The following is a 55222-nucleotide window of genomic DNA, read 5'->3' as shown; positions in this document are numbered from 1 at the left end:
GCCGGCGCACGTTGGTCGGTATTGGGTTGACACACGCTCAGGCCGATGCGCGGATCAAGCGCTTCAAGCACCACGACGAACAGGTGCTGGAGGCGCAACACGCGGTCTACGACGACGCGGCCAAAGTCCTGCAAACCGCCCAGGAAGCCCGGGCAGAACTGGCACGCTTGTTTGAATCGGATCAGTTGGAAGAAGAATCGCGCCAGGCCTGAGAATCAGGCGCCGCGCGGGCCGCCATCGCGGGCAAGCCCGCTCCCACAGGGTTTCGCGTCGTGTACAGAATGCTGGTACGACTCGATCACTGTGGGAACTGGCTTGCTTAGGTCAGGCCATCTCTAATTCGAGCGCTGGCTCGACCGGTGCCACTTCAAACCGATCCGCCAGAAACGGTGTGATGTCCAGCGGCAAGGGCTCATCGTTGACCAGTTTGTCCAGCAGTACACCGGTAATCGCCGAAGTCAGAATGCCGGTGCGAAAATGTCCGCAGGCATTCAGATAGCCCTCCACCCCGCGCATCGGCCCAAGGATCGGCAACTCATCGGGCGACCCCGGACGCAACCCCGCCCAGGTGCGTTTGAGATTGACGTCCTCAAGCTCCGGCAGGCAGCGCACCGCGCCCTGCACCAGCCCGGCGATTTCCGGGTAGGTGGTGGTGACATCGAAGCCTTTGTCTTCGGTGGTGCTACCGATCAGGATCTCGCCGTTGTCCTTTTGCGCCACGTAGCAGTCGCTGGTGGTCAGGCAACCGTTGAGGATCTTCGGCATGCGCTCGGTCAGCAGAATCTGGCCTTTTACCGGTTTTACCGGGATGCGGATACCGGTCGCCCACTCACTCAAATCCGCCGCCCAGGCGCCGCCCGCGTTGATCAGCGTTTTGCAGTGGAACACACCCGCCTCAGTCGTTTGCACGCCGGTCACGCGGGTGCCGTGGTGCAACACGCCTGTGACGTTGGTGTTGACGTAGATGTCCACACCGTTCTGCCGCGCGCCTTCCATGTAGGCATCGGCGAGGCGGAACGGGCTGACCTGGTGATCGCAGAGAAACTCCAGCGCCCCTCGCGCTTCATGGCTGACGCTCGGTTCCGCTTCGCGCAGTGCGGCTTGATCAAGCCAGCGCACCTGATCGGCCAGATGCGCAATGCAGCCGACGATGTGTTCGGCGTAGAGCCGATCCTCGTCGTCATAAATCACGAATTTCAGCCCGGTCTTCTCGAACTTGAAATCCATGCCGTGGTTGTCCTTCAACTCGCGGTGCAACGCCGGGTAAAGCGCGTTGGATTGCAAGGCGAAATCGAAGAACGATTCGGGCAGGATGTGCGGCGTGCTGGCGTCCACCGCCACCGCCGCGCCCTGGGTTTCGCGCTTGCGGTTGGCCGACATCATGCGGAAGAAAATCACCCCGCACCCCAGGCCAACCGACTCGCCGATGGCCCACAAACCGCCGGCCGAAGCGCGGGTCGCGTTGCCCGGGCGCTTGGCATCGATCAGCGCGACCTTGAGGTTTTTGCGTTTGGACAATTGATAGGCGCAGGACGCCCCGATTACGCCGCCACCGGCAATGACCACGTCATAGAACTTACTCATGGGAAGCGGCCTCCGTGCCGATATTCTGAAAAGCGGAAAAAGGGATCGGGTCAATCGGGAAACGTGGGCGCAGCCAACCGACGTCCTTGCGCCCGGTGGCCTGGCGCAGTCTGTCACTGCAATAGCCGACGCACATGCGCCCCTGGCAATCGCCCATGCTTACGCGGGTACGCATTTTCAGGCTGGCGATGTCTTGAACACCCTGCTCCAGCGCACGATCGATGTCGGCACGGGTCGCGTGCTCGCAACGGCAGATTACGGTGTCTGGAGCCGGTAGCGCGGTCTGGCCGACGCCTCGTTCGGTATAACGATCCACCGCCGCACGGAAACGCACGATGGCTTTGAGTTTGCCCAGATAACGATCACGGCGCACGCGGGCCAGTTCCTCGTCGAGGACACCACGTTGCAGCAGGATCGACGTCGCGGCGATCTTGCCGGCGAGCATTGCCGCTTCACCACCGCGAATGCCGCCCATGTCGCCGGCCAGATGCACATGCGGTTCGTTGCTTTGCTGCCAGATGTTCGCGTTGGCGCGCAGGTAACCGTCGTCACTGAAGCCGTGCTCCAGGCCCATTTGCTGGCTGAGTTGGGTGCGTGGAATGAATCCGTAGCCGACCGCCAGGGTCTTGGCTTCAAAGCGCTCGACGCGGGACATGTCCGGCTCCCAAGTGGCCGAGTACGGGGCGACGCTGACGCTTTTCAGTTCGCCCTCGCCGTGGGCTTCGACCACGCCCCAACCGTAATTCATCGCGATGCCGTGTAGTTTCAGGTAAGCGAGCATGCTCAAGCCGTCGAGGAACAGTTGCGGCTTGTTCAGCAGCGCCAGGCTCTCGCGGGCGATCTTGCCGAATGCACAAGCCTCATACACCCCCGCAACCTTCACGCCAGAAGCGTGCAACTGAGTCGCCACCAGCGGCAGCAACGGCCCGGTGCCGGCGATCACCACCGGCCCCTGCGGCTTGACCACACCACTCTTGATTTGCAATTGCAGGCCGCCAAGCATGATCACTCCCGGCAGCGTCCAACCGGGAAACGGCACGCTGCGTTCATGGCAACCCGCAGCGAGCAGCAATTGCGGGTAGTGGATCTCGTGCAGTTGCTCGTCGCCATCCAGCACCACCAGTGCACGGGTGCCCTCGGCGCCGACCACTCGATGGTTTAGGCGCACGTCGATCAGGCCGGCTTGCTCCTGGAATTCGCCGTGCAGTTTGCCCAGCGCTTCGGCGTAACGCGGCCCCAGATAATCCAGTTGCACGCCATCACGCAGCGGGCCGCGATAGACCACACCGCCCATGCGCGAAGCTTCTTCGAGCAACGTGCAGCGCACCCCGTGGCGCGCCAGTTCGATGGCCGCTGCCATTCCCGCCGGCCCACCGCCGACGATGACCGGTTGCAGGCTCATACGACCTCCTGCCCGGCGATGCGGTTGACCTGGGTTTCGATCTGCATGCCGTCACGCACCACGGTCTGACAGGCACGGCGTTTGTGCCGGCCATTGATTTTCACCAGGCAGCACTGGCACACGCCCATGCCGCAGTAGGCGCCGCTGATCTGGTCATGATCGTTGCGTGCAATCTGGCGCACACCGAGGGATTGAATAACGCTGAGGACGGTTTCGCCGATGGCGGCGGTGATCGGTTGGCCGTTGATGTGGACGGTCATATCCGCTTGGGCCAAGGGCTGGATATCAAAGGTTCGTTCTAGGCAGTGCATTGCGGTGTTCATCCGTGAAGGTTCGGTTGAGGTTGTGTCAGCTCCTTGCTGCACTACACCGTGTCGACGCGTTTTTTTCTGTGAATAGGGCGTCGACGCGGATACTTCGTCAGCACAGCGAGGTGCGCGACAAGCAATGTAGTTCATTGCTCAGCAAAGGCCTGGATCATTTAAGTTAGGCGAAATCGCCAGGAAAAATATTGATCCAGGCCAGTGAAAGCAGTCGGATTGTTCAACGATCAGTTGGAGAAGACGAACTGCCCTTTGATCTTTTTCGCACCGATGAACCCCAGGTCCGGAAACAGCAGCGTTTTCAGCCAGGCCGCGTAGCCCACTATCGCCAGGGTGATGCCAACGCCGATCAGGGTAGACACCGGGTCTTCATCGAAGCCCTTGAACATGCGCGACAACTGGCTGATCGTCAGGATCACGTAGACGGTGTAAACCGCAGCAATGTTCTTGTAGAAGCCCCACGCGAACAACAAGGGAATGCCGCCCGCCAACAGCATGACTATCAGGGCCATGCCCGCACTGATTTCATACAGCAGGAAGAACCCGGCAAAGGCGCCGATCAATGCCTGAATGCAGGTCAGCACCACCAGAATCGTGACCTTGAGTGAATGACGCTCTCTGAGAGCGGGGTCAGGCCGCCCGCCAATCCATGCAGCCAACACCCGATCCTTGACCTTCCCACCCGAGAGCGCCTTGAAGGTTTCAGTTTTGGAGCGGCCAGCGTCGAGCATCTCGACCAGTTGCCGCTTGATTTCCTTCTTGTCCAACGAGCTCATCCTTAACTGACAGTGAAAGCGGCCAATCCACTTCCGCCGGCGATTCTCACCGTTGGTCACCCAGAAAGCAAAAAGCCGCTGCCACCCGAAGGTGGAAGCGGCCCAGGCATAAGCCTCAATCAAGCAATCAGTGCACGAACAGCGCGATCAGGATGATGATCGGGATCGGTACGCCGAGGAAAAACAGCAGAAGTGAGCGCATGGTGATTCTCCCTTTTTAACGGACTGGGGGCAGTGTGGTAGTGGTGGCGTACGTGTCGACTTCAACGTACTCGACCGCATCGCGGCGGCGGCCGCCGAACGTGGCTGCGAGGCTGGCGAAGAACGCACCGGCCAGCAGCGCGATGAACATCCACAGCGACGTCCAGGCAGCGACTTTGGCGGCGGTGTCGGCGGCTTGTTGAGCTTTGACTTTGGCGTCGGCAAGAGCTTTCTGGGTACGGGCGTAGACCTCATCGACACGGCGCTCGGCATCGGCCTGAGTCAGGTTGGTGCGTTGTGCGACCAGTTGCGCAAGGTAGGTACGGTCTTCGGTACTGAGCTGACCGTTGGCCAGGCTTTGCGCGAAGATCCGCGCCACGGCGCCGTGCGCCGCGTCATCGCTGACGGAGGCTGGGCGATCATCACGGAACAGGCTGTCAATGAAGTAGCCATATTGATTGCTGTTGGTGTTCGCCGCCGCAGTACCGGCCGCTTGGGTCATGGCGCTGGCGGCGCCACTGGCCACACTGGCACCGGCCTGCACGCCGCCACTGATGACGCTGCTGACCGAACCGACCACGAGGATCGCCGTCACCAGCGTTGCCACACACCAGGCGAGGAAACCATGGGCGGTGTCACGAAAGTAAACCTCGTCACCGTGCATGTTTGCCCACTTCACCCGCAGGCGACCGGCAATATAACCGCCCATGCCGGATGCGATGATTTGCGTCACCGCCAACCAGATGATGGTCGAAATGCCCAAGCCCTTGGCGCTGACGCCCTCCCCGGCCCATGGTGAAACGGCAGAGAAACCCAAACCAAAGCCCAGCAGCACCAGAATCATCGACAGGGCCGCGGCCGCCGCGGCACCTGCGAAAATCGCGCCCCAGGACACACCTGAAACGCTGCTGGACTGTTCGTAGACAGGATAAAGCCCATCAGAGGATCTATTCATTGTTGTTCTGCTCCAGGCATGAAAAATGGTGTTACAACTGGTCACAACGGGAATTGCAGTGACCGTGCCATTCACCAACAACAAATAAATTCTTTATTTTCAATTACTTATAAAAGATGAACTTCTCAGGGCATTGCAATTTGCAAAGTAAGGGATTTTTGTACGGGTTTTATGCATTGGCACTGGCCGCCACAACGCGCCGTTCTGTGCGTTTGTGACAGCCCCTACATGAAAGTTAATTTAAAGCGTGACGGAAATTTCTTGGCAAAATGCTGCCATTCCGTTTGAACCGATCAAGGCCTGCCCTATGACGCGAATTTTGACCATCGAAGACGACGCCGTGACCGCCCGGGAAATCGTCGCCGAACTCAGCAGCCACGGCCTGGACGTGGATTGGGTCGACAATGGCCGCGAAGGCCTCGCGCGCGCCGCCAGTGGTCACTATGACCTTATCACCCTCGACCGCATGCTGCCCGAGCTTGATGGCCTGGCCATCGTCACCACCCTGCGCACCATGGGCGTGGCCACGCCCATTCTGATGATCAGCGCCCTGTCCGATGTCGATGAGCGCGTGCGCGGCTTGCGCGCCGGTGGCGATGACTACCTGACCAAACCGTTCGCCACCGACGAGATGGCGGCACGGGTTGAAGTGTTGCTGCGTCGCCAGCACAGCGGCGCCACCCAGGCAACGACGTTGCAGGTCGCGGACCTTGAGCTGGACCTGATCAGCCACGAAGCACGGCGCGCCGAGCAAGTGCTGACGCTACTGCCGACCGAATACAAGCTGCTGGAATTTCTGATGCGCAACAGCGGGCAGATCCTCTCGCGAATGATGATTTTCGAAGAGGTCTGGGGTTATCACTTCGACCCCGGCACCAACCTGATCGACGTCCACATCGGCCGGTTGCGCAAGAAGATCGACGCTGCGGGCAACGTTCCGCTGATCCGCACGGTACGGGGCTCCGGTTATGTCATTGCCGAACCCGTCTGACGGCTGGCGTTCCTCCAGCAGCCGCTTGCTGGCGCTGTACAGTTCGCTGTTCGTGGCCTGGAGCGCGATCCTCATGGGGGTCATGTATTACGAGGTTTCCGGCTACCTCGACAACCTTGCCAAGCATTCGCTGATGCAACGTCAGCATCTGTTTTCGCACTTTCTCGGCGAACAACTCGAAGAAGCGCTCGCTGCGAGCATGACCTTCGATATTCGCGGTATCGACGCCTACGGGCTGTTCGACACGCACGGCAGGTACCTCGGCGGTGCCTTGCAGCAAATTCCTGAAGGCCTGCCACTGGACGGCAAGATCCACATGCTGGCCAACTGCGCCGATTCCGATGATCCGACCCTGCCGGCCGACAGCTGCGACGCCGTCGCGACGCAAACCCGCGACGGACGCTGGCTGGTCCTGCTGCGTGACAACGGCTCGCTGTTCGCGGTAACGCGGATCATCCTGCACGCGCTGTTCTGGGGCGTGTCACTGACGATTTTGCCGGGGATTGCCGGTTGGCACTTGCTGCGGCGCCGGCCATTGCGGCGCATTCGTGCGATTCAGGACAGCGCGCAAGCCATTGTCGCCGGTGACCTGACCCACCGCTTGCCGCTGTCCAATCGCCGTGATGAGCTGGACATGCTCGCCGCCATCGTCAACGCCATGCTTGAGCGCATCGAACGGCTGATGAATGAAGTCAAAGGCGTGTGCGACAACATTGCCCATGATCTGCGCACGCCATTGACCCGACTGCGGGCGCAGTTGTATCGCATCCAGCAGCAGGCCGGTGAAGGCTCGCCAGAAGCGGCGCAACTGGACCTGGTATTGGCCGAGGCCGATACGCTGATGGCGCGGTTTCGCGGGTTGTTGCGGATTTCCGAACTGGAGGATCGCCAGCGACGCTCAGGGTTTGTCGAGCTTGACCCGGTCTTGCTGCTGGAAGAACTGCACGCGTTTTACCTGCCGCTGGCAGAAGAAGGCGAGCTGCGTTTCGTGCTGAACATGCCGCAGACCCTGCCCCCGCTCAATGGCGACCGAGCGTTGTTGTTCGAAGCTTTGGCGAATCTGCTGAGCAACTCGATCAAGTTCACGCCGGCCGGCGGCACGGTGATGTTGCGTGGCGTGAATGATGCCGGGCACACGCGCATCGAAGTACACGACTCAGGACCGGGAATCCCAGAGGCCGAGCGTGAGGCGGTGTTCCAGCGTTTCTACCGCGCCGAGGGTGGGCAACCGCAGAGTGGCTTTGGCCTTGGGCTGTCGATCGTCGCGGCGATTGTCAGCTTGCATGGCTTCCATCTCGAGGTGGACAGCAGTGATTTGGGTGGGGCAAAACTGGTGCTCGATTGCCGGCAGCGTTTGATCACTAATGCCTGACATTCACCCTCTGTATGCAGGCTTGCTCGCGAAGGGGCCGTATCAGTCAATCCCTCCGGCGACTGACACTCTGCTTTCGCGAGCAAGCCCGCTCCCACGGTTCTTTGTCCATGATCATTAAACCGGGTAATTGGCCCGCAGGGCCTCAAGGCCGCCCTGATAGATACCGTTGAACAGTGCCACCACTTCCTCATCGCTCACGCCTTTGCCGGTCAAGCGCCCCAACCACGTCACTCGTGCGCCCTGCCCTTGGGCCTGGACCTTGAGGGTCGCCAGGTAATCGGAGGCTGGAAACGGTGCCGTCAGCTTCGCGGGCAAGCTCAAAGGGCTTGCGTCGACCACAATCGCCTGAAAGCGTAAATCAGTTGGATCGCAGGTGCAGATGACCGTCGTCATCGACCGTGAGCTGAAGCTTGTCGTAACTGGCCAAAGTCGCGTGCGACGTTTCAAGCGGATGTTGATGCGTTGTGGTGATGATCATCAACGGTGCACCCGCTGCCTCGCCAGCCTGGATGCCGACGGTGGCATCTTCGAAAATCAGGCAGTCGCGGGGTTCAACGCCCAGTCGCTTGGCGGCCAGAAGATAGCCCGCCGGATCCGGTTTACCGGCCTTCACATTCTCGGCAGTAATCATCACCGCAGGCTCGGGAATGCCCGCCGCCGCCATCCGCCGCAAGGCCAGATCCCGCGGCGCCGAGGTGACGATGGCCCAGCGCTCGGCAGGCAGGCTGTTGAGGAACGCCGCTGCGCCGGGAATCTCGACAATACCTTCAACGTCGCCGATTTCCGCCTCGGTGATGAATGCCGCTTGTTCTTCGGCATTCACCCCCGGCAGGTTCAAACGATGGAGGGTGTCGATGGCTCGCGCGCCATGAAGGGTCGGCAAGAACGTTTCAACGTCCACACCATGGCGCACAGCCCAGGCTGACCAGATCCGCTCGGCGGCGGCGATGGAATTGAGGACGGTACCGTCCATGTCGAACAGGAAGGCGCCGAACGCGCGGTCAAAAACAGATTTGTGAGCAGACAAAAGTTCGCATCCTCTGGCAAGGGGCCGGGCAAATGTGCCCGGCAATGTAGCACTTGTCAGTGCAGGCGCGGTGCCTTGGACTTGATTGCCGTGTCGACACAGTCGAGCAATTGACCGATGGCCCAGGGCTTTTTGATAAACGCCACCGAATGCTTGACCCCGGAAGTCTCGGGCGTTTCATAACCGGACATGACCATCACCGGTTTTTCCGGCCAACGATCGCCGACAAGGTTAGCCAGGTCGGCGCCATTGAGGGTGCCGGGCATGGTGATGTCGGTGAGCAACAGCGCCACGTCTGGCGCGTGCTCCTCCAGATATTGCGAGGCGGCATCAGCGCTCGTCTGTGGCTCGACCTTGAAACCTTCCTCCTGAAGAATTTCGCAAAGAAACTCCAGAATCAACGGATCATCCTCAACGACCAGAATCAACCCGCCAGGAAGGTGCGCGTCCGCCGTGGGTGTTGGGCACATGAAACTGCACTCCCTGAATTGCATTAACGATTTAGCGGCTTTAATCCGCTGCTTATCTGGTATGAGCGGCGGGTTCTGTAGAAATTCATTTTTGATACAGGCCTTTTCAAGAACGTCGTATTTACCTACTCGCGACAAGCGTTCGCAACGGCGCAATTGTGGTTAAAATGCCGGCCCTTTTGCTGGCCGACCGTGACTGATGAACCCTCAAGCCCTCGCCACCCTCCACGCCCATTTGCTGCCTGCACTGGCGGCGGCACCCAGTGAGACCCGTCGCCTTTTTCATGGGCGCGGGCGTTGCTGGCCGGGGCTGGAACAGCTCACCGTGGACTGGCTGCAAGGCGTGGTGCTGGTGTCGCTGTTCAAGGAGCCGGAGCCTGAACAACTGGAAAACCTCAAGGGGTTGCTGCTGGACATCAGCGGTTCGAGCGAGTGGCAGCAATGCGGCGCGCACACGTTGCTGATCCAGCATCGCTACTTGCCACAAAGCACCGCCGAATGGCTGCTGGGCGATGAGCTCGACGAAATGACCATCGTCGAGGGCGGTTTACAGTACCGCGTCGATCTGGGGCGCAAGCAAAACGCCGGGCTGTTTCTCGACATGCGTTACGGGCGTGACTGGGTACGCGACCAGGCGGCGGGCAAGCGGGTGCTGAATCTGTTCGCCTACACCTGCGGTTTCTCCGTGGCGGCCATCGAGGGTGGCGCCAGCCATGTGGTCAACCTCGACATGTCCCGCGCCGCGCTGAGCCGCGGCCGCGACAATCATCGGCTCAACGGCCATGATGTGAGCAACGTCACTTTTCTCGGCCACGACCTGTTCAAGTCCTGGGGCAAAGTGATCAACAGCGGCCCTTACGATCTGGTGATCATCGATCCGCCGTCATTCCAGAAAGGCAGTTTCTTGCTGACCAAGGATTACCAACGCGTGCTGCGACGCTTGCCGGAACTGCTGAGCGCGCAAGGCACGGTGCTGGCGTGCATGAACGATCCGTCGTTGGGTTCGGACTTTCTGATTGACGGGGTTACGCAGCAAGCGCCGAGTCTGCGCTTTGAAAAACGCCTGGAGAATCCGCCGGAATTCCCGGATATCGACCCTGAAAGCGGCCTGAAGGCCCTGGTCTTCCGGCGCATCGACTGACACTTCCCAAATCCGAGGGAGCAAAGACTTCGAGTCGCCGCGATCAGTGCACGGTCAACCGCTGACGAACAAATTCCTCGGTATGACGGATGGTTTGATCCAGATGCCGATCGCGCTGTTTCTCGGCGTCGAGCATGGCGCGCTTGCCGTTTTTCTGTAGCAGGTAGGTGTGGATCTGCTGCACCTCCAGCGAACGGTAGATCGGCATGGTGTCGATGAACCCATGCAAGCCGTTGCTGCGGTAATGCCGCGTACTCATCAGCACTTGCGTCTCGCGCTGACCGATCACCTCAAAGCCCAGCGCTTCGAAATACGGGACCTTGCCGATGCTGCAAGCCAGTTCGGCGTGGGGATAACGCCCGACCATTTCACCGATCATGGCCCGCGCCACGCCCTGACGCCGATGACCTTCGCGCACGGCCATGTAGGCGACGCTGCACGCTTGCCAGTCGCCCTGCACCGGCAGGTACAAGAGGAAACCGATCACCTGCTCCGGGTCGTGCTCATCGGTGGCAACCAGCAGTTCCACCTCGGTGCCCTTCTCGCCATTCAACGCTTCCAGATACAGATGCACCTCATAGCCGACCGCATACTGATAGACGTTGTACAGCAGGTTGCTCGGGCCCAGGCCCACGGCGCTGATGTCGGTCAGATAGTCGACAACCATTTGCAGAATCTGGCTGTTGATGCCCTCAGGGCATGGGGTTTTGTAGTGGGTGATGCGTGGCATGGCGGGTGAACTCCGGCGGGAAACCGCGACATCATACCTTGAGCGTCCGCTCAGCCTGTATCTGTGCTGACTGAACCGGCGCTTTCGCGAGCAAGCCCGCACACACTCGAGCGCATCTCTCCTGTGTGCGGGCTTGCTCGCGTAGAGGCCAACGTGTTCAGCACCCATCCAACAGGCCCCCCAGCAAAGCCTTCCTGACAAAAATTTCATCTAGCCCAAACGGGATTTTTTGCCGTTACAGCGTCCAATTCTTCAACTGCGCTCACTCCCTGCGCAGGCCTTGAGGCGTTGTCCTGAGAGTTTTGCGTTCCCTGTCCAAATGGCAATAAACCTGGCGGCTGTGGCCATTGGCTCTGGCAGGCACGAGGGTCGAACGGGTTGTGGGTTGAAGGGCACTGGGTGCGTTGATTGCCACGCGCCTGAACCGATCACTTTGCGGGAACACCATCATGTCGAAAACCGTTAAATCCCTGCTTGCCTTCACACTGGTGGCCATTACCCTCTCGGGCTGTGTCGTCGCGCCCCCCCGACCGCATCGGCCACCGCCGCTGGTAGAAGTGGTGCCGGTCATGCCGGCGCCGGGTTATCACTGGGTCGCCGGTCACTACCGTTGGGGCGGTCATCAATGGCGCTGGATACCGGGTCACTGGCGGGCGTATTGACTGTTGAGGGGCGGCGTCAGTCACCGGGATGACGCCGCCCCACTCACTTGATCCGGTAATGAAAGGTATTGCGTACCGCCGGCACCGACACAGCGACGCCGTCAATGATCCGCGGCTGATAGCGGAAGGTTTGCACCGCCGCCAGTGACGGGCGAATGAACAACGGATGGCAGCCGTCGAGCACCTTGGCGTTTTCCACCCGACCTTGCGGGTTGACGGTGTATTGCACCGAACAATCACCCTGGATGTTTTTGTCCAGGGCGCGCTCTGGATACTCTGGCGCCTCTTTGCTCAGCGGCAAGTATTGGCGGCTGTCGGCGAGGGCCTGCTGGCGAGCGTGTTCGGCCTGTTGCGCCTGACGCGCTTGTTGTTGCGCGGCCTGTTGTTGTGCCAGACGTTGTTGCGCGGCGTCATCTGCACGCTTGCGCGCCTGCAGTTGCTCGCGCTGTTGCTCGGCCAGTTGTTCGCGCTTGCGCTCTTCTACCCGCTTGCGCGACAAGGCGGCCTGCTCGATTTTTTGCGTTTGAGGTGCCGGCTCGGCCTTAGGCTTGACGGGTTCGACCGGCGCAGTCGCCTGCGGCTCAATGACGGGCGCCGGCGTCGGTTCAGGCTCAAGAGGTTGTGCGACTGACGGCGCAACCATCACCAGTTGCGTGGTCAACACCCGTGGCGGTTTGACCGCCGGGGCGGACGGCGACCAGGCGCTGATCAACAACACCAGTACCATTGCGTGCAAGGCAACCGCCAGCGTCGCTGCGAGGCTGTGTTGCCAGAAGTCGTTGCGCGGCATCGGCGCGGCAATCGTTGCCGGACTGTGCGGGGTCGTCACCGTCATTGCGGCGCCTCGGTCACCAGCCCGAGATTGCTCACGCCGCCCTGCTGCAACGCGGCCATGGCGGCCACGACGCTGCCGTAACCGGCGTCCTTGTCAGCGCGGATATAGACCTGCGTATCCGGGCGTTGCGCGACAATCTGTTCGACCTTGGCGCGCATCTCGTCGAGTGCCACGGCGCTGTCGGTCTGGTGCTGCGTATCGAGTTCGCCACCCAGGTTCCAGAAGTAGCCGCCCTCAGCTTTCACCGACAGCGTCAGAATCGGCTGGCGCGTGTCGTTGGCCAAGGCTTCACTGGCGATCTTCGGCAACTCGACTTTCACACCTTGAGTCAGCATCGGCGCGGTCACCATGAAAATCACCAACAGCACTAACATCACGTCGATGTATGGCACCACGTTCATTTCAGCTTTGGGTCCGTGCTTGCGTTGCGGCCTGACTAACATCGTGTTTCTCCTGTTCAGGCCGCAGCGGCGAGATTCATTGGCGCACCGTGCAACTGGCGATGCAGACGCACTTGCAATTCGTTGCCAAAGGCGTAGTAACGCGTCAGCAGCGTTTGGCTACGTGCGGCAAAACGGTTGTAAGCGATGACCGCCGGGATCGCCGCAAACAGGCCGATGGCCGTCGCGATCAACGCTTCGGCGATACCCGGCGCGACCGTCGACAACGTGGCCTGCTGCACCTGAGACAAACCGAGAAACGAATTCATGATCCCCCACACGGTGCCGAACAAACCGATGTAAGGGCTGACCGAACCGACCGTGGCGAGAAACTGCAAACCCTTTTCCAGTTGCAATTCCTGCTCACTGATCGCGACATGCAGCGCGCGCTCGACCCCTTCCTGCACCGCATCGGCATGGCTGTCCGCGTGCTGATTGAGGTGACGAAACTCGGCGAACCCGGCATTGAAGATGGGCTCGATGCCGGCCTCGGCCTCCTGAACCTGCGCCGTTTCGCGGTACAGCGGCAACAGTTCGGGGGCCTGGCGAAAGCGCTGGATGAAACCGTTCAACTGGCGGTCGCGCCGCTGCAGCACGCGGCTGCGCTGAATGATCAGGTACCAACTGAGTACCGATGCCAGCAACAGCGTCAGCATCACGGCTTTAACCAGAAGGCTGGCGTCGCTGATCAGTCCCCAGATAGTCATGTGTTCGAGCGTGGCCTGCATGGTGAAACTCCTTGTGAGCGATGGCCGGTGTTGCCGGAGCAACGACCGCGCCGTTATTCGATGAAAAAGTGATGACCGGTTGATGACGGATCAGGGTAATTTCAGCGCTTTGCTGACCTCGGCCCACGGCACGAACTTGAAGTTCTGGCTTTGCTCGGGCATCCGTTTGCGACCGTCCTGCACCACCAACATGCCTTGGCTCCATGGCCCACCGAGGTTGACCGACGTCACTTCCAGGCCATCGGTTTCCGACGCCCCGTCAATGCCCGCCGCCGCGTTGAGACCGACGCGCAATGCACCCTGCACAGCAAACGGAGGCTCGGCATCCAGCACCAGATAGCTGTCGTTGCCCTGGCTGGACACCACCAGATAGTCCCGCGCCAGACTCTGATAGAGCGCCAGACCTTCGACATCCGCGTGCAGCAGCCCACCGACCTTGATCACACTGGTGAGGGTCGCCGGCTGATCAGCGCGGGCGTCTACCGCCCAGACACCGACATCCTCTTCGCCGATAAACAGGCGCTGGCGCTGATCGTCGGCGACGCAACCCTCGGGCTGGCTGTCGACCTTGAAGCGGCGCACCAACTCGCCCTGAACCTGGCCGTTCGCAGCGTCGAGGCGGTATTGCAGGAAGGTGCCGTCCTTGTCGTTGGCGATGGCGTAGATCTCACCGCTGGCCGGTTGAAACAGGCAGAGGCCGTAAATGTCGTTCAACGGTGTGGGCACTTCGCCGATATCGCGCAACTCGCCGCTTTGGCGGTCGATGGCGAACAGGCTGAGGCTGTTGTGATCGCGATGGCTGGCCACGGCCAGATCGACCGTTAGCGCGCCGAGTTTGAAGTGGGGGCGCACATCGACGTTGTTCAGGCGTCCGACCGGCAACTCCTGCACCTGCTTGCCTTGCAGGTCATACACCAGCAGACCCTGTTTTTTATTGGTGCCCAATACGCGACTCAGCGATGGCTGCTGCGGATGCACCCAAATGGCCGGGTCATCTGCCGCATCGCCCTGACGTGCGACCGGATCGCTCTGCACCTGCGCCGCGACATCGGGCAGCTTCGGTGGCAACGCAACCGGTGTGGCTTGCCAGTCGAGATGGCCTTGATAGGCGCGTCCATCGTCATCGTCGCGGATCAGCACTTGCAGACCTTTGGCGGTTTGGCGCACGGCCAGATTTTCCGGCTCCTTCAAGCCCGACAACGGCAACGTCGCTTGTGCCGACCAGCCCTGCGCCTGTTGCTGGTAGAGGTGCAACTGCGCGGCTTTCGGGTCGAGGCCGATAATGCCACCCGCTACCAACGCCATGGCACCCGCCTCGCCTTTGATCTGGCCGAACGGTTCTCGCAGGGCGACCGGTGAGCGCTGCACGTCGGCTTCGGCATGGGCCGGATACGCCCACCAACCGACGTTCTCTTCGTTGACCACCAATTGCTCGGCAGCATCATCGACCTGGCAAAACTGCGCCGACGGCGGCAGGGGCAGCCCCCGCACCCGTTGCGCCCGGGTGTTGAGCGTGACGCCGTTACCCACCAGCCATTGCTCGCCCTTGCCCTCCTCGCCAACCAGAAACACAAACAGGTTGTCGGCGCTGTCGCGGTACAGGCACAAACCGTTGACCGCGAAGTCTCGGGTCGGCAGGTACAGCGGCGTGCCCCATTGCCGTTGGGCCGGATCAAGGCTGACTACCAGCGCTCGCTGACTGGCGTTGTCGACGCTGGCGACCCAGACGTGATGTTCGTCTGCGCGGCTGTCCAACCCGCTGAAAGAACCGGGCAAACGCGCCAGTTCAGCGCCTTGGCCATCAAGCACCAACAAGCCTTCAGTGAAACTGACGCCAAGCCGTGCGTCGCCCGGCAAAAAACCCAAGGCTTGGAGTTTGAGTGTCGGCGCCCACGGAGTGAGTGTCAGGCTCGGCGTGGCGGCCAGCGCTTGGCTCGCGGTCAGGGCGATCAGTGCGCCCAGTCGCCAGCGTTTATGTCGCAAAGAAATACTCATGAACCGCAGAATCCTTGTCGTGCGTGGATCGACGGCGGCACCCGGCCGCCATCCGGGGATTAAAAGTGGGTGAAGGTCAGGCCGAGCTTGTAGGTCGGGCCGTATTCTTCGTATTGGCCGTTGTAGGAACGGTTGCCGGTGGAAACGAAATACGGCTGATCGGTGAGGTTTTGCGCCTCGAAACTCAGTTGCAGGTCCTTCGTCAGTGAATAACGTGCGCTGAAGTCGACGAAGGTCTGCGCATCAACGTGCAGGTCATGCGCCTTGTCATTGATCGAAGCCAATTCGTAGAGGTAATCGGATTTGTAGTTGGCCGACAGGCGCAGGCTGACCTTGTCGTTTTCCCAGCCGAGCATCAGGTTGCCGACCGTGTCGGACTGGCTGGGCAGATCGATGCTGCGTTTGCGGTGACGACCACTGGCGGCGTCGAAGCCTTCGATCTCGGCATCCGAGCGGCTGAAGGTGGTGTTGGCCCCCAGTAACAGACCGTTCCAAGGTGCCGGCAACCAATCGAATTTCTGCGAGTACGCCAACTCCAGGCCATAGAGTCTGGCGCTGTCGCCGTTGGCAAAGCTGTGGGCTTCGGAGAAGCTGGCCCAGGCACCCGAGCCGGCCAGATCCGTGTTGTAGACGAAGTGCTTGATGTCTTTGTAGAACACGAACGCCGACACCGTGCCGGCATGGCCCATGTAGTGCTCGATACCCAGGTCAAGGTTGCTCGACTCCAGCGGTTTCAGATCCGGGTTACCGAACGTGGCTTCATCGTCATCGATGACAAACCCCGGGGCGAGCTGGCCGAACGTCGGACGCACCACGGACTTGGTCCATGCCGCACGCACCTGGGTGTTTTTATCCAGTTGATAGCGCGCATGCAGGCCGGGCAACCAGTGGTGATAACGGCGTTTGGTCTCGGTGGCCTGGAAGTCACCGTCGGTGGCCCCGGTGCCTTTGGCTTCGAACTCGGTGCCCTCATAGCGCAGGCCGGCGATGAACCGCCAATCATCGATATCGATCGTGTTCATCAGGTAACCGGCGTTGATGTCCTCGCTCATCTTGAAGTCGTTGACCGTTGATTCGGTCTCGTCATAGAAGTCGTCTGGGTTCAGCCCGCCGATCAGGTTTTTGATTGCACGGGTGCTGATCCCCGGCCCGAACTGGCCGAGACGATAATCCACCGAGCCCTTGGCGAAGCGGCTGAGGTTGAGTGCATCGTCGCTGAAACCGAGCCCATCGAAGTCTTTGTAAACCCAGGCATCGAGGTCGTTGTCCTTGTTACGACGGCTGACTTTGCCGCCGAATTTGACCTGAGACGCATAACCGCTCAAGTCATAGTCCCGGGCCAGATCCAGACGCAGGTTCTTCTCGGTGTCCGTGGTGTTCTGCTTTTCCCAGTCGACCTTGTCGAGCGTGAAATGATTGGCGTTGTAGAAATCCTCACCGAGGATCGGGCGCGGCTTGTCGTTGCTGTAAAAACCGCTGTTGGCAAAATCGTCATTGCCCTCGAACGCCGCGTTGGCGATGTGGCCCGGGCTGTCTTCGCTGGAACGGCTGTAGCCGGCCTGACCGCTGAGCGTCCACAGACCGATCATGCGTTCGCCACCGAACACGTAAGACTGAATTTCCTGGGTCTCCTCGCGCTGCTTGAGTTTGCGTTTGCCTTCGGCATCGCCCAGTACGCCGGCAGCCTGCGGGTCGGCAAACTCGATGCTGGTGGAGTTGCGTGTCTCGCTGTCCTTATAGCGGCTGTACAGCGTGCGCAGGTAATAGCTGCTGAGGTCGTCGGGTTTGTAATCGAAGTTCAGACCGCCGCCGGTGCGTTCGCGACTGATGTCGTAGTCACGCTGTTCGAACTCTTCCAATTGCGCACCGCGCGCAAAATCCCAGGCGCCGCCGGTTTCGACGTTATCCGAGCCGAAATCGCGCTTTTGCCAACTCAGCGCAGCGGCGACACCGAAGTTGTCGATGCCATCGCCGAGGCTGAATCGGTCGCTGACCGCGCCGGAGAACTTGGGGCTGGTCTGGTGGGTGTTCTTGTCATAGCTGGCCTCGGTACTGCCGGTGTAGAACAAGCCTTTGTGATCGAACGCCGAAAGACTTTTGACATCGACCGTGCCACCCAGCGAGTTGGCGTCCATGTCCGGGGTCAGGGTCTTGATGACGGACAGCGACTGCACCAACTCTGAAGGCAAGACGTCGAGGGCCACGGCGCGGCGTTCGCTTTGCGGGGATGGCACCAGCGTGCCGTTGATGGTCACGCTGTTCAGGTCCGGCCCCAGGCCGCGCACGCTGACAAAGCGCCCTTCGCCCTGATCACGTTCAACGCTGATGCCCGGCAAGCGCTGCACCGCCTCGGCAACGTTCTCGTCCGGCAACTGCGCTACGCCGTCGGCATGCACCACGCTTTCGATATTGTCGGAACGACGCTGTTGCTTGAGCGCCGAGTCGATGCTCGCCGCCTGGCCGACCACTTCGACGTGTTCGACATTGGCGCTGGCATCGGCAGCGTGCAAGCGCTCGCTGGTCATCGCCATGGCCAAAGCGGTCAGGGTGAAACTGAAGAGCCCGACGGTGCCGCTGCGCGGATAACTGCTGCGCTGGTACATGTGTGTCCTCCCCCATAAGAGTCCGGTCAGGCCAGGCAAGTGGCCCGGCAACTGGAAGGGCAAGCTAGGGATGAGGCATGACGCTTCTGTGACAGGGTTGGGCGAAGGACCCTGTAAACCGGGGGTTTGCCGGCATTCACCGCGACAAATGAGCTGAAATGACCTCTTGCGCACACGACTTCTCTCTGTGGCAGTGGGCTTGCTCGCGAAGGCGGTGTGTCATGGCGCGATGCGTTGACTGACTCGACGCCTTCGCGAGCAAGCCCGCTCCCACAGGGCCGGAGGTGTTTTTGAAAAAATTCACCTGCCTCAGTGAGCTGATTCGACCTCCCGCCACCGTCACCCGGCTGTCACAAACATCTGCTGTGCTGGCGCGCATTGCTTTTTCGCCAAAGGATCGCGGCCATGTTCTCAGTGCTCAAACCCCACCGTTGGAAACTCGCCGCACTGCTGCTGACGGCCAACCTCGGGTTACTCCTGCTTCTGGCGTGCGGGGAGCTCAAATCGTCCAGAGAGTGGGTCTGGCTGGACATCATCGGCGAAGGCGGTTCGGCGCTGCTGGCACTGGTCTGGCTGGGGCTAGTGCTGAAAAGCCGCCCGGCCGGACGGGTCACGAACTACCTGGCACTGGGCCTGAGCTGCATTTTCTTTTCCTGGTGGATCGACTGGCTCGACGAGTTCATCCGTCTGCCCGCCAGCATCACTTGGGATCACTGGCTCGAATCCGGGCCGATGCCCGTGGGCATGATCCTGCTGACCATCGGCATCTATCACTGGCACCGTGAGCAACTGGCAATCAGCGCGCAGATGGAGAAACGCGAGCGACTGTTCCGTGAGCATCGGCTGTTCGACAAACTCACTCCGCTGGGCAGCGCCGATTACCTGAAACGGCAACTGACTGCCAGCCTCGCCGAGAGCCTCGTGCAGCAACAACCACTGTCGTTGCTGGTGCTCGACCTGGATAACTTCGCCGCGATCAATCAGGCCTACGGGCATGTCGAAGGCGATGCCGTGTTGCAAGCCCTCAGCCATTTGCTGCTGCTGAACCTGCGCCGTCAGGATCTGCTGTGTCGTCTGGCCGGCGACCGTTTTGTGGTGTTGCTACCCAATACCGGCGAGCGTCAGGCGCAACTGCTGGCGCAAGAACTGCAACTCAGCGTGCAGGCCCTGGCGCACAAGACCCGGCAACATGGCGAACGCTTGCAACTGTCGGCCAGCACAGCGGTGGTGATGGCTTTGGAGGAAACGCCTGAAGTGCTGCTCAAACGCTTGAACCTGGCGCTGGCACGCGCCAAGTCGCCGCTGGCCAAAAGCGCCTGAGGCCAACCATGACCGTCAAAACCAATTGGTACGAAACCGACAGTCGTTTCATTCCCGGGCATTACCAACCCGCAACGCTGATCGACCTGGCGCTCTCGCGGGACATCGACAGCCATCGGCTGCTACGCGGCACGGGGCTGTTTCACGAAGACATTCTGGCCGGCCAGACTCGCCTCAGTGCGCAGCAGTTTCTCGGTCTGATCGGTAACAGTCGCCGTTTGCTCGACGCCGATGACAGCAGTTTCCTGTTCGGTCAACGCTTGCTGCCCGGGCACTACGGGGCCGCCAGCCATGCGTTGCGCCACGCACAAAACCTGCATCAAGCGCTTGACACACTGGTGCAGCAACAGGCCCTGCTCAGTCCATTGATGACGCCGCGCCTGTTACTCGATGACAGCTTTGCCTACATCTACTGGCTGGACAGCTGCGGCGCCGGCGAGCAATGGCGGTTTCTGCTGGAAGCAGGCATGACTTCGCTGGTGGCCATGAGTCAGTGGCTCAGCGGCCAACGCCTGCCATGGGAATGCAGTTTCAGTCACGCTGAACCGCGTTATGTCGAGCAATATTGGGTGCACCTGGGCGAGCACACGCAGTTCAAGCGACCGCTGGATCTGATGCGCATTCCGCGGGAATTTCTCGCCCGGCCATGGCCGGGAGCATCGGCGACGGCCGGTCAGGTCGCCCGCCAGGAAGCCTTGCGACAGATCGAGCAATTGGGCTTTACCGAAAGCTTCACCGATTGCCTGTATCGCCACTTGCAGGATCACGTCCGTCAGCCACCAAGCCTGGAACAAGCCGCACAGGTTTTCGCCATGAGCCCGGCCACCCTCAAGCGCAAGCTGCAAAAACACAACACCGGGTTCCAGCAACAAGTGGACCTGGTGCGCAAACACGTCGCGCTGTACCTGTATCAGGTCAAAGGCATGAGCAACGAGGAAGTGGCCGAGTACCTGAGTTTCAGTGATGCGGCAAACTTTCGCCGCTCATTCAAGCGCTGGACCGGCAGCACCCCCAACCTGATCCGCCAGTTGTTTGGCAGCCACTGAAAGGACATGCCTGCACCTCAGCGCTGTGGTGCCACGATCTTGAACTTGATAGCGATGTCCCTGGACACGAAGGTGTCCGCCCACTCCCCCGCGCCGAGGCCGAACTCATCACGTTTGAGCAGCAATGCACCGTCGAAAATGCCGATATTGCTGCCTGATTTCAATTGCACCGGCACCTGCACTTCGCGGGTGATGCCCTTGAGGGTGAGTTTGCCGTCGATCAGGTAGTGATTGTCGGAAACCTGGCTGACGCGACCCGATTCGAACACCGCCACCGGGAATTTCCCGGTGTCGAACCATGCCGATTTGACCAGCTCGGTATTGGCATCTTCGCTGCCGGCATCAATGCTCTTCAGGTAGATGCGCAAGAAGGTGTGAGCGCTGGCGGGGTTGTCGGTATCGAAGTCCAGCGTCGCGTCGAACTGGCCGAAGGTCCCGTACATCGGCGAGCCCATCTGGCTGTAGGTGAAGCTGATCTGACTGGCATGCGTGTTGACCCGGGTGTACTCGACAGCGCGCGCGGCGGGTACAGCGCAGAGGGACAACACAGCGGCCAACAGCAATCGGATCGACATGGGGTTCTCCGGGCAGCGCTTGCCGTCGAGGGACTCGGTTGACTTAAGCAAACAACGGGCGGTTATGCCAACCACTAGACCAGGCGTTCAATCTTCTGATGCCGCCAGACCAGTTTGTAATACAACGTCTGCAACACCAGCATGCCCAGATACGCCACCGGAAACGCCATCCACACACCCTGCAAGCCAAAGTGCCCGTCCAGCCAATACGCCGCCGGCAATTGCACGCCCACCACGCAGACAATCGCAATCACCACCGGCACCAACACCGTGCCACTGGCGCGCATGATCCCGCCGATGATTGCCTGGAAACCGAACACCAACAGGCTCCACAACATGATGTGCAACAGGTGTTCAGCCATTGCTCGGGTCGAGTCGTCGGTGAGGAATAACCCGAGCAACCAGTGCGACAGCACATAGCCCAGCACAATCAGGCCACCGGTCAGGCACACATTGATCAACAGCCCCGTGCGCAGGATCGGCCCCATGCGCTCCAGCCGCCCGGCCCCGATGGCCTGTGCGCCCAGGATCGAAGCGGTGATCGCAATCGACAACGCCGGGAACTGCACATAGTTGACGATCTGCGTCACCGCGCCATACGCCGCCGTCGCTTGCGAACCGTGCTGGTTGACCAGCGCCAGAATCACCAGTTCCGACAGCGACAGCACGATCATCTGCACGCCGGTCGGCAGGCCGATGCGCAGGACCTTGCCAAGAATCACCCCGTCCAGGCGCAGCGCTTTAAAGAACTCGCGATCGGGCGCCAATGGATGACCCTTGCGGATCAGCCGCCATGCAAGCCACGCCATCGCCGACAGGTTGCCGGCGAGCCCCGCAAACGCTGCACTCTGGATGCCCAGTTGCGGCAAGCCGAACCAGCCACGAATCAACGCCGGTGTCAGCGCAAGCCCCACACAGGTCGACACCATCAGTGCCAGCAGTGGCGAAACCGTGTCGCTCACCCCGCGCAACAACTGCGTGAACAGCACAAAGGCCAGCAGCGACGGCAAAATCCACATCATCACATGGGCATACGCCACCGCATCGTCCAGCACGTCGGCGGGCGTGCCCAACCCCGTCAACGCCTGCCGCGCAAACACACTGCCCAACACCGCTGCCACCAGACCAATCAACACCCCAAGCAACAGCGTTGCCCCGGCAATCGCCTTGACCATGTGCGATTCGCGCGCGCCCCACGCCTGACCGATCAACACACCCGCGCCCGCACCCAGGCCAATCACCAGAGCGATAAAAAAGAACACCACGGGAAACATGCCCGACACCGCCGCCAGCGCCTGGGTGCCCAGCATCTGGCCGATGTAGATGCTGTTGATCGTGCCCGACATCGATTGCAGGAAGTTGGACAGTACCATCGGCGCAAGGAACAGCAGGTAGGTTTGCCAGAGGGGTTTGGTGGCGCTGGGGGTTTGCATTAAATGAGGTCCATCTCGACGGCGGGAAGGCTGATTGAGGATAGCTTCGGTGAGTTGGGTGCGGGGTGCAATTAACATTTCAGTCAGTGTTGATTCTTGCGCACCTTGTCTGTGTAACGGGCATGGGTCTGTTATGTGTCGGTTCGCAGTTGTGGTAAACAACAACCCGTTAATGTCATCCATTGAGGTTCTGTTAATGCCCCCCTTTCGAAAGCTGCTGATCAGCACTGGCCTAGCCTTACTCGCTGGCACTTCTCACGCTGCTACATCGACGCCAGCTCCTGAGTCCTTGCAACCGTTGCTGCTGACACTGAACGAACGCCTGAATATCGGCGATCTCGTCGCTTTGACCAAGTGGGACAGCGGCAAACCGATTCAGGACAGTCCACGGGAAGCGCAGGTCATCGCCAATGCCCGCACGCTGGCCAGCGAGCGCAAGCTCGATCCGGAAGATGTCTCGCAGTTGATTGCCGCGCAAATGGAAGCCAACAAACTGGTGCAATACGGTTTGCTGGCCCAATGGCAAGCGGCCGGTGCCGCTCCGAACACGCCGCGCCCGGATCTGGGCAAGTAGATTCGCCCGCGTCTGGATGAACTGCAAACCCGTCTGCTGCAGCAATATGCCGACTTTGCGCCTTATCGTCATGATTCCAGTTGCCCGGCCTGGCTCGCCAAGGCGCGCAGCGGTCTGACCCATGACGCGTTGCATGCGTTGGCGCTGACCCGCGCAACCGGGGAGTTGTGTATTCGGGCAATAGCCCCGTAGGACGGGGTTCGGGCAGACATCGCTGGCATCGATAGTCACCATCACGTCAATGAAGTTCTCATAAAAAATCCGCGGCGTAACATCGGCTCCAGACAAACCCAATACACCTCGGAGCACACGATCATGAAACGCCAAACCCTTCTCAGCCTCGCTTTCTCGGTTTTCGCAGTTAACGCTTTTGCCGCCACTCCCGCTCACACCCTGGTCGCTGAAGGCGGCTCGGATCGGTTGATTGAAAGTCGTGTCGCTGAAGGGGGTTCGGATCGTCTGATCGAACGCCGTGTTGCCGAGGGTGGCTCGGATCGTCTGATCGAACGCCGTGTTGCCGAGGGTGGCTCGGATCGTCTGATCGAACGCCGCGTTGCATGAATCACTGGCGCCACCACTGTCCCATCGAAGAGCCCGGCCTGATCAGCCGGGCTTTTTTGCGTCCACTGTTTCGGCACGTTTCATCAACCACATCGCTGGCAGCCCATCGACGATGTCGCATACCATGGCGCCACTCACACAAAGACAGACATCGCTCATGCTCAAAGCCAGTCTGCGTAGCCACCTCACCCTTTGGTTTACCGGTGTGTCCCTGCTGACGTTGTTGAGTGTCGGCTTTTATGTCGGGCACATCGCCACCGAACAGATGAAACAGGCCAGCGGTAATGCGCTGCTCAATACTGCGCGGTCGGCGGCCACGTCGCTCGGCGAACAACTGCGCGAGCGCCAGCTTGAGGTTTATATGCTCAGCCGGGCGCCTCATCTGGAGCGTGGCGATCTCGATAACCCGGCGATTCTGAAGTCGATGCAGTTGCGCACTCAGGCGCGTACCGAGTACGCGTGGATGGGTGTAACCGACGCCGAGGGTCGCGTACATCAAGCCGTGAATGGGCTGTTGGTCGGTCAATCGGTGCAGCAACGACCGTGGTTTCAGGCCGGGTTACGTGGCCAATACACCGGTGATCCCCATGAAGCCGTGCTGCTGGCCAAGTTACTCCCGGGCATGCCAAACGGCGAACCGCTGCGTTTTATCGATTTTGCCGCCCCCATCCACAATGCCGAAGGTCAGGTGATTGGCGTGCTCGGCGCCCACGCTCACTGGAGCTGGATCACGCGTATCGTCGAATCGGCGGCGTTTTCGCACAAGAACGCTTCGCCGGACATTGAGGCGCTGATCATCGATAACGACGGGAAGGTCTTGTATCCCGAAGCCCTGATGGGCCAGCAACTGGCAACGAACGATTCGAAGTCGAGCGGATGGTCCGTCGGTAACGGTTATCTGACCAGCATGGTCACCGTGCCCACGCCATCAACCACGAAACTGTCGTGGTCGATTGCCTTACGTCAGCCACTGGAAACCGCACTGCAACCGGCACACCTGCTGCTCTATAAGCTGTTGATTCTTGGGGTTTTCGCAGCCGTGATATTTGGTGTGGTGGCGTATTACCTGGCGCTGTATCTGAGCCGTCCGATCGAGCAACTCGCGCGCTCGGCCAAACAGGTACAGGACAACCAGCCCGGCGCGCACTTCCCTCTTCAACATCCGGTTCGGGAAATTGCCCAGCTCGGCCAGTCAATCGAGGCGATGACCCATTCGCTGCTCGGCAAAGAGCGCGAACTGCAGCAAGCCAACGCCACGCTCGAAGCCACCGTGGCACAACGCACCGCCGACCTCATGCAGGCCAACGCCGAGTTGCTGAACCTCGCGACTCACGACGCCCTGACCGGCGTCTTCAACCGTCGCCGTTTCGACGAAAAACTCACCGAATACAGCCTGCTGTTCCGGCGCACGGGGCGGCCGTTCGCGTTACTGCTGATCGACGCCGACCACTTCAAACGCATCAATGACACCCACGGTCATGCGATCGGCGACGAAGTGCTGCAACAATTGGCGCAATTGATTCAGACCAGCCTGCGCACCACCGACTTCGTGGCACGTTACGGCGGTGAGGAGTTCGCCGTGCTGCTGCCGGAAATCAGCATGCCCGACACGCCTGAGAGGGTCGCCGAGAAGATCCGCGCTGCAGTGGCCGAGGCTGATTTCGCCACCGCCGGGCAGGTGACGGTCAGCGTCGGTGTCGGGTTGGCTGACCCGGCGGACAACAGCCCCGGCAATCTGATCAAGCGCGCGGATCAGCAGTTGTATCAGGCCAAAGCGGCGGGTCGTAATCAAGTGGCCAGCCACGGTTACAGTGCAACGCCGACACAACCGTAGGCGTTGCCTGGTTTCACTGGGCAGCGCCTACCGGGGAAAACACCTGCAGATACGCCAGCAGATTTTCAAGTTTTTCCTCGTCGCTCAGCCCCCAGAAAATCATCCGCGTGCCCGGCACCACGCCCTTGGGATCTTTCAGGTAAGCCTTCAGTGTTTCGTGATCCCAGGTCACCCCTGAGTTCTTCATTGCTTCGGAATACACGTAATTCGCCGACGTCCCGGCCGGTCGACCGATGATGCCGTTGAGCTGTGGGCCAAATCCCGGGCGAGCGGATTCGCCGACCTGATGGCAGCCGCCACACAGGCGCGGGAAGATTTTTGCGCCGGCTTCAGGGTCGCCTGCGGCGTGGGCAGTGATGCTGAGCAAGCCAGCCGTGAGGATCAGAACTGAAGACAGTGACGCGCGGTTTTTCATTTAGGGTTCCGGGTCGGCATAAAAGACGGGCGGCGCAAGGGTAGCACTTTGGTTTTCACAGGTAAGCGCCAACGACCTTTCTGACAGTGATCAAGGCCTGGCGCAACACCGCCATGTCCACCGAGCCCAATGCCAGGCGAATCGCGTGTGGCGCATGGGGCGACACGGAAAACGGCTCGGCGGTGGTGACCGAAATCTGTTCGTGCATCAATTCGACGACCATTTGATCGGCGCGCACGTCTTCCGGCAGCGGTAGCCACAGGAAGTACGAGGACGGATGGCCGATGCAGGTCAGCCCTTTGAGCCACTCGGCGGCCAATGCCTGGCGCGCCTTGGCGTCTTGGCGTTTTTGTTCTTCAAGCCGTGTGACGGTGCCGTCGTCGAGCCAGCCGCAGGCCAGCGCCGTCATCACGCCCGGCGTGTTCCAGGTGGTAGCGCGAATGATGCGCTCCAGTGCCGGCACCCTGGGCGCAGGCGCCGCGATAAAACCGACGCGCAGGCCCGTGGCAATATTCTTGGAAAGTCCCGTCACGTACACCGTGCGCTCAGGCGCCAGGTCGACCAACGCACGCGGTGGGTTTTCCACCAGAAACGCGTAGGCCGCATCTTCAATGATTGTCAGATCATGCCGCCGGGCAATCGCGACCAGTTGCTCACGCTGCTCAAGAGGCGTCACCCACCCTAACGGATTGTGCAGGGTCGGCATGCTGTAGACGGCGCGCACCGAACGGCTGCGACAGAGCTTTTCCAGCGCCTGAAGATCCGGCCCCTGATCGCCGAGCGGGATCGCCACCACTTCCAGATGCAGGGCCTCGGCCAACACCTTGAACCCGGAATAGGTCAGCGCATCCGCCGCGATCACGTCGCCCGGTTTGAGCAGCGCCATCAACGTCACCGCCAGTCCTTGCTGGGCACCGTTAACGATCAGCACTTGCTCGGTGTCGACCTGTACGCCACGGGTTTGCAAGTGTCGAGCGACAGAGGCGCGTTCGTGTTGACGACCCGCGTGGGGTTGGTAGCGCAGCAGCGCTTCGAGATCACCGGACAATGCCAATTGCCGCAGCGCAGTGCGCAACAGGTCAGCCTGACCGGGCAGCGACGGGTAATTGAAATTGAGGTCGATCATGCCGACCGCTACGTCCTTTTGATCAATGCCCAGCCCCGCCGATAACGACGTTTCACGCACAAACGTCCCTCGTCCGGTCTCGCCGCTGACCAGGCCCATCGCCTCCAGTTCGGCGTACACCCGCGAGGCCGTGACCAACGCCAACCCCTCTTTGGCGGCCAGTTCTCGATGAGTGGGCAATCGCGTACCGGGCGCCAAACGTCCCGCGCGAATATCGGCGGCGTAGAGGTCAACGAGGGTCTTGTAGCGCGAGCGTGGCATGTCGGAATGTATCCATGACAATTCTTTGATTGTGCTGATTTTCGGCCCCAGCATGGCGGCAATGCAACCCCACCTTTGAGCGTGCCTTAACATGGAACGGATTTCGAACCTGACTCACCCGGCCGTGGAAAAAACCAGCGGCTGGATCAACGGCTTTATCGGCGTGGTGATCTTCAGCGGATCGCTGCCGGCCACGCGGGTGGCGGTGCTGGAGTTCGATCCGGTGTTTCTCACCGTGGTGCGCGCCGCCATCGCCGGGTTGTTGGCGGTGACATGGCTGTGGTTGTTTCGAGCGCGGCGACCGGCACCGACTCAGTGGCGGTCGTTGCTGATTGTGGCCATGGGTGTGGTGCTTGGGTTTCCACTGTTGACCGCACTCGCGTTGCAACACGTCACGTCGGCGCATTCGATTGTTTTTGTAGGATTGCTGCCACTGTCTACTGCGATGTTCGCCGTGCTGCGCGGCGGTGAGCGGCCTCGACCGGTGTTCTGGGGCTTTTCGCTTCTGGGCAGTGCCTTGGTGGTGGGCTTCGCGCTATCCCAGGGTATCAGCGCCTCGCCCACCGGTGACTTGCTGATGCTCGCGGCGATTCTGGCGTGCGGCCTGGGTTATGCCGAAGGCGCAAAACTGTCGCGAAGCCTCGGCGGCTGGCAGGTGATCTGCTGGGCATTGGTGTTGTCGTTACCCGTGATGGCACTGTTGAGTCTGTGGCTGGCGCCCGCCTCGCTCAATCACATCAGCCTGTCGGCGTGGCTGTGCCTGGCCTACGTGTCGCTGTTCAGCATGTTGATCGGGTTTGTGTTCTGGTATCGCGCACTGGCGCAGGGCGGGATCGCGGCAGTGGGGCAGTTGCAGTTGTTGCAACCGTTTTTCGGTTTGGCGCTGGCCGCGACGTTGCTGCATGAACAAGTCAGCATCGGCATGCTCGCGGTGACGCTGGGCGTGATTGTGTGTGTGGCCGGGGCGAAGAAATTCGCCCAATAATGCTCAAGTGCCGGCCTTCCACTCCCGAGGGCTTGATCCGGTCTTGCGTCGAAACGCCCGGGCCAGCGCCGAAGGACTTTCGTAACCGACCTCTTCGGCGATCAGTGCAATCGGTTTGCCCTCGCGCAGGCGTTTCTGCGCGAGGCTGACCCGCCAACTCAGCAGGTAATCGGCCGGAGTCTGCCCGACGACGCGGCGAAACTGCTCGGCAAATCCGGCGCGGGACAGATTGGCAGCAGTCGCCAGGTCAGCCACGCTCCAAGGTTTTGCCGGTTGTTCGTGTATCAGGTTCAAGGCGCGAGACAAACGCGGATCGGCCAGCCCGGCCATCATCCCCGGTTGTTGGTCACGATTGCTGATGAGGTGGCGCAACAGCAGAATCACCAGCAATTCGAACAGCCGATCCATCACGGCGACGCGCCCGCAATGCCCTTCGAAAGCTTCCTTGAACAGCCACTCCAGGGTATTGCCCAGCTCGGGGATCTCGGTGAGTTTGAGCACCAGATAATCCGGCAGCGCGGCCGCCAGAGCGTTTCCGGAGCCGCCGTCAAAGGTCAGTGTCGCGCAGACCACTCTCGTGTCCATGGACTCGTCGGCAAACAATCGGTGGGCAAAGGGTCTGGGAAAAAAAACCAGCGACGGTTCATCGAGTCGTATCTCACGCTCATTGCCCGGTTTGAGCAACAACTCCCCCGCCTGCAGCAGATGCACATGCCCGTTTGGCTCGCCGTCGTGAACGCTGATGCCGCAAAAGTTGCCGCTGTGAAACGTGCCGGCATGGACAGCGAAATGACTGAGTAACGTGGAAAGGCGATCCATGGGCGACTCCTCAACGGCATATCTGGACGAACTGTCGCATATCCTCGACGATTTGCATCCAATACGCCAGTCACCCTCATTAACATCCTCTCCATCGCCGGTGCACTTCGCACCGGACTTTCGGAGAATCACCATGAGCCGCATCCACGCTATCAGCCTCGACACCGCCACCGACGCCACCCGCCCGGTACTCGAAGGCGTAAAAAAGAAAATCGGCTTCCTGCCCAACGTGTTCACCACACTGGCCAAGGCCCCGGTGGCGCTTGAGACCTACCTGCAAGCTTCCGCGATACTCGGTAAAACCTCGCTGAGCGCCAAGGAGAAAGAAGCGGTTTACCTCGCCACTTCGCAGGTCAACGGTTGCGATTATTGCCTGGCGGCGCACACCCTGTTTGCCAGCAAGGCCGGACTATCGGCGCAGGACATCGGCGCAGCGCGTCAGGGCGAACTCAATGCCTACGCCGCCCTCGCCCATCAACTCACCGAAAGCCGAGGTCAGTTGAGCGATGAGCAGATTGCCGCCGCCCGCGCTGCCGGGATCGATGACACGAAAATAATTGAGGTGATTGCGCTGGTGGCGGTACAGACACTGACCAACTACCTGAACAATGCAGCGTTGACCGATATCGATTTCCCGGCAATCTGAAACCTGGATACACAAAACCCTGTGGGAGCCAGGTTGCTGGCTCCCACTGTTGATCAGTGGTGCTCCACTCCGGCACGTTTGAGCAGTTTCTTGCAGCGTTCCGACAGATGAAACACCTGCAAATGCTTGCCGGCCTTTTCGTAACGCTCACGCAGGGTTTTCAGCGCGGCAATCGCCGAGTAATCGACAAAGCTCAAATGCCGGCAATCCAGCGTCACTTTTTGCGGATCGTTGGCCGGGTCGAACTGGTTGAGGAACGGCGTCGCCGAGGCGAAAAACAGCGTGCCGTGCAAGCGATAGAGTTTGCTGCCGTCGGCTTCCATGTGCTGATCGGCGTACAACTCGCGAGCCTGCTGCCAGGCAAAATTCAACGCGGCGATGATGATCCCGCACAGCACCGCCGTGGCCAGATCGGTGAACACGGTGATGATGGTCACAGCGATGATCACCAGCACATCGTTGAGCGGCACTTTGTTCGCCACCCGCAACGAGGCCCACGCGAAGGTCTGCTGCGAGACCACGAACATCACGCCGACCAGCGCCGCCAACGGAATACGTTCGATCAGCGGCGACAGAAACAGAATGAACAACAGGATCAGCACGCCCGCCACCACGCCGGATAAACGCCCGCGCCCGCCAGAGCTCAAGTTGATCACGGTCTGGCCGATCATCGCGCAGCCGCCCATGCCACCAAAGGCACCGGAAACCATGTTCGCCGCACCCAGCGCCACGCATTCGCGATCCGGGTAGCCACGGGTTTCGGTGATTTCGTCAGTGAGGTTGAGGGTCAGCAGGGTTTCCAGCAGGCCGACCAACGCCATCAGGATCGCGTAGGGGGCGATGATGCGCAGGGTTTCAAAGTTCCACGGGATGTCCGGCAACGCGAAGGTCGGCAGGCCACCAGCGATATGCGCCATGTCACCGAGGGTGCGGGTCGGCAGGCCGAGCAGATACACCAGCAGGCCAACACCGAGGATCGCCACCAGTGCCGGCGGCACCGCACGGGTCAGGCGCGGCAAGATGTAGACGATAGCCATGGTCAACAGCACAAGCCCGGTCATCAGGTACAGCGGCGTGCCGCTGAGCCAGTCTTCACCGCTCTTGAAATGCTCCAGTTGCGCCAGCGCAATGATGATCGCCAGGCCGTTGACGAAGCCGAGCATCACCGGGTGCGGCACCATTCGCACCAGTTTACCCAGGCGCAACAGCCCGAACGCCATCATGATCAAACCGCCCAGCAACACCGTTGCCAGCAGATATTGCACGCCTTGCTGCACCACCAGCGCAACGATTACCACCGCCATCGAACCTGCCGCACCGGAGACCATCCCAGGCCTGCCACCGAACAACGCGGTCAGCGTACAAATGATGAAGGCGCCGTACAGGCCCATCAGCGGATTGAGGTGGGCCACCAGCGCAAATGCAATGCATTCGGGCAACAGGGCGAACGAGGTAGTGAGTCCGGCCAGGACATCGGCGCGCAGACGTATCGGTTTCATGGCTTACCTGATTGAGCGGCCGACAAACACGGCCGCTTTTATTGGGTGAAAAGAGTGTTGCGCAAAAGAGGGTTGCGAATGTTACGGAATTGTCCGCGATGGGGCCAGTGATCGCTGACACTTGTGGACCCGCGCTTTATGCTGGCGCTCTTGTGCACTGATCGAGTTCGAACATGGCTGTATTTCTGACCGCCCGCGAGGTTTGCCAACGATTGCGTGAGGCTGCGCTGGGCGTACTCGCGCTCAAGGTGTGCGAAACATCCACCGGATCAGGATGGGTAGTGGTCGACATCGAAGGCTGGCACCTGCTGCTGGATTTTGCAGGACAACAGTTGCATCACTGTGAATACGCCCGCAATCCCGATGGCCAGGAAGGCACGCTTGAGACGTGGCAGCGCTATGGCACTGATCCGGTGAGTTTGCTCAGTACCTGGGAATTGGCGCAGGTTGAAGCCTTGTTGATGGGGCCGGCGAACACGGTTGCTCAATGATGGCACTATGCCCATAATTCGCCCCCCCTTATATTCCCACGCAAGGAACTGCCGTGAAGAAGTCGCTATCGTTGATCCCGATGTTGGCGCTGTTGCTGCAAGGGTGTGGCATGACCATGACCCGCTATGAACCGAGCTACGAAAACGTCCAGAAGCTCAAACAAACCCCGCCGCTGCATGCGATCAGCAATCCTCAGGTCACCGCGCAATCCGGTGAAGGCTCGCTGTTTGTGCGCGCCAATCCTGTCCGTTCACCGTCCGGCAGCATCCCGGCGCACATCCAGGACGCCATCACCGAAGAACTGCGCAAGGCCGGTCTGCTGGATCCGCAAGCGCAGCGTCAGTTGAAAGTGCTGGTGGTGAAGAACGAACTCAGCGCCGGCATGGGCACGGGTAACGGCAAACTGGCTGCGCGTTTCACCCTGCTCAACGGCAACGATGTGGTGTACGACGCGACCAAGAATGTCAGCAGCCAATGGAGCAGCAGTTTCTTCGGGTTTATTGCGATCCCGAACGCGGTCAACGCTTACAACCCGATGCTGCGTGACCTGCTGAAGGAACTGTACAGCGATCCGCAGTTCGTTCAGGCATTGAAGTAACAGACAAAAAAAGAGCCGCAATCGCGGCTCTTTTTTTGGCTTCAGGCCCGTGGGATTTGGGCTCCAAGTGATGAGTATTTCAGGCTGTTGCGCTCGACCATTTGCTTGAGCAGTGCGTTGACCTGGCGAGTGAAGGTGTCACTCATTGCCTCTTTAGGCGTGTTGGCCATCAGCGGGATGAACCAGATACCGAACCAGGTGCCAATTGCATCGTGATTGCTCGCGGTCGTCGTCGCCTGACCTTGATCATCGAGGGTTTCCAGGCTCATGGTGTACTGATCGGTGCCATAAGCCGGGATCACCATCATGCTGAAACCGCTGATGAACGCCAGCACCATTTGCCCACCATTAGGCGGATGGTTGTACACCTTCAAACGCAGGTTGTAGTCGCCCGGCTGCTTCTTAAATTCGTCCAGAGTGACACGGCCGAACAGGCCGGAGTCGGAGAGGATTTTCTGCAGTTGTGGCTTGAGTTGATCGCGCGCCTGCGGCACTTCAGTGGCAGAGGCACTTTTCGGCTCGCCCTGATAGAAATCGAAATCAACATAAACATTTGGCTTATTGGCGTAATTGGCCATCGACGGCAGTGTCACCGGCGCCACTTCATCTTGGGTGAAACTGGCGCAACCGCCCAGCGTGATGACCAGGCCCAGCGCCAGGACTTTCCCGAATTGCATAATGTCTGTCCCTCTGTAAACAATGCCGAATGATGGCAATACGCCTCCACCTCGGAAGCCGGGCGGATTCTAGAGCGCGCGACCGTTTGGGGAAAGACTGAATGGGAAAAACTGGCAAAAAATTTGTCTTCACTGATGCCAAACGAGCTGACTGATTCCAGACCAAGGAAAACCTTTACTGCAAAGTGCTGCCGGGTTTTGTCGAACCGCTGCGGGAAGCCTCGGCGGTGCTGCGCGAAAGCGATGATCCGCTGATCGGCTTGCGCGCCTATGTGGCGGCGCGAATTCGGATCGCTCGCGAGCATCCGTGCATCGCCGAAGTGTCCAGCGCTGAACGGCTGTTCGGCAGTCAGCAGTCGCCGGCTGAATGCCGTGATTGCTGCACGCCGAATCGCAGTGCAATGTTGAATGACCCACCGCTTTCGCGAGCAAGCCCGCTCCCACATGGACGACTCGGTGTGGCTAGAACACGATATCGACGGCAGGTTTGACGTCGACCCGCGCCACGGAACCGGTCAGGTGCGCGAGGTCTTTGTTGTGTTCGGCAATGATGTCTTCAGCCTTCATGTTGCCGTTATCAAGGGTGGAATGAGCGTCCGAGGCCAGCACCACGTCGTAACCCAACTGATGGGCCTGGCGCACGGTAGCGTTGACGCAGTAGTCGGTTTGCAGGCCGCAGATCACCAGGCTTTCAAAGTCTTCGATCGGCAGCAGCTTGCTCAGATCGGTCTGATAGAAAGAGTCCGGTGTGGTTTTGCGTACTCGCAGATCGTTCGCCGAGGTCTCAAGCCCTTCGGCGAGTTGCCAGCCATCGGCGCCATGGGCCAGGGGGCTGTCGTTTTCCTCATGTTGAATGAACACCACCGGAACCCCTGACTGACGCGCGCGGGTGCTGAGGTCGTTGATGGTGTCGATCACGCGGAGGATGTCGTAGCACTGGTATTGGCCCGAGCACAGGGCACGCTGGACGTCGATGATCAGTAATGCGGTTGTCATGATGAGCCTTCCTTGATCAATCCTTGAGGCGGGGACGGACGCGAGCCCGCCCCCTTTTTTTACGCCTTTCAGTAACCCAGCGACAACCCGGTATTGCGACGTGGGTCGTTGGCGCCGTAGAAACGGTTTTTCCCTACCGGCTGACCGCCCAGTGACGGCGCACCCACCAGGATCGCGGCAATGTGGTTGGCATCCTGCGGCCCGGCAAACTTGTGGCCCCAGCTCTCGAGGGTCTTCTTCGTGTCCGGGCTGGCGGCGAAGTCTTCGAGGTTGGTTTCTTCCGGCATCCATTGCTGGTGAAAGCGCGGCGCATCGACCGCTTCCTGCAAGCCCATGCCGTAGTCGATGACGTTGAGCATGGTCAGCAAGGTGGCCGTGATGATGCGGCTGCCGCCCGGCGTGCCGACCACCATCACCACTTTGCCGTCCTTGGTGACGATGGTCGGGCTCATCGACGACAGCGGTGCCTTGCCCGGCGCAATGGCGTTGGCTTCGCCCTGCACCAGACCGTACATATTCGGCACGCCGACCTTGGAGGTGAAGTCGTCCATTTCGTCGTTGAGGATCACCCCGGTCTTGCTCGCCATCACGCCCGCGCCAAACCAGTCATTGAGGGTGTAAGTGACCGACACCGCATTGCCCCACTTGTCGACGATCGAATAGTGCGTGGTGTTGCTACCTTCATGGGGCGCCACGCCGGGTTTCAACTCAGCCGACACGCCGGCCTTCTGCGGCTGGATCGCATTGCGCAGTTGGGTCGCATAGTTTTTGTCCAACAGGTGCCCGATCGGATTCTTCACGAAATCCGGATCGCCGAGGTAGCTGTTGCGATCCACGTAAGCGTGGCGCATCGCTTCGATCTGGTAGTGCATGCCTTGGGCCGAATGGAAGCCCAGATCCTTCATCGGATAGCCTTCAAGAATGTTCATGATCTCGCAGATCACCACACCGCCGGAGCTCGGTGGTGGTGCCGAAACCACGTGATAGCCTCGGTAATCGCACTCAATGGGCGCCAGCTCGCGCGTCTTGTATTGATCGAGGTCGGCCTGAGTGATGATGCCTTTGTTGGCCTGACTGGACGTGACGATGGCGTCGGCCACCCAGCCTTTATAGAAACCGTCGGCGCCTTTTTCGGAAATGGTGCGCAGGGTCTTGCCGAGGTCCTTCTGCACCAGTTTTTGCCCGACCTGCATCGGCTCGCCGTTGCTGAGGAAAATCGAGCCGGAATCACGCATGTCCTTTTTGAACACGTCGGTGGCGTATTCGAGCAGCTCGACGTCACCCTGCTCCAGCTCGAATCCGTCCTCGGCCAATTTAATCGCCGGGGCGATCATCTCCGTGCGTGGTTTGGTCCCGTACTTGCTCAGCGCCAATTCCATACCGGACACAGTGCCGGGCACGCCGACCGCCAGGTGCCCACGGGTACTCAGGTCGGGGATGACGTTACCTTCCTTGTCGAGGTACATGTTGGCGGTCGCGGCCAGTGGGGCTTTTTCGCGGAAATCGAGGAAGGTCTTGCGCCCGTCCGCCAATTGAATGGTCATGAAGCCGCCACCACCAAGATTGCCCGCAGCGGGATAAACCACCGCCAGCGCATAACCCACCGCCACCGCCGCATCCACCGCGTTACCGCCACTTTTCAATACATCGACGCCCACATGAGTGGCCAGGTGTTGCGCGGTCACCACCATGCCGTTTTCGGCGGCAACCGGCGCCACCGACGCGGCGTGAGCCATCACGCAACTGAGTGCCAGTGAGGTCGCAATCAGCGATTTGGTCAACGGTTCGTACTTCATGAGTCGATCTCTTTTTTGTTTTAGGGGCTGTGCAAAACAGAGGGGAACGCTTCAAACGCATCAAGCAGTATGGCCGGGTTTGCGCATTGCGCCTGCCCGCTCTCGAGCACAGCGCTGGCAAAAAATTCCAAGTCACTTTGCAGCCCACCCTCGCCAATACGGGGTCGCTCTGAAGCAACAGCAGGTTCGATCCGGGTTCAGGCAGCGAACAGGTTTTTCATCGCCGCATATTGCAATAGCATGATGGTCTTGGCATCGCAGATCTCGCCGCGATAAAACGCTGCCATCGCATCATCAAAAGACCACTCCAGCACGTCCAGTTCTTCCGTCTCTTCTTCCAGGCCCCCACCTTCGCTGACCTTCGATGCTGCATCGTATTCGGCAATGAAGAAGTGCAGTTTCTCGGTCACCGAGCCAGGACTCATGTACGCCTCGAACACCTTCTTCACTTCACTGACGCGATAGCCGGTTTCTTCCTCGGCCTCGGCACGAATCCGTTGTTCAGGGGCCTCACCTTCAAGTAACCCCGCCGCCACTTCGATCAACAAACCGTCATGGCCGTTGACAAACACCGGCAAGCGGAACTGACGGGTCAATACCACCGAACGCTTCTCGCGATTGAACAGCAGAATCGCTGCGCCATTGCCACGGTCATACACCTCGCGAGTCTGGCGCTGCCACTCGCCGTTATTTCGGTGATAGTCGAAGGTGATTTTCTTCAATAGATACCAGTCGTGGGACAACACCTGAGTGTCGATGATATTGACCCGCTCGGCGGTGGTAGACATGGCGCCTGATCCCTTTTTTCATCGGTAGGCAGCCATGGTCGAATAATCTCTGCAACAAAAAAAGCCCGGCAGCGCTACCGGGCTCACTCAGTTGCGACTAACTCGCAAGGGTTCCGTGAATCAGCGGCCCATAACGCCGGCTGAACTCCCAGTTGTACGGCACGCGGTCCTTGCTCACACCGTTGTCCCAGTTAACCGACCAAGTCATGAGGCCCTTGATCGGATGCCCCTTGATGGCCAGCCGTTTGAGCACGTTGCCCACCACGGTTTTGTCGATCACATAACCGGTGGCCGCCGCATCGACGTTGGCCGGCAGACCGATGACGAATTTGTCCGCCGCGATCTTCGTGAATCCCCGAGTCCCCGTCACCAGACTTTCGGTCAGGTAATACAGGAAGTCCTCCTTGAGCGCGTCGTTGTTCTGCGCGATCCACGCACCGGCACCGTTGTTGGCCTCAGGCACCCAGACCCCGTCGCCACCCTGGTTGTAGAACTGCGGGGCGATGAAGTCGTAGTAGCCTTCCAGCGCTTGCAGGTAGCCGACGTATTTGCCGGTGCTGGTGAGATACGGGAACTCCGGGGCCATGCTGATGATGAAGTGCTTGCCTTGGCCGGCGTAGTGATCCTTGACCAGTTTCAGCGCTGCCGGCAGCACCGTCTTGTTGGCAGCGAAATCAATCGCGCTCTGTTCAAGATCGATGTCCAGCCCATCAAAACCGTAGGTTTCCACCAGACGGATGATTTCATTGGCCAGCGGTTGCTCCTGACCGCTGCGCAACTCGATGTGCGCATCGGCGCCACCCAGGGAAATCAGGACGGCCCGCCCTTGACTGTTGAGCACGCCGACCTGGCGGCGGAACTCGGCATCGGAAACGTTGAATGGCTTGAAGGTCGGGATACCGTTGCCCCTCATGAAGGCCACGGCGACCACGTTGTATTCCTTGGGTACATCCTCCAGCTCGATGCTGGCGAATCGGCCCTGACGATACCCGTCGCTCGGCCCCGCCGACCAGTTGTGCCAGAAGCCCATGAGGATCTTTTTACCGGCAATGCTCGGCATCAGCGCAGCAGCATCGCTCGCCGCGTTTTGCACCAGAGAAAAATCAATTTTTGACATGTTCTAATCCTTCAGAACGTGTGGGTTTGGCGACGTTGCGCCGTTATTTGAAGTCGACGTCGAAGGCCTGATAGAAAGCGTTGCCGGTGTTGGCGACGATCCACATCAGTACGATGACGTGATGCCCCTTCTTGCTCGTCGGAAGCTTTACCTCGTGGTTAACCTTGGCCTTCATCTCGGCCGAATGGCTGTAATACGGCACCTGAGTGTAGAAGTCTTCGAAGAACGGTTGCGCTTCCAGTTGGGCGCGGGTAATGCGTTGGTTCGAGTCCCAGCCATCCTTGGTGATCAGCCAGCGATAACCACGCGTAGTGTGCGGCGCGGTGTATTCCCACTTGATTTCCAGGGTCTGCCCCGGTGTGACATTGAGCAGCGGCCAGGCGAACGGACGACCGAGCTTTTTGCTCATTTCGTCGTTGGTGAAGTTCACGCAGTCGCGGGGATCGGTCTTGCCGCCGCTGAGAATGTAGCCGTCAGCAGGTGGCGCGACACTGTCAGAGTCGGTTTCGTAGGGCGCCGGAAACGGCCCGGCAGCCAGTGCCGGGAAGTTCTTGCCACCTTCCATTTCATTGACCTGCCAGGCACCGAGCAGTCCTTGCTCGATAGCGACCGCACCCCGGCTCGCCGGGGAAGTGACGCGACCGTGTCGCAGTTGGGTTTGTACTTGTGGTTGATTCATGTTTTTCACTCCGTTGATTTAAGAACTCTCCTTTGCGAGGAGAGGCCTTCAAGCTAACGGAGACGGATTTTTTGTCCATCGGCGGTTTTGTCGCAGTCAGACCGGGCATCATCGGTAAAGTGACCGAAACACTGGATATAAACACAGTGCATTGTGGCGACTCGTACTCGACACATAGCCAAAGGCGTACGCGTCGAGGTTACAAAATCGTGCATCTGCGACTCAAGGCAGTTGAGCCTGGAACTCCTTTTCGTACTGCCCGGCGAGCTGCTCTTTCTGTTTCTCGTCGAGTAACTTTCCGGCCATCTGGAAGAACTTCTGCTCCTCTTCCTCAAGGTGGTGGTGGACCTTGTCCGAGAGCTTTTTAGCCGTCGCCAGCCATGCCGGACTGGACATCTCGGTCTCGTCCAGTTCTTCCATCATTTCGTCCATTTCATGGTGCTCGGAAATGGCATGACGGCTGAGATCGACACCGTTGTCGAACTCCATCAGCGGGATGTAGAAGTGTCGCTCTTCAGCCGTTTCATGAGCTTGCAGTTCGGCTTTGAGCTGTTTGTAGGCCTCGACCCGCTCGGGGCTGTCGCCACTAGTCTTGACCAAGGCTTTGGCGTAGCTGCGCTGGCGGTCGTGGCTCTCGCGAAGGGCTTCGAAAATGTTCATGGGGTGTCCTCATCAACCGCGTGCTGGAATGACGCTGTAAATGGCTAGACCCCGGCGCGGGAGCGGTGGTTCCAGCGGTTTTAAACTGACGCTTGGAACACGACCACCAGGCAGGATAGTCTGGCGCCTTACTCCACAAGGAAGTCATGCATGAACTTGCGCATCGAGTTGTCAGAGAACCCGAACGAAGAACAACGCAACGCCATCCTGGCGCCGCTGCGTGCCCACAACGTCGCCAAAGCAGGCCCCTCGACACTGGAGCCCATTGCACTTTTGGTCCGTGACGAGCATGACGCGATCCTTGGCGGCCTGTATGGCCACACGTTCTATCGGTGGATGTTCATTGAACTGTTGGCGGTGCCGGAAGAGGGCCGCGGTCAGGGCATCGGCTCAAAATTGATGCAGATGGCCGAAGAGCTTGCGCGCAAGAAAGACTGCGTGGGGATCTGGCTGGACACCTTCTCGTTTCAGGCGCCTGAGTTTTACAAGAAAGTGGGCTATAGCGAGTGTGGCGAGATTACGGATTATCCGCTGGGGCACAAGCGGCACTTTTTCCAGAAGCGCCTTGTAGATTGAATTCAGTAGCGCTTTTGTAAGCAAGCCGCCCCACATTGAAAGGCATTTCAAAGGTGGGGCGGGCTTGCGACGCTTCAACCCACGATCAGAGACAAGTCGCCAACGCCGCCAACCGCCGCTTGGCGACAAAATCGTCCTTCTGCGCGTAATAATTCAGCGTCGTGCCCGATGGCCCCGTCAGCACATCGACAAACGACTCAGCCGAACGGGTATAAACCGTCGTGCCACCCTGCTGGCGCGATTCCAGATACGCGGCGGCATCCACGCCGAAAACCGCTTCATCCTGCCAGCCGAATTGCACGCACTGAGCCACTACTTTCTCCGCCTTGTCCGAAGTCAAAACCTTGTAAGGGGTTTTGGTGCGAGCATCGTTCATCGCGGAGCCCGCGCAACCGGCCAGCAGCGTCGCCGCCAGCGCTACCATCAAAATTCGCATTGCGTTCGCCCGTTCAGAAAAAAGCGGACTGTATCATCGCAGCAGCAGAAATCGTTCTGCTTTACTGCATTTATAGCGCGACATGCGCTGTCAGCTACGGCAACCTAAGGTCATCAGCCTCACAAAGGAAAACACATGGCGCCTACCGACCAGCGACATGAACATGCCCTGAAACTATTTCTCGACGCGCGGCCTGATTTGCGCGAAACCCTCGACCACCTCAATCCATTGCTGGCCCAGGCCAAAGGCGAAACCCAAGCGCAGTTTCGCGAAGAACGTCTGCACGAAGCCTACGAAGAGGAGGCAGAAAGCCTTGGCTTGTTCGCTTGGGAACTGACCTTGAAACTGACCGCCGATTCGCCTGAGGAGTATCAGGCGCAACGTCTGGAGGTACATCGTGAAGTCGCGGAGATGGCCGGCATGGAATGGCTGGAATACTGCGATCTGTATGGCATAGAACCCTAACCGCCGCTCAAGGACACTTTCGCCGATGCTGCCATCCGCCTCGACTCACCGCGCCAGCCCCGGCCATCTGCACAAGCAAAAATGGCGCGGGCGTGTGGGCCTGGCGCTGGTTGCCAGCCTGTCGGTACTGGCCGGAATGACTGACGCCATCGGCTTCATGGCCAGCGGCGACTTCGTTTCGTTCATGAGCGGCAACACCACCCGACTGGCGGTGGCGATCAGTGATGGCGATATCGGGCTGACCGTGCGCCTGGTGATTCTTGTCGTGACGTTCATTGTCGGTAATGCCTTGGGCGTGCTCGTCGCGCGTCTCGGCGGACGCCGGGCGCTGCCGCTGCTGCTCTGCATCGCCACCCTGCTCTGCGCGTCGGCGGCCTGGCCGTTTGACACGCAACTGCCGGCGCTGCTCGCAGCGATTATTGCGATGGGCATGCTCAACGCGTCCGTCGAAGAAGTGAACGGCCTACCGGTTGGGCTCACCTATGTCACCGGCGCGTTATCGCGGTTTGGACGCGGTCTGGGCCGATGGTTGCTCGGCGAGCGGCGCAGTGGCTGGCGCGTGCAGCTCGTGCCGTGGAGCGGGATGTTTGTCGGCGCAATTGTGGGCGCGGTGCTGGAACATCATTTAGGCCTCAAGGCAATGTTCGTCAGCGGTGTGCTGGCCGCGATGATCGGGCTGCTCTCTCTGAAAATCCCCAGGCGCTGGCAATTGGGTTACATGCCGCGCTGACGACTCAGCGTTTTTTGCCTGACACTTCGCTATCGCCAGCAGGCAACATCGATTTAGCCGCCTCGCCGATAAAGCTTTATCATGGCCGCAGTTTTGCTGATCGAGTCCGTCATGAAGTTCGCCATTGCGCTGTTTTCCGCCGCCCATGCGCCCTCCTCGCGTCGTGCCCTGCTGTTTGCGCAGGCCGCACTGGCCGCCGGGCATGAGATTGTCCGGCTGTTTTTCTATCAGGACGGCGTCTACAACGCCTGCGACGCGGTGGTCACCCCGCAGGACGAACTGGACGTGCCCAAGCAGTGGCGCGCTTTCATCAGCGAGCAACAACTGGACGGCGTGGTGTGCATCGCCGCGGCCCTGCGCCGAGGGGTGCTGAACGACGAAGAAGCCAAGCGCTATCAACGCGGCGCCGTCTCCGTCAATGCGCCGTGGGAATTGTCCGGCCTCGGCCAGTTGCATGACGCGGTGCAAGACGCTGACCGCCTGATCTGTTTCGGAGGTGCGTGAGATGGCCAAATCCTTGTTGATCGTCAGCCGCCAATCACCGTGGTCCGGCCCCGGCGCCCGCGAAGCGCTGGATATCGTGCTGGCGGGCGGTGCTTTCGATCTGCCGATCGGCCTGTTGTTTCTCGATGACGGCGTGCTGCAATTGGCCGCTGGACAAAACGCCAAGGCGCTGCAACAGAAAGACCTGAGCGCCAACCTGCAAGCGTTGCCGATGTTTGGCGTCGAAGAGCTGTTCTACTGCGCCGACAGCGCCAGTTCCCGTGGCCTCGCCGATCTATCGCTGGACGAAGCACAACCGCTCGCTGCCGAGCAAATCACCGCCCTTATTGACCGTTACGACCAGGTGATCACCCTCTGATGTCGACTTTGCATGTGTTGTCTCACTCCCCATTCGGCGACGATCGCCTGACCAGTTGCCTGCGCTTGATCGGCAGCGCCGATGCATTGCTGTTGTCGGGTGACGCGGTGTACGCACTACAACCGAACACCGCGCCGTTCGCTGCACTGCAAAACCGTCAAATCAAGCTTTTCGTCTTGGCCGAAGACGCGCAGGCCCGCGCTGTGCAGGTTCCAGACTGGGCTCAAGCGATCGATTATCCGGCGTTCGTCGAACTGTCGATCCAGCACGACAAGGTCAACAGTTGGCTATGAATTCCATGACCCTCGGCGACCGCGCCATCGACCTGGACAAGGACGGCTTTCTGGTTGATCTGAACGATTGGTCCCACGATGTCGCCGCCGCCCTCGCCGCCGCCGAAGGTATCGAGTTGACGCCAGAACACTGGGAAGTCCTCGAACTGCTGCGCAGCTTCTACGCCGAATTCCAGCTGTCGCCGGCCACTCGACCGCTGATCAAATACACCGCGTTAAAACTCGGACCGGACAAAGGCAACAGCCTGCACCTGAACCGATTGTTCAAAGGCACCCCCGCCAAACTCGCCGCGAAACTGGCGGGCCTGCCCAAACCGACGAATTGCTTATGACCGACTTTCCAGCGCTCACTCTCGAAACACCCGCCGAACATCCGTTCGCTCAATTTGTGCGAATTCTGGGCAAGGGTAAGCGCGGCGCCCGCGATCTGACCCGTGAGGAAGCCCGCGAAGCCATGGGCATGGTGCTCGACGACAAGGTCGAAGACACCCAGCTCGGCGCGTTTCTGATGTTGCTGCGGCACAAGGAAGAAAGCGCCGAAGAAATGGCCGGTTTCACCGAGGCCCTGCGTGAGCGATTGCAGGCGCCGGCGCTGAATGTCGACCTGGACTGGCCGACCTACGCGGGCAAGAAACGTCATCTGCCGTGGTATCTGCTGGCGGCCAAGTGCCTGGCGCAGAACGGCATACGCATCTTCATGCACGGCGGCGGCGCGCACACCGCCGGACGCCTGTACAGCGAGCAAGTGCTGGGCGAACTGAATATCCCGCTGTGCCGCAACTGGCAACAGGTCGCCGTCGCACTGGACAACGGCGGGCTGGCGTTCATGCCGCTGGTGGACTGGGCGGCGCCACTGCAACAGATGATCGACCTGCGCAACACGTTGGGGCTGCGCTCACCGATCCACTCGCTGGCGCGGATTCTCAATCCGCTGGGCGCACGTTGTGGGCTGCAAAGCATTTTTCACCCGGGCTATCAGGCGGTGCACCGCGATGCCAGTGGTTTACTCGGTGACACGGCGATTGTGGTCAAGGGTGATGGCGGCGAAATCGAGATCAACCCGGATGCCACCAGTCACCTGTACGGCACCACAGGCGGCGAGAGCTGGGACGAGGAATGGCCGCAAATGTCGACGCAACGTCATGTCAAACCAGCCTCGCTGGACGTCGATCATTTGAAAGCCGTGTGGCGCGGCGACGTCGTCGACAGCTATCCGCAGATGGCGTTGATCTCGACCATGGCGCTCGCCCTGCGCGGTCTCGGCCAGAGCCGTGAGCAGGCGTTCGAAACCGCCGAGCAATACTGGACTGCGCGGGATAAATCGATTTAACCGATCATTTGCGCCTGATCTTTGCGCTTTTTGTTCGAACTCATGGGAATAGACTCGACGCCAACGATTATTGGTTTCAGGAGCCTTGGACATGGGTTTATTAGTGGATGGCCTTTGGCAGGACAAGTGGTACGAAAGCACCAAGGACGGCGCGTTCCAGCGCGAACAGGCGCAGCGCCGGCACTGGGTCACCCCTGACGGCAAGCCCGGCCCTAGCGGTGAAGGTGGTTTTGCCGCCGAAGCCGGGCGCTATCACCTCTACGTTTCCCTCGCCTGTCCATGGGCGCATCGCACGCTGATTCTGCGCAAACTCAAAGGCCTGGAAAGTCTGATCGACGTCTCGGTAGTCAGTTGGTTGATGCTGGAGAACGGCTGGACCTTCGACACGTCGCTAGGCTCGACCGGTGACAAGCTCGATCACTTCGATTTCATGCACCAGCGCTACACCGCTGACACCGCCGACTACACCGGTCGCGTCACGGTGCCGGTGTTGTGGGACAAGAAACTCAAGCGCATCGTCAGTAACGAGTCAGCGGAGATCATCCGCATGTTCAACAGCGCCTTCGATGGTTTGACCGCCAACGATCTGGACTTCAACCCAGCGCCACTGCGCGGTGAGATCGATGCGCTGAATGAACGGATCTATCCCGCCGTGAACAACGGCGTATATCGCGCCGGGTTTGCCACGTCGCAACACGCTTATGAAGAAGCGTTCGATGAGGTGTTTGCAGAACTGGATCATCTGGAGCGCGTGCTCGGTGCCAATCGCTATCTATCCGGCGAGTACCTGACGGAAGCAGATATCCGTTTGTTCACCACGTTGATTCGCTTTGATGCGGTCTATCACGGGCACTTCAAGTGCAACCTGCGACGGATTGCCGACTACCCGAACCTGTCGAACTGGCTACGTGAGCTGTATCAGTGGCCGGGGATTGCCGAGACGGTGGATTTTCAGCACATCAAACATCACTACTACGGCAGTCACAAGACCATCAATCCGACGGGGGTTGTGCCGAAGGGGCCAGAGCAGGACTTCACTGAGGCCCATGATCGGGCGCGGTTGGGCGGGAAAGGGGTGTGGCAGAGGGGTTAGTTGATTCGGTGTTTTTGAGTGCCTCTTCGCGAGCAAACTCGCTCCCACACTAGATCTGTGTCGTTCACAAATCCAATGCGGAAGCGAGCTTGCTCGCGAATGAGACGACGCGACCTTCAGACTTGCGCCTGAGCGCCCTCAAACCACGCCAGTTTCTCGCGCAGTTGCACCACTTCACCGACGATCACCAATGTCGGTGCATGCACTTCATGCTCTGCCACCATTCGCGGCAAGTCAGCCAGCGTGCCGGTGAAGACGCGCTGATTGACCGTGGTGCCCTGCTGAATCAGCGCTGCCGGGGTGTCCGCCGAGCGACCGTGCTTGATCAACTGCTCGCAAATCACCGGCAACCCCACCAGGCCCATGTAGAACACCAACGTCTGCGCCGGGGCGACGAGGTCGGCCCACGGCAGATCGGTGGATCCGTCCTTCAAATGCCCGGTGACAAAGCGCACTGACTGCGCGTAATCACGATGGGTCAGTGGAATCCCGGCGTACGCCGCACAACCGCTGGCTGCCGTGATACCGGGTACGACCTGGAATGGAATGCCGTGCGCGGCCAGCTCCTCGATCTCTTCGCCGCCACGGCCGAAGATAAACGGATCACCGCCCTTCAATCGCACGACTCGCTTGCCGGCCTTGGCCAGATCGACCAATTGCTGGTTGATCTGATCCTGCGGCACGGCGTGGTCGGCGCGACGCTTACCGACGTAAACCCGCTCGGCATCGCGACGGCACAGATCAAGAATGGCCGGTGCGACCAAACGGTCATACAGCACGACGTCAGCCTGTTGCATCAGACGCAGCGCACGGAAGGTCAGCAGATCGGGATCACCCGGCCCTGCTCCCACCAGATATACCTCACCCGTGGTGACGTCGGCCTCGCCATCGATCTTCGCTTGCAGCAGCCGCTCGGCCTCGGCGCCCTGCCCGGCCAGTTGCCGGTCGGCAATCGGCCCCTGAAACACGTCTTCCCAGAACCCGCGACGCTGCTGCACATCCGGAAAAAGGCTTTTGACCTGATTACGGAAACGCGCGGCGAGACCGGCCAGTTGTCCGTAGGTCGACGGAATCCAGGTTTCGATCTTGGCGCGGATCAACCGGGCCAACACCGGCGCATCGCCGCCGCTGGAGATCGCAACGATCAGCGGCGAGCGATCGACGATCGCCGGGAAGATCACGCTGCACAAGGCCGGGGCGTCGACCACGTTGACCGGCACGCAACGCCGATGGGCATCGGTGGAGACTTGTGCGTTGAGCGCTTCGTCATCCGTGGCGGCAATGATCAGCACGCAACCGTCCAGATCCGCTTCCGCGTAACCGCGAACCCGGCATTCGCCACCGCTGGCCACGACCAGCTCACGCAGCTGTGTTTCGATTTCAGGTGCAACCACCCGCAGCTGCGCACCGGCATCGGCCAGCAGGCGGGATTTGCGCAAGGCAATTTCCCCCCCGCCGACGACCAACACACGACTGCCGCGCAGGTTGTGAAACAGCGGCAGATATTTCATTTAGCCGATGACCTCAAGGCCACCCATGTAAGGCTTCAGCACGTCCGGCACGCGGATCGAACCGTCGGCCTGCTGATAGTTTTCCAGCACGGCAACCAGCGTGCGGCCAACAGCCAGACCGGAACCGTTGAGGGTGTGTACCAGTTCAGGCTTGCCGGTTTCCGGATTGCGGAACCGCGCTTGCATACGACGGGCCTGGAAATCGCCGCAGTTTGAGCACGACGAGATTTCGCGGTACTTGTCCTGGCTCGGAATCCACACTTCCAGGTCGTAAGTCTTGACGGCGCTGAAGCCCATGTCGCCGGTGCACAACGCCAGGGTGCGATACGGCAGGCCGAGCAATTGCAGGACTTTTTCGGCGTTGGCGGTCAGGCCTTCCAGCGCTTGCATCGAGGTCGACGGCTCAACGATCTGGACCATTTCAACCTTGTCGAACTGGTGCTGACGGATCATGCCGCGGGTGTCACGGCCCGACGCACCGGCTTCGCTACGGAAGCAGGGTGTATGGGCGACGAACTTGATCGGCAACAGTTTCGAATCGACGATTTCGCCGGCGACGATGTTGGTCAGCGACACTTCCGCCGTCGGGATCAGGTACAGATCGGCTTCGCCTTCGCGAGCGATCTTGAACAGGTCTTCTTCGAACTTCGGCAATTGACCGGTACCTTGCAGCGCCGGAGCCTGAACCAGATAAGGCGTGTAAGCCTCTTCATAGCCGTGCTCGTTGACGTGCAGGTTGATCATGAACTGCGCCAGTGCGCGGTGCAGACGGGCGATCGGGCCACGCAGCAGGGCAAAACGTGCGCCGGACAGTTTGGCGGCGGTTTCAAAGTCCAGCCAGCCGAACTTTTCGCCCAAGGCGACGTGGTCCTGAACCGGGAAATCGAACGCGGTCGGAGTGGCCCAGCGGCGCACTTCAACGTTGTCATCTTCGTCTTTGCCGACCGGCACGGATTCGTGCGGCAGGTTCGGGATACCGAGCAGGATCGAGTCCAGTTCGGTCTGAATTGCGTCCAGCTCGACTTTGCCGGCGCTCAGTTCGCCCGCCATGCGCTCGACGTCCGCCATCAGCGGTGCGATGTCTTCGCCACGCTGTTTGGCCTGACCGATGGATTTGGAACGCGCGTTACGCTCAGCCTGCAATGCTTCGGTGCGGGTCTGGACGGTCTTGCGCTGTTCTTCCAGCGCTTCGATGCGCGCGGTATCCAGGGCAAAGCCACGGGAAGCCAGGCGGTCCGCTACGTCCTGAAGGTTGCTACGTAACAGTTTGGAATCGAGCATGTCGGTTTCTCGTTATCAAAGTTTGGTCAAAGACAGGCCAGCCCACGTTGCGAGCAGCCCGCCGAATACGCTGAGCGCCGCATAGCCCAGGGCCAGCGGCACTTGCCCGCTTTCCAGCAGGCGCACCGTATCCAGTGAAAAGGATGAAAAAGTCGTCAGCCCGCCCAGGAAGCCAACGATCAACCCGGCACGCAACTCAATCGGCACGTCCGGGCGGATCAAAAACAGGCCGTACAACGCGCCAATCAGCAGACAGCCCACGATATTAACGGCCAGCGTCGCGGTATAGAAGTGCCGCGGCCAATTGGCATTGATCCAATTGCCGGTAACAAAGCGCAACAATGTACCGGCGGCCCCGCCGATGGAGACCGCAACTATCAATGGAATCACTATTTTCTCCGCTGTCTTGGGCTTAAACGGTCGAGTTGGGCAAGGTGATTGAGCTTCTCGCCGATCTTCAATTCCAGGCCACGCGGCACCGGCTGATAGAAGGGAATCGGCTCGAGTTCTTCCGGGAAATAGTCTTCGCCGGCCGCATAGGCGTCCGGCTCGTCATGGGCATAACGGTATTCGTCGCCGTAGCCCAGTTGTTTCATCAGCTTGGTCGGTGCGTTGCGCAGATGCAGCGGCACCTCCAGCGAGCCGTTTTCAGCGGCCGCGCGCAAAGCGGTTTTGAAGCCCATGTACACCGCATTGCTTTTCGGTGCGCAGGCCAGATACGTAATGGCCTGAGCCACCGCCAACTCGCCTTCCGGACTGCCGAGGCGTTCTTGCACTTCCCACGCCGCCAGGCAAAGGCTGAGGGCACGCGGGTCGGCATTGCCGATATCTTCGCTGGCCATGCGCACCACGCGCCGGGCCAGGTACAGCGGGTCGCAACCGCCGTCGATCATCCGTGCAAACCAGTACAGCGCGCCATCCGGATTGGAACCACGCACTGATTTGTGCAGCGCGGATATCTGGTCATAGAACGCCTCACCGCCCTTGTCGAAGCGACGACGGGTGTCACCGAGCAGACTTTGCAGGAGTTTGATGCCGATCTCGCTGTCGTCTTCGGCCAGATCCGAAGCGTTCTCCAGGAGATTGAGCAGCCGCCGCCCATCGCCATCGGCGGCGGACAACAGCATCTGGAAGCCTTCATCGCTCAACGTCAGGTTGCGCTTGCCCAAGCCACGCTCTTCGCTGAGCGCGCGGTGTACAAGCTTGCGCAGCGCCGCCTCGTCGAGGCTTTTCAGCACGTAGACGCGAGCCCGCGACAACAAGGCGTTGTTCAGTTCGAACGAAGGGTTTTCGGTGGTGGCGCCGATGAAAATCAGCGTGCCGTCTTCAACGTACGGCAGAAATGCATCCTGCTGGGACTTGTTGAAGCGGTGCACTTCATCGACGAACAAAATCGTGCGCTTGCCGTACTGGCCGGCCTGCTGCTTGGCGATTTCAACAGCCTGACGGATCTCTTTGACCCCGGCGAGAACTGCCGAGACTGTTTCGAAGTGCGCGTCCGAGACTTCGGCGAGCAACCGCGCCAGCGTGGTCTTGCCCACGCCCGGCGGCCCCCAGAAGATCATCGAATGCAGGGCACCCTGCTCCAGCGCCTCACGCAGAGGCTTGCCGCGAGCGAGCACGTGCTCCTGACCGACATACTCATCCAGATTGGTCGCACGTAAACGCGCGGCCAGCGGCTGGGCAATCGGTGCACTGCGAAACAGATCCATCACGTACCGTTGAAACCTCTAGTAGATCTTGAGACCGATGATTGCTCCTGTGGGAGCTTATTCCTGAATGACGTCGGCACCTTTCGGGATGTCGAACTTGAACTTGGACGCCGGCACCGCTTCGTTGGCCTTCACCCCGGTAAACAGGATGTTGGTGCGCTGACCAACGCTGTCGATCAGTTGCATGTCATTGAGCAGACCGTTGCGGAACGACAGACGCAGGCTGTCGAACAGGGTGTCCTTGGTTTTCGGCTTGAGGGTGAAGTCGATCACGCCACCCGCCTCTTTCGCCGAGATGTCGAAGCTCTGGCTGATTTTCGACACGTCACCCGACAGCAGCAGCGCTGGAGTCTGGGTCAGACGTTCGTCGAGCTTCTTGATGGTGGCCTGTTCCAGATCCGGGTCCCACAGGGTGACTTTCTTGCCGTCGGAGACCATGGTCTGCTCGGCCGGCGCATTGGTGTGCCAGTAAAACAGGCCCGGGCGCTGCAGGGTCATGTCACCGGTGGTTTCCTGCAACTGAGTGCCGCTGCCGTCGAGGGTCAGTTGCGAGAAGTTAGCAGTCAGGGTCTTGGAGGTTTCCAGCAATTGGGTCAGACGAGCCACGTCCTTGTCATCGGCGTGGGCCGTGAGTGTGGTCAAAGCCAGTACTGGCAACAGCATGCGGATAAGACGCATGGGAGTCCTCTTGAATACTCGTTGGGAGGGGACGGCGCATCATTGCACCGTCCTTTTGTTAGTCATCAGGGGCGCTGAATCAGTCGCGTACCGGGCCCGGAGCCAGGACTTCACGCGACCCATTGGTGTTCATTGAAGTGACGACACCGGCCATTTCCATAGCCTCGATCATTCGCGCGGCGCGGTTGTAGCCGATTTTCAGCTTGCGCTGCACCGCGGAAATCGATGCGCGGCGGCTTTCGAGGACGAACTGAACCGCTTCGTCATATAGCGCATCGGCTTCCGGATCATCGCCGTCGCCACCACCGCTGCTGCCCTCAAAGCCGCTGCCCGCCTCTTCGACACCGTTGAGGATGTCGTCGTTGTACTCCGGTGCGCCGCGCAGTTTCCACGCTTCAACCACGCGGTGTACTTCATCGTCGGAAACGAACGCGCCGTGAACCCGAATAGGCAGGCTGGTGCCCGGTGGCATGTAGAGCATGTCACCGTGGCCAAGCAGTTGTTCGGCGCCGCCCTGGTCGATGATGGTCCGCGAGTCGATCTTGCTCGACACCTGGAACGCCATACGCGTCGGAATGTTAGCCTTGATCAGACCGGTGATCACGTCCACCGAAGGCCGCTGGGTCGCAAGGATCAAGTGAATACCCGCGGCACGCGCCTTCTGCGCGATCCGGGCAATCAACTCCTCAACCTTCTTGCCGACGATCATCATCATGTCGGCGAATTCATCGACGACCACGACGATGGTCGGCAGCTTGCTCAGCATCGGCGCTTCGTCATGAATGCTTTCACGCTTGTACAGCGGATCGCTCAACGGCTCTCCGGCATCCTGCGCTTCCTTGACCTTGGCGTTGAAGCCGGACAGGTTACGCACGCCCATCTTCGCCATCAGCTTGTAGCGACGCTCCATCTCCGCGACGCTCCAGCGCAGGGCATTGGCGGCGTCCTTCATGTCGGTGACCACCGGGCAGAGCAAATGCGGAATGCCTTCGTAGATCGACAGCTCAAGCATTTTCGGGTCGATCATGATCAGTTTGGCGTCTTCCGGGCCGGACTTGAACAGGATCGACAGAATCATCGCGTTCACACCCACCGACTTACCGGAACCGGTGGTACCGGCTACCAGCAAGTGCGGCATCTTCGCCAGATCGGTAATGACCGGCTTGCCACCAATGTCGTGACCCAACGCCAACGTGACCGGCGATTTGAAGTTGTCGTACTCAGGCGTCGACAGCACTTCGGAGAAGCGCACGATCTGCCGGTCTTCGTTCGGGATCTCGATACCGACCGTGGTCTTGCCCGGAATGACTTCGACCACACGCACACTGGTCACGGCCAGGGAGCGCGCAAGGTCTTTCGCCAGGTTGGCGATGCGGCTGACCTTGACGCCGGCGGCGGGCTGAATTTCATAACGGGTAATCACCGGGCCCGGGTGAATCGAATCCACGGACACCTCGACACCGAACTCCTTGAGTTTGATCTCCAGAAGGTGGCCGACCGCAGCCAGGGACTCCGGCGAGTAATTGAGTTGTTTCTTTTCCGCCGGGTCGAGGATCGAGATTGGCGGCAAAGTGCCTTCCACGGCGCTGTCAACGAACAACGGCGCCTGCTTCTCTTTCTGCACACGCTTGCTTGGCTCCGGCGCCTTGACCGGGGCTGGCGCGATGACCGGCGGCACCTGTTTCTCGCGCTCGGACATGTGTTTGCTCAGGGCCTGCTCGCGTTCGATCAAGCGCTCTTTGACCTTGGCCTGCTCACGTTTGTCGGTGACAGTCGGAGCAACGACATCATGGACTCGGTCATCGACTTCACGCAGTTGTGCAACCAGTTGCTTGCGTTCGGTGCGCGCCGACCACCAGCGGTTGAGCGCGCCCTGAAACAGCTCGAACAGGTCGAGGGTGATCTTGCCAGTGATGTCCATCACCTTGAACCACGACAAGTCGGTGAAGACGGTCAGGCCGAACAGAAACAGCGCGATGAACAGCAGCGTGCTGCCCTGGATATTCAGCGCATTCTTCGCCAGATCGCCGAGACTCTCGCCCAAGGCACCGCCGGCACCGGCCGGCAGACCGGTCGCGGCGTGAAAATGGATGTGTGCCAGCGCAGCGCCGGACAACACCAGAAACACCAGACCGATCAGCCGCCAGGAGAACAGCCAGCCGCTCCACTGCCACTGCTCGTGGCGCTGACGGAAGATCTGATAGGCCTTGATCGCCAGTAGCAAGGGGAAGATATAGGCAAAATAACCGAGCACCATGAACAGGATATCGGCGCTGTAAGAGCCCGCCGGGCCGCCGAAATTCTGTACGTCGTCGATCTTGCTGTTGTGGCTCCAGCCCGGATCGTCCTTGCCGTAGGTCAGCAAGGCCATCATCAGGAACAGGCACAAAGCGCCGATGGCGATCAATGCACCTTCCTTGAGCCGGTAGTGCAATTGCTGGCGCCAGAGCGGAACGACTGTTTTTGGTGCTTCGGTGGATTTCTTCAAAACGCTTCTTTTCCTGCGCCCAAGGCGCGTCCATCTATTGAATGACGATAAAAAACTGCCCAATCCAGGCAGGTGAAAAGTTGACGAGCACAACTGAGACTACTTTTAACATTGCACTGATGCTTTCATAAACACAGCCATAAGCATCGCACGCAGCGAATATTCTGTAACAGCCCGGCATTGTACGGGTTTGTGCGTCTGATGCCATGCTTCAACGTCCAGGTTTGAGCATAGCCAAGCGTACAGAACCTGCGATTCAATTTGAGCATGCATTGTCTTTTGTGACAAAGGCTTATGAGGTGTATTTGATGAACATAGCGAAGCATTGCCACCCACACCTCGCAACCTGTCACTGACTGCCCGTCAAGCCTGTTGCATGCCCGACCACGCCGCTCGCTTACGACCGCATCAAGCTTGCCAAGTTGCAACACTGCAAACGTCAGGCAGGATCGGCACGACATTCGCGCCATTTAGCGGCACACTTTAGCGCGGGCTAACAGCCCACATCACCCTCCCCTTCTGCAAGCCTGGATGCCATGCTGACTTGGTTACAACGTAATTCCCTGACTTTTCCGCCGCTGGAAAAGGCCATGCGCGCCCCCAATGGACTGCTCGCCGCGGGCGGCGATCTGTCCGCCGATCGCCTGATTCAGGCTTATCGTCATGGCTGCTTCCCATGGTTTTCCGAGGGCCAGCCTATTCTTTGGTGGTCACCAGACCCTCGCACCGTGCTATTTCCCGACGAACTGCATGTCTCGCGCAGCCTCGGCAAATTACTGCGCAAAGCACGCTACCAGGTCACCTTCGATCAGGACTTTGAGGCGGTGATCCACGCCTGCGCCGCCCCACGGGACTATGCCGATGGCACCTGGATCACCGAAGCCATGCAGGAGGCCTACATTGAATTGCATCGGCGCGGCTTCGCTCATTCAGTGGAAGTCCGGGATCAGGGCAAACTGGTCGGCGGCCTGTATGGCTTGGCGATGGGACAGCTGTTTTTTGGTGAATCGATGTTCAGCCGCGCGGATAACGCCTCCAAATATGGCTTTGCCACCTTGGTGCAGCACCTGAAGGACTCGGGTTTTGTGCTGATCGACTGCCAGATGCCGACCGATCATCTGCACAGCCTTGGCGCCCGGGCGATTCCCCGCCACGAATTCGCGGAATATCTGGCTCGGCATCTGGATCAGCCCAATGATGCGACCTGGGTTTGCTGAGCGACTTTTGCGCGCGTGGCTTACACTTAATTCACCAGCTTACCCCGAGGGTTGATCATGACCGAGTTGGCGCGTTTGAAGTTCTATGCCACTCAGCCCCACTCTTGCAGTTATCTGCCCGAGGAGCAGGCCACGACCCTGTTTCTCGATCCGAGCCAGCCCATGGATGTGCATGTTTACGCAGATCTGTCGGAAATGGGCTTTCGTCGCAGCGGCGATCATCTGTATCGCCCCCATTGCCAGAATTGCAATGCGTGCGTGCCTGCACGCATTCCGGTGGCGCTGTTCACCCCCAATCGTCAGCAAAAGCGCATTTTCAAGCGCAACGCCGATTTGCAGGTTCATCCGGCCAAACCCAAATTCAGCGAAGAATATTTCGACCTGTACCAGCGCTACATCGAACAGCGTCACGCTGACGGCGACATGTATCCGCCGAGCCGCGATCAATTCTCCACGTTTCTGGTTCGCGACCTGCCCTTCTCGCGCTTTTACGAATTTCGTCTCGACGGACGGTTGCTGGCGGTGGCAGTGACCGATTTGCTACCGAACGGCTTGTCAGCGGTGTACACCTTCTACGAGCCCGCCGAAGAGCGCCGCAGCCTGGGCCGCTTCGCCATCCTGTGGCAAATTGCCGAAAGCCAACGCATGGGGCTTGAGGCGGTTTACCTGGGTTACTGGATCAAGAACTGCAAAAAGATGAACTACAAGACCCAGTATCGCCCCATCGAACTGCTGATTAATCAGCGCTGGGTGATCCTGAACTAAACCCAAACCCTAAACCCCTTGGCGTAAACGCCATTTTTCGGGCACAATGCACGCCGCTTTTGCCTGGCGCAGTTGCACCGGGCCATTCATTGGATACCGAGGGCTTTACTGCATGTCGAAAGAAGACAGCTTCGAAATGGAAGGCACTGTCGTCGACACCCTGCCCAACACCATGTTTCGTGTGGAGTTGGAAAATGGGCACGTCGTAACCGCGCATATTTCCGGCAAGATGCGCAAGAACTACATTCGTATTCTTACCGGTGACAAAGTGCGCGTCGAGCTGACGCCCTATGACTTGAGCAAAGGGCGCATCACTTACCGCGCTCGCTAATCAAGTCAATACAGAACGCCCGGTTTATGCCGGGCGTTTTTGTGTCTGCACTTTAATGGTTTTGTGTGTATATCCGCTGCTGCGGACGGCGTTTTTCAAACGCCGGAGTGCCGGCCCAGCAAAAAAACACCAAAAGGCTTTGCCCCTGACGCACGGCACTTCGCTGAGACTCAGTGCTCCCTCGCTACGGTTGCGGCGTTTTTCAAGGTTGTTGTCGCGTCGCCGTCTAACTATGCCGCTCTTTTCTCGGTCTGCTGCTGCCGATCCGGGTTCAACATCACAGTGCCCATCGGCTCCCAGTTTCTTGTCTGTCCAGACC

General features: G+C 59.8%; 59 protein-coding genes and 3 pseudogenes (1 of these 62 cut by a window edge). 27 read left to right on the top strand and 35 right to left on the bottom strand.

Going from position 1 to position 55222, the window contains the following annotated elements:
* Nucleotides 1-212, top strand: the 3' portion of a protein-coding gene (locus AACY11_RS15985; RefSeq protein ID WP_339495245.1) for a monovalent cation:proton antiporter-2 (CPA2) family protein. Its footprint begins 1597 nt before the window's first position; the window shows 212 of its 1809 coding nt (coding positions 1598-1809); its start codon lies beyond the left edge, outside the window; the stop codon is at nucleotides 210-212.
* A 112-nt stretch (nucleotides 213-324) separates the two neighbouring features.
* Here AACY11_RS15985 and hcnC read toward each other — a convergent pair whose 3' ends face one another.
* The 5 genes from hcnC to AACY11_RS15960 all read right to left on the bottom strand — a co-directional run bounded on the left by hcnC (nucleotide 325) and on the right by AACY11_RS15960 (nucleotide 5241).
* Nucleotides 325-1584, bottom strand: a complete 1260-nt coding sequence (hcnC, locus tag AACY11_RS15980) for a cyanide-forming glycine dehydrogenase subunit HcnC (RefSeq protein ID WP_339433830.1) — start codon at nucleotides 1582-1584, stop codon at nucleotides 325-327.
* Nucleotides 1577-2986, bottom strand: coding sequence for a cyanide-forming glycine dehydrogenase subunit HcnB (gene hcnB / locus AACY11_RS15975; RefSeq protein ID WP_339495243.1), 1410 nt, complete (start codon nucleotides 2984-2986; stop codon nucleotides 1577-1579). Before hcnB ends, hcnC begins: the two co-directional genes overlap by 8 nt.
* On the bottom strand, nucleotides 2983-3297 hold the full coding sequence (locus AACY11_RS15970) for a (2Fe-2S)-binding protein (RefSeq protein ID WP_339433832.1): 315 nt from the start codon (nucleotides 3295-3297) through the stop codon (nucleotides 2983-2985). Before AACY11_RS15970 ends, hcnB begins: the two co-directional genes overlap by 4 nt.
* A 239-nt stretch (nucleotides 3298-3536) precedes the next feature.
* Nucleotides 3537-4085, bottom strand: coding sequence for a hypothetical protein (locus tag AACY11_RS15965; RefSeq protein ID WP_445261979.1), 549 nt, complete (start codon nucleotides 4083-4085; stop codon nucleotides 3537-3539).
* A 217-nt stretch (nucleotides 4086-4302) separates the two neighbouring features.
* Entirely contained in the window at nucleotides 4303-5241 is a 939-nt protein-coding gene (locus tag AACY11_RS15960; RefSeq protein ID WP_339495239.1) for a hypothetical protein, read from the bottom strand.
* Nucleotides 5242-5548: 307 nt separating this feature from the next.
* Here AACY11_RS15960 and AACY11_RS15955 point away from each other — a divergent pair, with 307 nt between their 5' ends.
* Nucleotides 5549-6232, top strand: a complete 684-nt coding sequence (locus AACY11_RS15955; protein ID WP_221734329.1) for a response regulator transcription factor — start codon at nucleotides 5549-5551, stop codon at nucleotides 6230-6232.
* Nucleotides 6210-7604, top strand: coding sequence for a sensor histidine kinase (locus AACY11_RS15950; RefSeq protein ID WP_339495238.1), 1395 nt, complete (start codon nucleotides 6210-6212; stop codon nucleotides 7602-7604). The genes AACY11_RS15955 and AACY11_RS15950 overlap by 23 nt, the downstream gene beginning before the upstream one ends.
* Nucleotides 7605-7721: 117 nt before the next feature.
* On the opposite strand, the gene AACY11_RS15945 is transcribed toward AACY11_RS15950, so the two are convergent.
* From AACY11_RS15945 to AACY11_RS15935, 3 genes are read right to left on the bottom strand one after another with little or no spacing between them, the layout of a single operon-like run.
* Nucleotides 7722-8000, bottom strand: coding sequence for an SRPBCC family protein (locus AACY11_RS15945; RefSeq protein ID WP_339433836.1), 279 nt, complete (start codon nucleotides 7998-8000; stop codon nucleotides 7722-7724).
* Nucleotides 7966-8634: an HAD family hydrolase gene (locus AACY11_RS15940; protein ID WP_339495237.1), complete on the bottom strand. Its 669-nt coding sequence runs from the start codon at nucleotides 8632-8634 to the stop codon at nucleotides 7966-7968. The genes AACY11_RS15945 and AACY11_RS15940 overlap by 35 nt, the downstream gene beginning before the upstream one ends.
* 56 nt (nucleotides 8635-8690) lie before the next feature.
* Nucleotides 8691-9104 carry a response regulator gene (locus AACY11_RS15935; protein ID WP_339433838.1) on the bottom strand — a complete coding sequence of 138 codons (414 nt, stop codon included), beginning with the start codon at nucleotides 9102-9104 and terminating at the stop codon, nucleotides 8691-8693.
* Nucleotides 9105-9303: 199 nt separating this feature from the next.
* On the opposite strand from AACY11_RS15935, the gene AACY11_RS15930 reads away from it, so the two are divergent.
* The gene (locus AACY11_RS15930; protein WP_339433839.1) at nucleotides 9304-10245 is read left to right on the top strand and encodes a class I SAM-dependent methyltransferase; all 942 of its coding nucleotides are present in this window, start codon (nucleotides 9304-9306) and stop codon (nucleotides 10243-10245) included.
* A gap of 43 nt (nucleotides 10246-10288) precedes the next feature.
* Here the strand turns inward: AACY11_RS15930 and AACY11_RS15925 are convergent, their stop codons facing one another.
* Nucleotides 10289-10975, bottom strand: a complete 687-nt coding sequence (locus AACY11_RS15925) for a GNAT family N-acetyltransferase (protein WP_339433840.1) — start codon at nucleotides 10973-10975, stop codon at nucleotides 10289-10291.
* A gap of 449 nt (nucleotides 10976-11424) precedes the next feature.
* On the opposite strand from AACY11_RS15925, the gene AACY11_RS15920 reads away from it, so the two are divergent.
* Nucleotides 11425-11637, top strand: a complete 213-nt coding sequence (locus AACY11_RS15920) for a YXWGXW repeat-containing protein (RefSeq protein WP_339433841.1) — start codon at nucleotides 11425-11427, stop codon at nucleotides 11635-11637.
* Between the two features lie 43 nt (nucleotides 11638-11680).
* Here the strand turns inward: AACY11_RS15920 and AACY11_RS15915 are convergent, their stop codons facing one another.
* From AACY11_RS15915 to AACY11_RS15895, 5 genes are all read right to left on the bottom strand, one after another.
* Nucleotides 11681-12472, bottom strand: a complete 792-nt coding sequence (locus AACY11_RS15915; RefSeq protein ID WP_339495236.1) for an energy transducer TonB — start codon at nucleotides 12470-12472, stop codon at nucleotides 11681-11683.
* Nucleotides 12469-12915, bottom strand: coding sequence for a protein TolR (tolR, locus tag AACY11_RS15910; RefSeq protein WP_339433843.1), 447 nt, complete (start codon nucleotides 12913-12915; stop codon nucleotides 12469-12471). The genes AACY11_RS15915 and tolR overlap by 4 nt, the downstream gene beginning before the upstream one ends.
* Nucleotides 12916-12929: 14 nt before the next feature.
* Nucleotides 12930-13640 carry a protein TolQ gene (gene tolQ / locus AACY11_RS15905; protein ID WP_339495235.1) on the bottom strand — a complete coding sequence of 237 codons (711 nt, stop codon included), beginning with the start codon at nucleotides 13638-13640 and terminating at the stop codon, nucleotides 12930-12932.
* 90 nt (nucleotides 13641-13730) lie between these two features.
* Complete coding sequence (locus AACY11_RS15900; RefSeq protein WP_339433845.1) at nucleotides 13731-15635, bottom strand: phytase; 1905 nt, start codon at nucleotides 15633-15635, stop codon at nucleotides 13731-13733.
* 59 nt (nucleotides 15636-15694) lie between these two features.
* Entirely contained in the window at nucleotides 15695-18238 is a 2544-nt protein-coding gene (locus tag AACY11_RS15895) for a TonB-dependent receptor (RefSeq protein WP_339464569.1), read from the bottom strand.
* Nucleotides 18239-18643: 405 nt separating this feature from the next.
* On the opposite strand from AACY11_RS15895, the gene AACY11_RS15890 reads away from it, so the two are divergent.
* Nucleotides 18644-19558 carry a GGDEF domain-containing protein gene (locus tag AACY11_RS15890; protein ID WP_339433847.1) on the top strand — a complete coding sequence of 305 codons (915 nt, stop codon included), beginning with the start codon at nucleotides 18644-18646 and terminating at the stop codon, nucleotides 19556-19558.
* A gap of 8 nt (nucleotides 19559-19566) precedes the next feature.
* On the top strand, nucleotides 19567-20604 hold the full coding sequence (locus AACY11_RS15885) for an AraC family transcriptional regulator ligand-binding domain-containing protein (protein WP_339495232.1): 1038 nt from the start codon (nucleotides 19567-19569) through the stop codon (nucleotides 20602-20604).
* A gap of 17 nt (nucleotides 20605-20621) precedes the next feature.
* Here AACY11_RS15885 and AACY11_RS15880 read toward each other — a convergent pair whose 3' ends face one another.
* Together AACY11_RS15880 and AACY11_RS15875 are read right to left on the bottom strand one after the other, a co-directional pair.
* Nucleotides 20622-21179, bottom strand: a complete 558-nt coding sequence (locus AACY11_RS15880) for a YceI family protein (protein WP_339495230.1) — start codon at nucleotides 21177-21179, stop codon at nucleotides 20622-20624.
* A 74-nt stretch (nucleotides 21180-21253) separates the two neighbouring features.
* Complete coding sequence (locus AACY11_RS15875; protein WP_339495229.1) at nucleotides 21254-22612, bottom strand: MATE family efflux transporter; 1359 nt, start codon at nucleotides 22610-22612, stop codon at nucleotides 21254-21256.
* 196 nt (nucleotides 22613-22808) lie between these two features.
* On the opposite strand from AACY11_RS15875, the pseudogene AACY11_RS15870 reads away from it, so the two are divergent.
* From AACY11_RS15870 to AACY11_RS15860, 3 genes and pseudogenes are all read left to right on the top strand, one after another.
* Nucleotides 22809-23378: pseudogene (locus AACY11_RS15870) on the top strand (chorismate mutase).
* Nucleotides 23379-23501: 123 nt separating this feature from the next.
* Nucleotides 23502-23744, top strand: a pseudogene (locus AACY11_RS15865) (hypothetical protein); the annotation flags it as partial.
* A gap of 160 nt (nucleotides 23745-23904) precedes the next feature.
* Nucleotides 23905-25581 (top strand): sensor domain-containing diguanylate cyclase, encoded by a 1677-nt coding sequence (locus AACY11_RS15860; protein ID WP_339495227.1) that lies wholly within the window; start codon nucleotides 23905-23907, stop codon nucleotides 25579-25581.
* Nucleotides 25582-25594: 13 nt separating this feature from the next.
* Here AACY11_RS15860 and AACY11_RS15855 read toward each other — a convergent pair whose 3' ends face one another.
* Both AACY11_RS15855 and AACY11_RS15850 read right to left on the bottom strand, forming a co-directional pair.
* Nucleotides 25595-25996, bottom strand: a complete 402-nt coding sequence (locus tag AACY11_RS15855) for a c-type cytochrome (RefSeq protein ID WP_339434110.1) — start codon at nucleotides 25994-25996, stop codon at nucleotides 25595-25597.
* A 55-nt stretch (nucleotides 25997-26051) separates the two neighbouring features.
* Nucleotides 26052-27383 carry an aminotransferase-like domain-containing protein gene (locus AACY11_RS15850; protein WP_339495225.1) on the bottom strand — a complete coding sequence of 444 codons (1332 nt, stop codon included), beginning with the start codon at nucleotides 27381-27383 and terminating at the stop codon, nucleotides 26052-26054.
* A gap of 91 nt (nucleotides 27384-27474) precedes the next feature.
* Here AACY11_RS15850 and AACY11_RS15845 point away from each other — a divergent pair, with 91 nt between their 5' ends.
* Nucleotides 27475-28368: a DMT family transporter gene (locus tag AACY11_RS15845; RefSeq protein ID WP_339495224.1), complete on the top strand. Its 894-nt coding sequence runs from the start codon at nucleotides 27475-27477 to the stop codon at nucleotides 28366-28368.
* Nucleotides 28369-28371: 3 nt separating this feature from the next.
* On the opposite strand, the gene AACY11_RS15840 is transcribed toward AACY11_RS15845, so the two are convergent.
* The gene (locus AACY11_RS15840; protein WP_339495222.1) at nucleotides 28372-29187 is read right to left on the bottom strand and encodes an AraC family transcriptional regulator; all 816 of its coding nucleotides are present in this window, start codon (nucleotides 29185-29187) and stop codon (nucleotides 28372-28374) included.
* A 133-nt stretch (nucleotides 29188-29320) separates the two neighbouring features.
* Between AACY11_RS15840 and AACY11_RS15835 the strand changes: the two genes are divergently transcribed.
* Nucleotides 29321-29833, top strand: a complete 513-nt coding sequence (locus tag AACY11_RS15835; RefSeq protein WP_339434106.1) for a carboxymuconolactone decarboxylase family protein — start codon at nucleotides 29321-29323, stop codon at nucleotides 29831-29833.
* Nucleotides 29834-29886: 53 nt separating this feature from the next.
* Here AACY11_RS15835 and AACY11_RS15830 read toward each other — a convergent pair whose 3' ends face one another.
* Nucleotides 29887-31332, bottom strand: a complete 1446-nt coding sequence (locus AACY11_RS15830; protein ID WP_339434105.1) for a SulP family inorganic anion transporter — start codon at nucleotides 31330-31332, stop codon at nucleotides 29887-29889.
* Nucleotides 31333-31505: 173 nt separating this feature from the next.
* On the opposite strand from AACY11_RS15830, the gene AACY11_RS15825 reads away from it, so the two are divergent.
* On the top strand, nucleotides 31506-31823 hold the full coding sequence (locus AACY11_RS15825) for a DUF7693 family protein (RefSeq protein WP_339434104.1): 318 nt from the start codon (nucleotides 31506-31508) through the stop codon (nucleotides 31821-31823).
* Nucleotides 31824-31876: 53 nt separating this feature from the next.
* Nucleotides 31877-32422 (top strand): hypothetical protein, encoded by a 546-nt coding sequence (locus AACY11_RS15820; protein ID WP_339495219.1) that lies wholly within the window; start codon nucleotides 31877-31879, stop codon nucleotides 32420-32422.
* Between the two features lie 41 nt (nucleotides 32423-32463).
* On the opposite strand, the gene AACY11_RS15815 is transcribed toward AACY11_RS15820, so the two are convergent.
* Nucleotides 32464-33099 carry a hypothetical protein gene (locus AACY11_RS15815; protein WP_339495217.1) on the bottom strand — a complete coding sequence of 212 codons (636 nt, stop codon included), beginning with the start codon at nucleotides 33097-33099 and terminating at the stop codon, nucleotides 32464-32466.
* Nucleotides 33100-33284: 185 nt separating this feature from the next.
* Here AACY11_RS15815 and AACY11_RS15810 point away from each other — a divergent pair, with 185 nt between their 5' ends.
* On the top strand, nucleotides 33285-33590 hold the full coding sequence (locus tag AACY11_RS15810; protein WP_339495215.1) for a TetR family transcriptional regulator C-terminal domain-containing protein: 306 nt from the start codon (nucleotides 33285-33287) through the stop codon (nucleotides 33588-33590).
* Here the strand turns inward: AACY11_RS15810 and AACY11_RS15805 are convergent.
* The 6 genes and pseudogenes from AACY11_RS15805 to AACY11_RS15780 form a co-directional block, all read right to left on the bottom strand.
* Nucleotides 33562-34095, bottom strand: a complete 534-nt coding sequence (locus AACY11_RS15805) for a cysteine hydrolase family protein (protein ID WP_339495213.1) — start codon at nucleotides 34093-34095, stop codon at nucleotides 33562-33564. The genes AACY11_RS15810 and AACY11_RS15805 overlap by 29 nt on opposite strands.
* Before the next feature lie 68 nt (nucleotides 34096-34163).
* Nucleotides 34164-35891 carry a gamma-glutamyltransferase gene (ggt, locus tag AACY11_RS15800; RefSeq protein WP_339495212.1) on the bottom strand — a complete coding sequence of 576 codons (1728 nt, stop codon included), beginning with the start codon at nucleotides 35889-35891 and terminating at the stop codon, nucleotides 34164-34166.
* A gap of 197 nt (nucleotides 35892-36088) precedes the next feature.
* Nucleotides 36089-36679 carry an NUDIX domain-containing protein gene (locus AACY11_RS15795; RefSeq protein WP_339434098.1) on the bottom strand — a complete coding sequence of 197 codons (591 nt, stop codon included), beginning with the start codon at nucleotides 36677-36679 and terminating at the stop codon, nucleotides 36089-36091.
* 115 nt (nucleotides 36680-36794) lie between these two features.
* Nucleotides 36795-37796: pseudogene (locus AACY11_RS15790) on the bottom strand (chitinase); the annotation flags it as partial.
* A gap of 43 nt (nucleotides 37797-37839) precedes the next feature.
* Nucleotides 37840-38475, bottom strand: a complete 636-nt coding sequence (locus AACY11_RS15785) for a lytic polysaccharide monooxygenase auxiliary activity family 9 protein (protein ID WP_339495209.1) — start codon at nucleotides 38473-38475, stop codon at nucleotides 37840-37842.
* Between the two features lie 222 nt (nucleotides 38476-38697).
* Nucleotides 38698-39135: a hemerythrin domain-containing protein gene (locus AACY11_RS15780; protein WP_339434095.1), complete on the bottom strand. Its 438-nt coding sequence runs from the start codon at nucleotides 39133-39135 to the stop codon at nucleotides 38698-38700.
* Nucleotides 39136-39285: 150 nt separating this feature from the next.
* Here AACY11_RS15780 and AACY11_RS15775 point away from each other — a divergent pair, with 150 nt between their 5' ends.
* Complete coding sequence (locus AACY11_RS15775) at nucleotides 39286-39711, top strand: GNAT family N-acetyltransferase (protein ID WP_339434094.1); 426 nt, start codon at nucleotides 39286-39288, stop codon at nucleotides 39709-39711.
* 85 nt (nucleotides 39712-39796) lie between these two features.
* Here AACY11_RS15775 and AACY11_RS15770 read toward each other — a convergent pair whose 3' ends face one another.
* Nucleotides 39797-40147 (bottom strand): hypothetical protein, encoded by a 351-nt coding sequence (locus tag AACY11_RS15770; RefSeq protein ID WP_339434093.1) that lies wholly within the window; start codon nucleotides 40145-40147, stop codon nucleotides 39797-39799.
* 135 nt (nucleotides 40148-40282) lie between these two features.
* Here AACY11_RS15770 and AACY11_RS15765 point away from each other — a divergent pair, with 135 nt between their 5' ends.
* The 8 genes from AACY11_RS15765 (at nucleotide 40283) to AACY11_RS15730 (ending at nucleotide 44920) form a co-directional block, all read left to right on the top strand.
* Entirely contained in the window at nucleotides 40283-40612 is a 330-nt protein-coding gene (locus AACY11_RS15765; RefSeq protein WP_221730362.1) for a DUF6388 family protein, read from the top strand.
* A gap of 25 nt (nucleotides 40613-40637) precedes the next feature.
* Entirely contained in the window at nucleotides 40638-41342 is a 705-nt protein-coding gene (locus AACY11_RS15760; RefSeq protein WP_339434092.1) for a YoaK family protein, read from the top strand.
* A gap of 111 nt (nucleotides 41343-41453) precedes the next feature.
* Nucleotides 41454-41846 carry a sulfurtransferase complex subunit TusD gene (tusD, locus tag AACY11_RS15755; protein ID WP_339495207.1) on the top strand — a complete coding sequence of 131 codons (393 nt, stop codon included), beginning with the start codon at nucleotides 41454-41456 and terminating at the stop codon, nucleotides 41844-41846.
* 1 nt (nucleotide 41847) lies between these two features.
* Nucleotides 41848-42204 (top strand): sulfurtransferase complex subunit TusC, encoded by a 357-nt coding sequence (gene tusC / locus AACY11_RS15750; RefSeq protein WP_339434090.1) that lies wholly within the window; start codon nucleotides 41848-41850, stop codon nucleotides 42202-42204.
* Entirely contained in the window at nucleotides 42204-42497 is a 294-nt protein-coding gene (gene tusB, locus AACY11_RS15745) for a sulfurtransferase complex subunit TusB (RefSeq protein WP_221730366.1), read from the top strand. The genes tusC and tusB overlap by 1 nt, the downstream gene beginning before the upstream one ends.
* The gene (locus tag AACY11_RS15740) at nucleotides 42494-42829 is read left to right on the top strand and encodes a TusE/DsrC/DsvC family sulfur relay protein (protein WP_339495205.1); all 336 of its coding nucleotides are present in this window, start codon (nucleotides 42494-42496) and stop codon (nucleotides 42827-42829) included. Before tusB ends, AACY11_RS15740 begins: the two co-directional genes overlap by 4 nt.
* Nucleotides 42826-43827 carry a glycosyl transferase family protein gene (locus AACY11_RS15735; RefSeq protein ID WP_339495203.1) on the top strand — a complete coding sequence of 334 codons (1002 nt, stop codon included), beginning with the start codon at nucleotides 42826-42828 and terminating at the stop codon, nucleotides 43825-43827. Before AACY11_RS15740 ends, AACY11_RS15735 begins: the two co-directional genes overlap by 4 nt.
* A 91-nt stretch (nucleotides 43828-43918) precedes the next feature.
* Nucleotides 43919-44920: a glutathione S-transferase family protein gene (locus AACY11_RS15730; protein WP_339495202.1), complete on the top strand. Its 1002-nt coding sequence runs from the start codon at nucleotides 43919-43921 to the stop codon at nucleotides 44918-44920.
* 116 nt (nucleotides 44921-45036) lie between these two features.
* On the opposite strand, the gene cysG is transcribed toward AACY11_RS15730, so the two are convergent.
* From cysG to AACY11_RS15700, 6 genes are all read right to left on the bottom strand, one after another.
* Nucleotides 45037-46431, bottom strand: coding sequence for a siroheme synthase CysG (gene cysG, locus AACY11_RS15725; protein ID WP_339434085.1), 1395 nt, complete (start codon nucleotides 46429-46431; stop codon nucleotides 45037-45039).
* Nucleotides 46432-47712 carry a serine--tRNA ligase gene (serS, locus tag AACY11_RS15720; RefSeq protein WP_339495200.1) on the bottom strand — a complete coding sequence of 427 codons (1281 nt, stop codon included), beginning with the start codon at nucleotides 47710-47712 and terminating at the stop codon, nucleotides 46432-46434. It lies immediately after the preceding gene.
* A gap of 15 nt (nucleotides 47713-47727) precedes the next feature.
* The gene (gene crcB / locus AACY11_RS15715; protein ID WP_339464579.1) at nucleotides 47728-48102 is read right to left on the bottom strand and encodes a fluoride efflux transporter CrcB; all 375 of its coding nucleotides are present in this window, start codon (nucleotides 48100-48102) and stop codon (nucleotides 47728-47730) included.
* Nucleotides 48102-49424: a replication-associated recombination protein A gene (locus AACY11_RS15710; protein ID WP_339495198.1), complete on the bottom strand. Its 1323-nt coding sequence runs from the start codon at nucleotides 49422-49424 to the stop codon at nucleotides 48102-48104. Before AACY11_RS15710 ends, crcB begins: the two co-directional genes overlap by 1 nt.
* 57 nt (nucleotides 49425-49481) lie before the next feature.
* The gene (lolA, locus tag AACY11_RS15705) at nucleotides 49482-50102 is read right to left on the bottom strand and encodes an outer membrane lipoprotein chaperone LolA (protein WP_339434082.1); all 621 of its coding nucleotides are present in this window, start codon (nucleotides 50100-50102) and stop codon (nucleotides 49482-49484) included.
* A 79-nt stretch (nucleotides 50103-50181) separates the two neighbouring features.
* Nucleotides 50182-52590 (bottom strand): DNA translocase FtsK, encoded by a 2409-nt coding sequence (locus AACY11_RS15700; protein ID WP_339495196.1) that lies wholly within the window; start codon nucleotides 52588-52590, stop codon nucleotides 50182-50184.
* A 536-nt stretch (nucleotides 52591-53126) separates the two neighbouring features.
* Here AACY11_RS15700 and aat point away from each other — a divergent pair.
* The 3 genes from aat to infA all read left to right on the top strand — a co-directional run bounded on the left by aat (nucleotide 53127) and on the right by infA (nucleotide 54903).
* Nucleotides 53127-53807, top strand: a complete 681-nt coding sequence (gene aat, locus AACY11_RS15695; protein WP_339495194.1) for a leucyl/phenylalanyl-tRNA--protein transferase — start codon at nucleotides 53127-53129, stop codon at nucleotides 53805-53807.
* 57 nt (nucleotides 53808-53864) lie between these two features.
* Entirely contained in the window at nucleotides 53865-54572 is a 708-nt protein-coding gene (locus AACY11_RS15690; protein ID WP_339434079.1) for an arginyltransferase, read from the top strand.
* 112 nt (nucleotides 54573-54684) lie between these two features.
* Entirely contained in the window at nucleotides 54685-54903 is a 219-nt protein-coding gene (infA, locus tag AACY11_RS15685; protein WP_002553999.1) for a translation initiation factor IF-1, read from the top strand.
* A 24-nt stretch (nucleotides 54904-54927) separates the two neighbouring features.
* On the opposite strand, the gene AACY11_RS15680 is transcribed toward infA, so the two are convergent.
* On the bottom strand, nucleotides 54928-55222 hold a 295-nt coding region (locus AACY11_RS15680; protein WP_339495192.1), incomplete at its 5' end, for a hypothetical protein.

Source organism: Pseudomonas sp. RA_105y_Pfl2_P56 (genome assembly GCF_963970845.1).
Classification (GTDB): Bacteria; Pseudomonadota; Gammaproteobacteria; order Pseudomonadales; family Pseudomonadaceae; genus Aquipseudomonas; species Aquipseudomonas baetica_A.
Note: the sequence above shows the minus strand (reverse complement) of the source record. Positions and strands in the feature narration are given on the sequence as shown.

Coding starts and splice junctions, on each gene's coding strand:
- AACY11_RS15805 (WP_339495213.1), bottom strand. CDS start 34,095: ATGACAACCGCATTACTGATCATCGACGTCCAGCGTGCCCTGTGCTCG.
- tusC (WP_339434090.1), top strand. CDS start 41,848: ATGGCCAAATCCTTGTTGATCGTCAGCCGCCAATCACCGTGGTCCGGC.
- AACY11_RS15835 (WP_339434106.1), top strand. CDS start 29,321: ATGAGCCGCATCCACGCTATCAGCCTCGACACCGCCACCGACGCCACC.
- AACY11_RS15920 (WP_339433841.1), top strand. CDS start 11,425: ATGTCGAAAACCGTTAAATCCCTGCTTGCCTTCACACTGGTGGCCATT.
- AACY11_RS15735 (WP_339495203.1), top strand. CDS start 42,826: ATGACCGACTTTCCAGCGCTCACTCTCGAAACACCCGCCGAACATCCG.
- AACY11_RS15945 (WP_339433836.1), bottom strand. CDS start 8,000: ATGACGACGGTCATCTGCACCTGCGATCCAACTGATTTACGCTTTCAG.
- AACY11_RS15860 (WP_339495227.1), top strand. CDS start 23,905: ATGCTCAAAGCCAGTCTGCGTAGCCACCTCACCCTTTGGTTTACCGGT.
- AACY11_RS15855 (WP_339434110.1), bottom strand. CDS start 25,996: ATGAAAAACCGCGCGTCACTGTCTTCAGTTCTGATCCTCACGGCTGGC.
- AACY11_RS15785 (WP_339495209.1), bottom strand. CDS start 38,475: ATGAATCAACCACAAGTACAAACCCAACTGCGACACGGTCGCGTCACT.
- AACY11_RS15915 (WP_339495236.1), bottom strand. CDS start 12,472: ATGACGGTGACGACCCCGCACAGTCCGGCAACGATTGCCGCGCCGATG.
- AACY11_RS15925 (WP_339433840.1), bottom strand. CDS start 10,975: ATGCCACGCATCACCCACTACAAAACCCCATGCCCTGAGGGCATCAAC.
- AACY11_RS15765 (WP_221730362.1), top strand. CDS start 40,283: ATGGCGCCTACCGACCAGCGACATGAACATGCCCTGAAACTATTTCTC.
- AACY11_RS15770 (WP_339434093.1), bottom strand. CDS start 40,147: ATGCGAATTTTGATGGTAGCGCTGGCGGCGACGCTGCTGGCCGGTTGC.
- AACY11_RS15825 (WP_339434104.1), top strand. CDS start 31,506: ATGGCTGTATTTCTGACCGCCCGCGAGGTTTGCCAACGATTGCGTGAG.
- AACY11_RS15955 (WP_221734329.1), top strand. CDS start 5,549: ATGACGCGAATTTTGACCATCGAAGACGACGCCGTGACCGCCCGGGAA.
- AACY11_RS15890 (WP_339433847.1), top strand. CDS start 18,644: ATGTTCTCAGTGCTCAAACCCCACCGTTGGAAACTCGCCGCACTGCTG.
- AACY11_RS15795 (WP_339434098.1), bottom strand. CDS start 36,679: ATGTCTACCACCGCCGAGCGGGTCAATATCATCGACACTCAGGTGTTG.
- AACY11_RS15730 (WP_339495202.1), top strand. CDS start 43,919: ATGGGTTTATTAGTGGATGGCCTTTGGCAGGACAAGTGGTACGAAAGC.
- AACY11_RS15830 (WP_339434105.1), bottom strand. CDS start 31,332: ATGAAACCGATACGTCTGCGCGCCGATGTCCTGGCCGGACTCACTACC.
- AACY11_RS15930 (WP_339433839.1), top strand. CDS start 9,304: ATGAACCCTCAAGCCCTCGCCACCCTCCACGCCCATTTGCTGCCTGCA.
- AACY11_RS15850 (WP_339495225.1), bottom strand. CDS start 27,383: ATGCCACGCTCGCGCTACAAGACCCTCGTTGACCTCTACGCCGCCGAT.
- AACY11_RS15935 (WP_339433838.1), bottom strand. CDS start 9,104: ATGTGCCCAACACCCACGGCGGACGCGCACCTTCCTGGCGGGTTGATT.
- AACY11_RS15950 (WP_339495238.1), top strand. CDS start 6,210: ATGTCATTGCCGAACCCGTCTGACGGCTGGCGTTCCTCCAGCAGCCGC.
- AACY11_RS15895 (WP_339464569.1), bottom strand. CDS start 18,238: ATGTACCAGCGCAGCAGTTATCCGCGCAGCGGCACCGTCGGGCTCTTC.
- AACY11_RS15965 (WP_445261979.1), bottom strand. CDS start 4,085: ATGAGCTCGTTGGACAAGAAGGAAATCAAGCGGCAACTGGTCGAGATG.
- AACY11_RS15690 (WP_339434079.1), top strand. CDS start 53,865: ATGACCGAGTTGGCGCGTTTGAAGTTCTATGCCACTCAGCCCCACTCT.
- AACY11_RS15900 (WP_339433845.1), bottom strand. CDS start 15,635: ATGAGTATTTCTTTGCGACATAAACGCTGGCGACTGGGCGCACTGATC.
- tusD (WP_339495207.1), top strand. CDS start 41,454: ATGAAGTTCGCCATTGCGCTGTTTTCCGCCGCCCATGCGCCCTCCTCG.
- cysG (WP_339434085.1), bottom strand. CDS start 46,431: ATGAAATATCTGCCGCTGTTTCACAACCTGCGCGGCAGTCGTGTGTTG.
- AACY11_RS15960 (WP_339495239.1), bottom strand. CDS start 5,241: ATGAATAGATCCTCTGATGGGCTTTATCCTGTCTACGAACAGTCCAGC.
- AACY11_RS15780 (WP_339434095.1), bottom strand. CDS start 39,135: ATGAACATTTTCGAAGCCCTTCGCGAGAGCCACGACCGCCAGCGCAGC.
- hcnB (WP_339495243.1), bottom strand. CDS start 2,986: ATGAGCCTGCAACCGGTCATCGTCGGCGGTGGGCCGGCGGGAATGGCA.
- AACY11_RS15970 (WP_339433832.1), bottom strand. CDS start 3,297: ATGCACTGCCTAGAACGAACCTTTGATATCCAGCCCTTGGCCCAAGCG.
- infA (WP_002553999.1), top strand. CDS start 54,685: ATGTCGAAAGAAGACAGCTTCGAAATGGAAGGCACTGTCGTCGACACC.
- AACY11_RS15815 (WP_339495217.1), bottom strand. CDS start 33,099: ATGCAATTCGGGAAAGTCCTGGCGCTGGGCCTGGTCATCACGCTGGGC.
- AACY11_RS15840 (WP_339495222.1), bottom strand. CDS start 29,187: ATGGATCGCCTTTCCACGTTACTCAGTCATTTCGCTGTCCATGCCGGC.
- tolQ (WP_339495235.1), bottom strand. CDS start 13,640: ATGCAGGCCACGCTCGAACACATGACTATCTGGGGACTGATCAGCGAC.
- AACY11_RS15880 (WP_339495230.1), bottom strand. CDS start 21,179: ATGTCGATCCGATTGCTGTTGGCCGCTGTGTTGTCCCTCTGCGCTGTA.
- AACY11_RS15740 (WP_339495205.1), top strand. CDS start 42,494: ATGAATTCCATGACCCTCGGCGACCGCGCCATCGACCTGGACAAGGAC.
- AACY11_RS15885 (WP_339495232.1), top strand. CDS start 19,567: ATGACCGTCAAAACCAATTGGTACGAAACCGACAGTCGTTTCATTCCC.
- AACY11_RS15875 (WP_339495229.1), bottom strand. CDS start 22,612: ATGCAAACCCCCAGCGCCACCAAACCCCTCTGGCAAACCTACCTGCTG.
- hcnC (WP_339433830.1), bottom strand. CDS start 1,584: ATGAGTAAGTTCTATGACGTGGTCATTGCCGGTGGCGGCGTAATCGGG.
- lolA (WP_339434082.1), bottom strand. CDS start 50,102: ATGCGTCTTATCCGCATGCTGTTGCCAGTACTGGCTTTGACCACACTC.
- AACY11_RS15760 (WP_339434092.1), top strand. CDS start 40,638: ATGCTGCCATCCGCCTCGACTCACCGCGCCAGCCCCGGCCATCTGCAC.
- AACY11_RS15775 (WP_339434094.1), top strand. CDS start 39,286: ATGAACTTGCGCATCGAGTTGTCAGAGAACCCGAACGAAGAACAACGC.
- serS (WP_339495200.1), bottom strand. CDS start 47,712: ATGCTCGATTCCAAACTGTTACGTAGCAACCTTCAGGACGTAGCGGAC.
- ggt (WP_339495212.1), bottom strand. CDS start 35,891: ATGAAGTACGAACCGTTGACCAAATCGCTGATTGCGACCTCACTGGCA.
- aat (WP_339495194.1), top strand. CDS start 53,127: ATGCTGACTTGGTTACAACGTAATTCCCTGACTTTTCCGCCGCTGGAA.
- tolR (WP_339433843.1), bottom strand. CDS start 12,915: ATGTTAGTCAGGCCGCAACGCAAGCACGGACCCAAAGCTGAAATGAAC.
- tusB (WP_221730366.1), top strand. CDS start 42,204: ATGTCGACTTTGCATGTGTTGTCTCACTCCCCATTCGGCGACGATCGC.
- AACY11_RS15710 (WP_339495198.1), bottom strand. CDS start 49,424: ATGGATCTGTTTCGCAGTGCACCGATTGCCCAGCCGCTGGCCGCGCGT.
- AACY11_RS15845 (WP_339495224.1), top strand. CDS start 27,475: ATGGAACGGATTTCGAACCTGACTCACCCGGCCGTGGAAAAAACCAGC.